Annotated in this window: 51 protein-coding genes, 1 tRNA gene and 2 pseudogenes (1 of these 54 running past the window's edge); 30 read left to right on the forward strand and 24 right to left on the reverse strand. The window is 72.0% G+C overall.

The window, feature by feature from the left end; translation table 11 throughout:
- A protein-coding gene (locus ACGF2Y_RS05665; RefSeq protein ID WP_392943422.1) for an LLM class F420-dependent oxidoreductase crosses the window boundary here: on the forward strand, window positions 1–649 show its 3' portion. The gene continues 362 nt to the left of window position 1, outside the view; only the last 649 of its 1,011 coding nucleotides appear in the window; the start codon falls outside the window, past its left edge; it ends in the stop codon at window positions 647–649.
- A gap of 482 nt (window positions 650–1,131) precedes the next feature.
- On the opposite strand, the gene ACGF2Y_RS05670 is transcribed toward ACGF2Y_RS05665, so the two are convergent.
- Entirely contained in the window at window positions 1,132–1,911 is a 780-nt protein-coding gene (locus ACGF2Y_RS05670) for a maleylpyruvate isomerase family mycothiol-dependent enzyme (RefSeq protein WP_392943423.1), read from the reverse strand.
- Window positions 1,912–2,187: 276 nt separating this feature from the next.
- Window positions 2,188–2,685, reverse strand: a complete 498-nt coding sequence (locus ACGF2Y_RS05675; RefSeq protein ID WP_392943424.1) for a hypothetical protein — start codon at window positions 2,683–2,685, stop codon at window positions 2,188–2,190.
- A gap of 504 nt (window positions 2,686–3,189) precedes the next feature.
- Between ACGF2Y_RS05675 and ACGF2Y_RS05680 the strand changes: the two genes are divergently transcribed.
- Window positions 3,190–6,780: a polymorphic toxin type 17 domain-containing protein gene (locus ACGF2Y_RS05680; protein ID WP_392943425.1), complete on the forward strand. Its 3,591-nt coding sequence runs from the start codon at window positions 3,190–3,192 to the stop codon at window positions 6,778–6,780.
- Window positions 6,780–7,235: a hypothetical protein gene (locus tag ACGF2Y_RS05685; RefSeq protein ID WP_392943426.1), complete on the forward strand. Its 456-nt coding sequence runs from the start codon at window positions 6,780–6,782 to the stop codon at window positions 7,233–7,235. Before ACGF2Y_RS05680 ends, ACGF2Y_RS05685 begins: the two co-directional genes overlap by 1 nt.
- 84 nt (window positions 7,236–7,319) lie before the next feature.
- On the opposite strand, the gene ACGF2Y_RS05690 is transcribed toward ACGF2Y_RS05685, so the two are convergent.
- From ACGF2Y_RS05690 to ACGF2Y_RS05700, 3 genes are all read right to left on the reverse strand, one after another.
- Entirely contained in the window at window positions 7,320–8,393 is a 1,074-nt protein-coding gene (locus ACGF2Y_RS05690) for a prenyltransferase (protein ID WP_392943427.1), read from the reverse strand.
- The gene (locus ACGF2Y_RS05695) at window positions 8,390–9,121 is read right to left on the reverse strand and encodes a class I SAM-dependent methyltransferase (protein ID WP_392943428.1); all 732 of its coding nucleotides are present in this window, start codon (window positions 9,119–9,121) and stop codon (window positions 8,390–8,392) included. The genes ACGF2Y_RS05690 and ACGF2Y_RS05695 overlap by 4 nt, the downstream gene beginning before the upstream one ends.
- Window positions 9,122–9,191: 70 nt before the next feature.
- Window positions 9,192–10,505, reverse strand: coding sequence for a glycosyltransferase family 4 protein (locus tag ACGF2Y_RS05700; protein ID WP_392943429.1), 1,314 nt, complete (start codon window positions 10,503–10,505; stop codon window positions 9,192–9,194).
- Window positions 10,506–10,783: 278 nt separating this feature from the next.
- Between ACGF2Y_RS05700 and ACGF2Y_RS05705 the strand changes: the two genes are divergently transcribed.
- Window positions 10,784–11,395, forward strand: coding sequence for a TetR family transcriptional regulator (locus ACGF2Y_RS05705; protein WP_392943681.1), 612 nt, complete (start codon window positions 10,784–10,786; stop codon window positions 11,393–11,395).
- Here the strand turns inward: ACGF2Y_RS05705 and ACGF2Y_RS05710 are convergent.
- Genes ACGF2Y_RS05710 through ACGF2Y_RS05720 form a run of 3 tightly spaced genes read right to left on the reverse strand, consistent with a single transcriptional unit; the run spans window position 11,361 to window position 13,259 of the window.
- On the reverse strand, window positions 11,361–12,089 hold the full coding sequence (locus ACGF2Y_RS05710) for a 4'-phosphopantetheinyl transferase family protein (RefSeq protein ID WP_392943430.1): 729 nt from the start codon (window positions 12,087–12,089) through the stop codon (window positions 11,361–11,363). The genes ACGF2Y_RS05705 and ACGF2Y_RS05710 overlap by 35 nt on opposite strands.
- A 10-nt stretch (window positions 12,090–12,099) precedes the next feature.
- Window positions 12,100–12,351: an acyl carrier protein gene (locus ACGF2Y_RS05715; protein ID WP_392943431.1), complete on the reverse strand. Its 252-nt coding sequence runs from the start codon at window positions 12,349–12,351 to the stop codon at window positions 12,100–12,102.
- A 50-nt stretch (window positions 12,352–12,401) separates the two neighbouring features.
- The gene (locus ACGF2Y_RS05720; protein ID WP_392943432.1) at window positions 12,402–13,259 is read right to left on the reverse strand and encodes a hypothetical protein; all 858 of its coding nucleotides are present in this window, start codon (window positions 13,257–13,259) and stop codon (window positions 12,402–12,404) included.
- Window positions 13,260–13,689: 430 nt separating this feature from the next.
- Here ACGF2Y_RS05720 and ACGF2Y_RS05725 point away from each other — a divergent pair, with 430 nt between their 5' ends.
- Genes ACGF2Y_RS05725 through ACGF2Y_RS05740 form a run of 4 tightly spaced genes read left to right on the forward strand, consistent with a single transcriptional unit; the run spans window position 13,690 to window position 19,187 of the window.
- Entirely contained in the window at window positions 13,690–14,808 is a 1,119-nt protein-coding gene (locus tag ACGF2Y_RS05725; RefSeq protein ID WP_392943683.1) for a phytanoyl-CoA dioxygenase family protein, read from the forward strand.
- Window positions 14,790–16,142, forward strand: a complete 1,353-nt coding sequence (locus tag ACGF2Y_RS05730; protein ID WP_392943433.1) for a DUF6271 family protein — start codon at window positions 14,790–14,792, stop codon at window positions 16,140–16,142. Before ACGF2Y_RS05725 ends, ACGF2Y_RS05730 begins: the two co-directional genes overlap by 19 nt.
- Window positions 16,139–17,920 carry a condensation domain-containing protein gene (locus ACGF2Y_RS05735; protein ID WP_392943434.1) on the forward strand — a complete coding sequence of 594 codons (1,782 nt, stop codon included), beginning with the start codon at window positions 16,139–16,141 and terminating at the stop codon, window positions 17,918–17,920. Before ACGF2Y_RS05730 ends, ACGF2Y_RS05735 begins: the two co-directional genes overlap by 4 nt.
- Window positions 17,910–19,187 carry an MFS transporter gene (locus tag ACGF2Y_RS05740; RefSeq protein WP_392943435.1) on the forward strand — a complete coding sequence of 426 codons (1,278 nt, stop codon included), beginning with the start codon at window positions 17,910–17,912 and terminating at the stop codon, window positions 19,185–19,187. The genes ACGF2Y_RS05735 and ACGF2Y_RS05740 overlap by 11 nt, the downstream gene beginning before the upstream one ends.
- A gap of 28 nt (window positions 19,188–19,215) precedes the next feature.
- Here the strand turns inward: ACGF2Y_RS05740 and ACGF2Y_RS05745 are convergent.
- Both ACGF2Y_RS05745 and ACGF2Y_RS05750 read right to left on the reverse strand, forming a co-directional pair.
- Window positions 19,216–19,574: pseudogene (locus ACGF2Y_RS05745) on the reverse strand (type II toxin-antitoxin system VapC family toxin).
- A 39-nt stretch (window positions 19,575–19,613) separates the two neighbouring features.
- Window positions 19,614–20,309: an ATP-binding protein gene (locus ACGF2Y_RS05750; protein WP_392943685.1), complete on the reverse strand. Its 696-nt coding sequence runs from the start codon at window positions 20,307–20,309 to the stop codon at window positions 19,614–19,616.
- A gap of 194 nt (window positions 20,310–20,503) precedes the next feature.
- On the opposite strand from ACGF2Y_RS05750, the gene ACGF2Y_RS05755 reads away from it, so the two are divergent.
- The 4 genes from ACGF2Y_RS05755 to ACGF2Y_RS05770 all read left to right on the forward strand — a co-directional run bounded on the left by ACGF2Y_RS05755 (window position 20,504) and on the right by ACGF2Y_RS05770 (window position 22,947).
- Window positions 20,504–21,388 (forward strand): helix-turn-helix domain-containing protein, encoded by an 885-nt coding sequence (locus ACGF2Y_RS05755; RefSeq protein ID WP_392943436.1) that lies wholly within the window; start codon window positions 20,504–20,506, stop codon window positions 21,386–21,388.
- The gene (locus tag ACGF2Y_RS05760) at window positions 21,385–21,588 is read left to right on the forward strand and encodes a DUF397 domain-containing protein (RefSeq protein ID WP_392943437.1); all 204 of its coding nucleotides are present in this window, start codon (window positions 21,385–21,387) and stop codon (window positions 21,586–21,588) included. The genes ACGF2Y_RS05755 and ACGF2Y_RS05760 overlap by 4 nt, the downstream gene beginning before the upstream one ends.
- 47 nt (window positions 21,589–21,635) lie before the next feature.
- Window positions 21,636–21,953: a hypothetical protein gene (locus ACGF2Y_RS05765; protein ID WP_392943438.1), complete on the forward strand. Its 318-nt coding sequence runs from the start codon at window positions 21,636–21,638 to the stop codon at window positions 21,951–21,953.
- Window positions 21,954–22,377: 424 nt separating this feature from the next.
- Window positions 22,378–22,947, forward strand: a complete 570-nt coding sequence (locus ACGF2Y_RS05770) for an SMI1/KNR4 family protein (protein ID WP_392943439.1) — start codon at window positions 22,378–22,380, stop codon at window positions 22,945–22,947.
- A 27-nt stretch (window positions 22,948–22,974) separates the two neighbouring features.
- On the opposite strand, the gene ACGF2Y_RS05775 is transcribed toward ACGF2Y_RS05770, so the two are convergent.
- A complete protein-coding gene (locus tag ACGF2Y_RS05775) occupies window positions 22,975–23,208 on the reverse strand; it encodes a ferredoxin (RefSeq protein WP_392943440.1) in 234 nt (77 codons plus the stop codon).
- Window positions 23,208–24,677, reverse strand: a complete 1,470-nt coding sequence (locus ACGF2Y_RS05780) for an aldehyde dehydrogenase (RefSeq protein WP_392943441.1) — start codon at window positions 24,675–24,677, stop codon at window positions 23,208–23,210. Before ACGF2Y_RS05780 ends, ACGF2Y_RS05775 begins: the two co-directional genes overlap by 1 nt.
- Window positions 24,678–24,857: 180 nt before the next feature.
- Between ACGF2Y_RS05780 and ACGF2Y_RS05785 the strand changes: the two genes are divergently transcribed.
- From ACGF2Y_RS05785 to ACGF2Y_RS05810, 6 genes are all read left to right on the forward strand, one after another.
- Complete coding sequence (locus ACGF2Y_RS05785) at window positions 24,858–25,904, forward strand: MBL fold metallo-hydrolase (protein ID WP_392943442.1); 1,047 nt, start codon at window positions 24,858–24,860, stop codon at window positions 25,902–25,904.
- 303 nt (window positions 25,905–26,207) lie between these two features.
- On the forward strand, window positions 26,208–27,458 hold the full coding sequence (locus ACGF2Y_RS05790; protein WP_392943443.1) for a prenyltransferase/squalene oxidase repeat-containing protein: 1,251 nt from the start codon (window positions 26,208–26,210) through the stop codon (window positions 27,456–27,458).
- Window positions 27,455–28,180: an SCO2322 family protein gene (locus tag ACGF2Y_RS05795; protein ID WP_392943444.1), complete on the forward strand. Its 726-nt coding sequence runs from the start codon at window positions 27,455–27,457 to the stop codon at window positions 28,178–28,180. The genes ACGF2Y_RS05790 and ACGF2Y_RS05795 overlap by 4 nt, the downstream gene beginning before the upstream one ends.
- A complete protein-coding gene (locus ACGF2Y_RS05800; RefSeq protein WP_392943445.1) occupies window positions 28,177–29,454 on the forward strand; it encodes an energy-coupling factor transporter transmembrane component T in 1,278 nt (425 codons plus the stop codon). The genes ACGF2Y_RS05795 and ACGF2Y_RS05800 overlap by 4 nt, the downstream gene beginning before the upstream one ends.
- Window positions 29,451–31,166 (forward strand): ABC transporter ATP-binding protein, encoded by a 1,716-nt coding sequence (locus ACGF2Y_RS05805; RefSeq protein ID WP_392943446.1) that lies wholly within the window; start codon window positions 29,451–29,453, stop codon window positions 31,164–31,166. Before ACGF2Y_RS05800 ends, ACGF2Y_RS05805 begins: the two co-directional genes overlap by 4 nt.
- Window positions 31,163–32,029, forward strand: coding sequence for an ECF transporter S component (locus tag ACGF2Y_RS05810; RefSeq protein WP_392943447.1), 867 nt, complete (start codon window positions 31,163–31,165; stop codon window positions 32,027–32,029). Before ACGF2Y_RS05805 ends, ACGF2Y_RS05810 begins: the two co-directional genes overlap by 4 nt.
- A 222-nt stretch (window positions 32,030–32,251) precedes the next feature.
- On the opposite strand, the gene ACGF2Y_RS05815 is transcribed toward ACGF2Y_RS05810, so the two are convergent.
- Complete coding sequence (locus ACGF2Y_RS05815; protein WP_392943448.1) at window positions 32,252–33,430, reverse strand: steroid 3-ketoacyl-CoA thiolase; 1,179 nt, start codon at window positions 33,428–33,430, stop codon at window positions 32,252–32,254.
- Window positions 33,431–33,734: 304 nt separating this feature from the next.
- On the opposite strand from ACGF2Y_RS05815, the gene ACGF2Y_RS05820 reads away from it, so the two are divergent.
- A complete protein-coding gene (locus ACGF2Y_RS05820) occupies window positions 33,735–35,000 on the forward strand; it encodes a cytochrome P450 (protein WP_392943449.1) in 1,266 nt (421 codons plus the stop codon).
- 199 nt (window positions 35,001–35,199) lie between these two features.
- Here the strand turns inward: ACGF2Y_RS05820 and ACGF2Y_RS05825 are convergent, their stop codons facing one another.
- Window positions 35,200–37,350 carry a bifunctional glycosyltransferase 87/phosphatase PAP2 family protein gene (locus tag ACGF2Y_RS05825; protein ID WP_392943450.1) on the reverse strand — a complete coding sequence of 717 codons (2,151 nt, stop codon included), beginning with the start codon at window positions 37,348–37,350 and terminating at the stop codon, window positions 35,200–35,202.
- A gap of 224 nt (window positions 37,351–37,574) precedes the next feature.
- Between ACGF2Y_RS05825 and ACGF2Y_RS05830 the strand changes: the two genes are divergently transcribed.
- Window positions 37,575–38,063: a GNAT family N-acetyltransferase gene (locus tag ACGF2Y_RS05830; RefSeq protein WP_392943451.1), complete on the forward strand. Its 489-nt coding sequence runs from the start codon at window positions 37,575–37,577 to the stop codon at window positions 38,061–38,063.
- Between the two features lie 122 nt (window positions 38,064–38,185).
- Here ACGF2Y_RS05830 and ACGF2Y_RS05835 read toward each other — a convergent pair whose 3' ends face one another.
- Complete coding sequence (locus ACGF2Y_RS05835; RefSeq protein WP_392943452.1) at window positions 38,186–40,306, reverse strand: DHA2 family efflux MFS transporter permease subunit; 2,121 nt, start codon at window positions 40,304–40,306, stop codon at window positions 38,186–38,188.
- A 220-nt stretch (window positions 40,307–40,526) separates the two neighbouring features.
- Between ACGF2Y_RS05835 and ACGF2Y_RS05840 the strand changes: the two genes are divergently transcribed.
- Together ACGF2Y_RS05840 and ACGF2Y_RS05845 are read left to right on the forward strand one after the other, a co-directional pair.
- On the forward strand, window positions 40,527–41,654 hold the full coding sequence (locus ACGF2Y_RS05840; protein ID WP_392943686.1) for a peptidoglycan-binding protein: 1,128 nt from the start codon (window positions 40,527–40,529) through the stop codon (window positions 41,652–41,654).
- A 269-nt stretch (window positions 41,655–41,923) separates the two neighbouring features.
- Complete coding sequence (locus ACGF2Y_RS05845) at window positions 41,924–42,586, forward strand: HAD-IA family hydrolase (RefSeq protein ID WP_392943453.1); 663 nt, start codon at window positions 41,924–41,926, stop codon at window positions 42,584–42,586.
- Window positions 42,587–42,684: 98 nt separating this feature from the next.
- On the opposite strand, the gene ACGF2Y_RS05850 is transcribed toward ACGF2Y_RS05845, so the two are convergent.
- A complete protein-coding gene (locus tag ACGF2Y_RS05850; RefSeq protein WP_392943454.1) occupies window positions 42,685–43,419 on the reverse strand; it encodes an ABC transporter permease in 735 nt (244 codons plus the stop codon).
- A gap of 475 nt (window positions 43,420–43,894) precedes the next feature.
- On the opposite strand from ACGF2Y_RS05850, the gene ACGF2Y_RS05855 reads away from it, so the two are divergent.
- Both ACGF2Y_RS05855 and ACGF2Y_RS05860 read left to right on the forward strand, forming a co-directional pair.
- A complete protein-coding gene (locus ACGF2Y_RS05855) occupies window positions 43,895–44,539 on the forward strand; it encodes an HNH endonuclease family protein (protein WP_392943455.1) in 645 nt (214 codons plus the stop codon).
- 801 nt (window positions 44,540–45,340) lie between these two features.
- A complete protein-coding gene (locus ACGF2Y_RS05860) occupies window positions 45,341–45,790 on the forward strand; it encodes a DoxX family protein (RefSeq protein WP_392943456.1) in 450 nt (149 codons plus the stop codon).
- A 299-nt stretch (window positions 45,791–46,089) separates the two neighbouring features.
- On the opposite strand, the gene ACGF2Y_RS05865 is transcribed toward ACGF2Y_RS05860, so the two are convergent.
- Window positions 46,090–46,875 carry a superoxide dismutase family protein gene (locus tag ACGF2Y_RS05865; protein WP_392943457.1) on the reverse strand — a complete coding sequence of 262 codons (786 nt, stop codon included), beginning with the start codon at window positions 46,873–46,875 and terminating at the stop codon, window positions 46,090–46,092.
- 197 nt (window positions 46,876–47,072) lie between these two features.
- Here ACGF2Y_RS05865 and ACGF2Y_RS05870 point away from each other — a divergent pair, with 197 nt between their 5' ends.
- A complete protein-coding gene (locus ACGF2Y_RS05870) occupies window positions 47,073–47,939 on the forward strand; it encodes a DedA family protein (RefSeq protein WP_392943458.1) in 867 nt (288 codons plus the stop codon).
- A 57-nt stretch (window positions 47,940–47,996) separates the two neighbouring features.
- On the opposite strand, the gene ACGF2Y_RS05875 is transcribed toward ACGF2Y_RS05870, so the two are convergent.
- From ACGF2Y_RS05875 to ACGF2Y_RS05890, 4 genes are all read right to left on the reverse strand, one after another.
- Window positions 47,997–48,218, reverse strand: coding sequence for a DUF2277 domain-containing protein (locus ACGF2Y_RS05875; RefSeq protein ID WP_392943459.1), 222 nt, complete (start codon window positions 48,216–48,218; stop codon window positions 47,997–47,999).
- 178 nt (window positions 48,219–48,396) lie between these two features.
- Window positions 48,397–48,861, reverse strand: a complete 465-nt coding sequence (locus ACGF2Y_RS05880) for a hypothetical protein (protein ID WP_392943460.1) — start codon at window positions 48,859–48,861, stop codon at window positions 48,397–48,399.
- A gap of 133 nt (window positions 48,862–48,994) precedes the next feature.
- Window positions 48,995–49,339, reverse strand: a complete 345-nt coding sequence (locus ACGF2Y_RS05885) for a hypothetical protein (protein WP_392943461.1) — start codon at window positions 49,337–49,339, stop codon at window positions 48,995–48,997.
- Between the two features lie 4 nt (window positions 49,340–49,343).
- Window positions 49,344–49,562, reverse strand: coding sequence for a hypothetical protein (locus tag ACGF2Y_RS05890; protein WP_007459297.1), 219 nt, complete (start codon window positions 49,560–49,562; stop codon window positions 49,344–49,346).
- Window positions 49,563–49,709: 147 nt separating this feature from the next.
- Between ACGF2Y_RS05890 and ACGF2Y_RS05895 the strand changes: the two genes are divergently transcribed.
- On the forward strand, window positions 49,710–50,333 hold the full coding sequence (locus tag ACGF2Y_RS05895) for a histidine phosphatase family protein (protein ID WP_392943462.1): 624 nt from the start codon (window positions 49,710–49,712) through the stop codon (window positions 50,331–50,333).
- 177 nt (window positions 50,334–50,510) lie between these two features.
- Here ACGF2Y_RS05895 and ACGF2Y_RS05900 read toward each other — a convergent pair.
- Window positions 50,511–50,839, reverse strand: a pseudogene (locus tag ACGF2Y_RS05900) (GNAT family N-acetyltransferase); the annotation flags it as partial.
- A gap of 126 nt (window positions 50,840–50,965) precedes the next feature.
- Here ACGF2Y_RS05900 and ACGF2Y_RS05905 point away from each other — a divergent pair.
- On the forward strand, window positions 50,966–51,433 hold the full coding sequence (locus ACGF2Y_RS05905) for a nuclear transport factor 2 family protein (protein WP_392943463.1): 468 nt from the start codon (window positions 50,966–50,968) through the stop codon (window positions 51,431–51,433).
- 63 nt (window positions 51,434–51,496) lie between these two features.
- Here ACGF2Y_RS05905 and ACGF2Y_RS05910 read toward each other — a convergent pair.
- Window positions 51,497–51,568, reverse strand: a tRNA-Val gene (locus ACGF2Y_RS05910).
- 268 nt (window positions 51,569–51,836) lie between these two features.
- Between ACGF2Y_RS05910 and ACGF2Y_RS05915 the strand changes: the two genes are divergently transcribed.
- The 3 genes from ACGF2Y_RS05915 to ACGF2Y_RS05925 all read left to right on the forward strand — a co-directional run bounded on the left by ACGF2Y_RS05915 (window position 51,837) and on the right by ACGF2Y_RS05925 (window position 54,541).
- A complete protein-coding gene (locus ACGF2Y_RS05915) occupies window positions 51,837–52,637 on the forward strand; it encodes a DUF4097 family beta strand repeat-containing protein (protein WP_392943464.1) in 801 nt (266 codons plus the stop codon).
- A gap of 71 nt (window positions 52,638–52,708) precedes the next feature.
- Window positions 52,709–54,187: a hypothetical protein gene (locus tag ACGF2Y_RS05920; protein WP_392943465.1), complete on the forward strand. Its 1,479-nt coding sequence runs from the start codon at window positions 52,709–52,711 to the stop codon at window positions 54,185–54,187.
- A 135-nt stretch (window positions 54,188–54,322) separates the two neighbouring features.
- Complete coding sequence (locus ACGF2Y_RS05925; protein ID WP_364881985.1) at window positions 54,323–54,541, forward strand: zinc ribbon domain-containing protein; 219 nt, start codon at window positions 54,323–54,325, stop codon at window positions 54,539–54,541.
- Window positions 54,542–54,575: 34 nt separating this feature from the next.
- On the opposite strand, the gene ACGF2Y_RS05930 is transcribed toward ACGF2Y_RS05925, so the two are convergent.
- Window positions 54,576–55,235, reverse strand: a complete 660-nt coding sequence (locus ACGF2Y_RS05930; protein ID WP_392943466.1) for an O-methyltransferase — start codon at window positions 55,233–55,235, stop codon at window positions 54,576–54,578.
- Window positions 55,236–55,270: the final 35 nt, after the last annotated feature.

Here is a 55,270-nt window from a genome sequence, read left to right on the forward strand (position 1 = left end):
CGAGGTGGTCCGGCAGGTCCTGGCGCGGCGGGCCCCGGTCGAGCTGGCGGGCCGCTTCCACTCCCACCCGTACACCGGCCCGGACGCCACCGGCCTGGGCAAGCCGCTGAAGCCGATCACCCACCCCCTGCGCGCCTCACTCCCGGTCCTGCTGGGCGCCGAGGGCCCGAAGAACATCGCGCAGACGGTGCGCATCGCGGACGGCTGGCTGCCGCTGTACTGGTCGCCGCTGCGCGCGGACGCCTACGGAGCCTCGCTCGCCGGACTCCGGGACGACTTCATGATCGCGCCGATGGCCCGCGCGTACGTCTGCGACGACGTGGCCGAGGGGCTGCTGCCGGTGAAGGCGATGCTCGGCTTCTACATCGGCGGGATGGGGCACGCGGCCCGCAACTTCCACGCGGACCTGATGGCCCGGATGGGCTTCGAGGAGGAGGCCCGGCGGATCCAGGAGCTGTTCCTCCGGGGGCGCGGGGAGGAGGCGGTACGGGCGGTGCCCGACGCGTTCGCCGACGAGATCTCGCTGATCGGGCCGCGCGCCCGGATCGCGGAGCGGCTGGAGCTGTGGCGCACGGGCCCGGTGACGGATCTGCTGGTCACCGCCCCTGATCCGCACACGCTACGGGTCCTGGCGGAGCTGAACAGCTGAGGGCTGTCCCGCAATCCCTGGCGGGACAGCCCTCGGGACCGCATCGGGCGACGTCCGCCCCGACGATCCGCCCCGAGGAGGCCGGGCCTGCCGGGGCAGCAGGTATCGGACCCACCTAGTATGTAATACATGCCTAGTATGTAATATATGTAGATCTCGGTTGATCCTTACGAGCTGTCCATCGACCTGCCTACGGTCGAGACCTACCTGCGACTGCGTCCCGCGACGGGACTGAGCGCGATGCCCCGTGAGGCCGCGGTGCTGGGCCTGCCGAACAGCTGGCACGCGGTCCAGATCCGGCACGGTGGCGAGCCGGTCGGCATGGGGCGGATAATCGGCGACGGCGGCTAGTTCGGCTTCCGCGAGACCGCACCGGCCTCGGCGGCGATGCACCGCACCGTGTGAGGAAGTAACGGGACGATGCTCACAACGGGGCGAACAGTGCCTGATGCGGCACCAAGGGCCGCCCCTGCTTCCCCTGCTCAGCCGAACGAGGACCGGTCCAGCCAGAAGTCCAGCAGCGCCGCGTCTCCCAGCACCTCCACCCGCTGACTCGTGGGCTCCAGGCGGCGGTTGAAGACGAGCATCAGATCGGTGAGCGGCCCGCGCAGGGCGACCGTGGCCTTCCCGTGCGCGTGCCGCCAGGTGAAGCGGTCCTCACCGAACTCGATCAGCCACTCCGCACCGGGTACGTCGGTGGCATGCAGGTGCAACGAGCGCCCGCCGCCCCGCAGTTCGGCCGCCTCCGGGTCGCCGTCCTCCTGGGAGAAGGAGACGATGCGCAGCCACTCCTCGATGGTGTCGGCGGCCACGTCGGCGTCGACCGTGTACGGGACGCGGGCAGCGAGCGCCGCGTCCGCCCGGTGCACAGCCGTCTCGTGCGTCATCCGCCGCGCCCAGAACGCCGTACGCCGCTCCCACGCCCAGGCCCACACCTCGGCGTCCGGCCCCGCCTTCCGCAGCGCGTCCACGGTGGCGGCAGCACCTTCCGCGAGCCAGGCGTCGAGCGCGGCCGGGTCCTCGCCGTCCGGCCCTTCGAAGCCGGGCACCCGGTCCTCGGGGACGTCGTCGGCGGCGTGGGTCCGGACGATCTCACCGACCCAGCGGTGCGCACCGCCGACGTGCACGGCCAGCTCCCGCAGGGTCCAGTCGGGACACGTGGGGACGGTCGCACCGAGATCCGCGCCCTTCAGTACCGCGCGCAGGGCGTCGGTCTGGGTCAGGATCTCGTCGCAGTAACGGTCGTAGGAGAGAGGCGTCATGCGGCGCACCCTAACCGGCGGAACCCGGGTTGATCACCCGGTTTTCCGCCGGTCACGTGCGGTGGGAGGAGGACCGGCCGGCCCGCTCATCGGTCGGCCGATCCGGTGCCGACGTAGAGCCGGTCGGAACCCAGGAGCCCGTATCAAGGTTGCCCGGTGCGGGCGCGCCTTCGTTCACATCGGCCGACTCCCCACAGCGCGAAGAAACAGGAACCCACCGATACGGCCAGACAGCCGCGGCAGGAAATCCCCGCCCGTCGGCGCGAGGAGCGGAAATCACTTGGTGGCGTGGATCTCCAGAAGCGCGTGGTCACGGCTCTCGGGGTCCGCGCTCTCGCCGACCGGCGTCCAGGTGTTCTTGGCGACGTCGAAGGAGGCCTCTCCGCCCTCGACCTCCATGTCGACCCGGAGCTTGTAGTCGTTGCCCTTGACCCCGTAGACCTGCGGGAGTTCGAGCGAGAGGAAACCGCTGGCGCCGGTGACCTTGAAGCAGAACTTGCCGTTGCCGCGGGACCAGACCTCGACCAGCCCGGTGGCGGACGCGCAGTCCGCGAGCACGATGTGCCCGTCGCCGCGCTTGAGGCGGATGCCCTGCTCGGCGAAGATCTTGTCCGCGTCCGGGTAGGTGAAGTCCTCCACGGCCACCGGCGGCAGCTCGTCGGCTGCGGCGGCCGGGGCTCCGGGCTCGGCTCCGGCGAAGGGAGCCCCGGCCAGGAAGATTCCGGTGACGGCGCTCGCCGCCAGTGCGCAGGAAATGAATGAACGAGCTCTCATTGCTTCATCAGCCTCTCGTAGTCGAACCAAGGAGACGGCGCGTACGAGAAGGAACAACGGTGTACCGCTCGACTGAATCGAGGCCCCCTCGGTACGTAACGTCCGCTCGGCACGTCAACTTCACATACCGAGCCGATTATTCATATCATCCTCGCGGTCGAGGACGCAGGTCCCATTGAGGTCGCGGGACCGCGGGCGAACGACGCCCAACGCCACCCAAGACGTGACAGACACCCCGGGGCAGGGCAGGAGTCGCATCCAACACCATTCACGGAAAACCGCCCTGCGTCGATCCGTGAGTTTCACCTCTTCGGATGAGGCATAGGATTCGACCGCGACCGCCCACGCCCTTTGACCACCGGGTATATGCGGCATTTTCCAGCCCGGGTTCCCTTTCTGACCCGGAGTCACCAACCACTTCGCTCGACATCCGCATACGGAGCGCGGGCCGCACCACAGACGCGTCGCGGGTGAATTGTTCGGCAAAGCACATCAGGAGGAGAGATGCACGCAGACAGATGGGTGAGCCGGGCCGGACGGGCCCTGTCACCCGATGGACCGATAGCGCGGGCCGTGGTGGTGGGCGCCACGACACTCGCGCTGGTGGCCGGAGCCTTCGGGACCGCCGCGGCCGACGACGGGCCCCTTCCGCGCGGTGCGGAGGCTGCGCGGAGCGAGCGCGCGCAGGTGCTGAGCGCCTGGAAGGAAGGCGGCGACTCCACCAGGGAAGCCGCCGCGAAGGCACTCATCGGCACCGACGAACAGATCCACGCCTTCCTCACGTCCGGTCTCCAGCCCGCACTGGAGGAGGACAACCGGCTCGCCGTGCTGAAGATGCTCAGCACCGCCGGCGCGGGAGTCCGCGGAGCGGCACAGCAAGCGATGTCCGGAACCTCCGATGACGTCCAAGCGTTCCTTGCGAATGGCTGGAAAGCGCCGTACACGGACGATCAGCGCGCCGAAGTCCTGCGCGTGATGAACGAAGGTGGCCGCGCGGTTCGGACCGCTGGTCAAAAGGCTCTGAATGCCGATACCGAACAGGCGTTGGCCAACTTTCTCACCGAAGGCCGATACACGGCCCGCGAAGAGGACGACCGCGTACAGCTCCTCACCATCGTTCAGCTCGGCGGACCGCAGGTGAAGTCCGCCGGCCAGGCCGCGCTGAACGGATCGGCCCTCGACGTCCACGAGTTCGTCGAGAACGGCCAGTACACCGCCCGTGCCCGCGACCAGGAGACGATGACCGTCAAGGCGCTGGCCGAACTGGCCAAGCGGGCGGGTCAGAAGTCGAAGGCAGAGACGGCGAAGGCCAAGGAGACCTCGGCCAAGGCCGTCGCCGCCGCGGCGCGCGCCAAGGACGCGGCCGAGAAGGCCGCGAGGGAGACGGCCGCCGCCCAGGCGGACGCTGCCCGTGCGTCCAAGGCCGCCGGCCGCGCCGCCGACGCCGCCGACGCCGCGGCCTCGGCGGCAAGCACCGCGATCCGGGCCTCCAACGAGGCGACGTCCGCCGCTCGCACCGCCGCCGCGGCCGCTTCCGCTGCGGCCGCAGCAGCGGCAGCAGCCGGCCAGGCGGCCTCTCGCGCCTACAACTCCGCCACCGCCGCGTCCAAGGACGCCGGCCAGGCCGCGGCGGCGAGCGCCGCGGCCAAGACCGCACGCGACGCGGCGGCCGACGCCCGCCGCGCGGCCGACGCCGTGCTCCAGGCGCTGACCGCCGTGATCGAGTCGATCAACTCCGCGCAGGCCGCGGCCAGTGCCGGACGGAACGCCGCAGCGGCGGCCACCGCGGCCGCCGAGGCCGGAGCCCAGTCGAACGTCGCGGCGGCCGAGTCCCGGCGCGCGGCCGAAGCAGCGGCCCGTGCCCGCCGCGCGGCCGCGGTCGCGACCGGCGCCGCCAACAGCGCGGAGAGCCTGGCCAACAAGGCCGCCACCGCCGCCCGTGAGTCCCGTACCGCCGCCAATGCCGCAGCGAACCACGCGGAGGCCGCAGCCAAGGCGGCCGAAGAGGCCGTGAAGTACGCGGGCCAGTCGAAGGACTACGCCAACCAGTCCACCAAGCACGCGAACGCGGCCATCGCCGCGGCCAAGGTGGCCACCGACGCGGTCGCCACAGCACGCACGGTGGAGGCGACCGCACGTGAGGCGGAGGCCGCACGGCTGAAGAACGACCTGGACAACTCCGTCCAGGTCGCCGAGGAGATCAAGAAGCGGGAGGACAACGCCGCGGCCAAGGAATCGGACGCGGTGGCCGAGGCGGACCGGCGCAACGCCGAGACCAAGGAACTGCTCGCGGCCGCCGGAGCCGACGGCGCCGAGCCCGCGGCCGTCGCGGCCAAGGGCCGGGCCGCCGCGTTCCACATCCTGACCGACGGGGGCCCCTGGTCCCAGAAGGCCGCCGAGGCGGCGCTGACCGGCACCGACGCCGACGTCCAGGAGTGGATCCGCACCGGCTACGCCATCGCCGTCGAGCAGGATGACCGGGCCCAGGTCCAGCACCTCAAGGAGAACGGCTCGTCCGCGCTCAAGGCCGCCGCCGAACAGGCGCTGGCCGGGTCGCATGCCGATGTGGTGCGCTTCCTGGTCACGGGTCAGCACACCGTCCAGGCCGACGACTACCGCGTCAAGGTCCTGAAGATGGCGAAGGACGGCGGCAGCGGAGTCAAGCGGGCCGCGAGTACCGCCATCGACACGGGCACCACCGCGGCGCTGCTGGCGTTCCTGGAGAAGGGCCAGTACACCGCCCGCGAGGAGGACGACCGGGTGGAGGCCCTGAAGATCCTCCAGACCGGCGGCCCGCAGACCAAGGCCGCGGCCCAGGTGGCACTCGCCGGTCCGGCCCGGATGCTGCGCGACTTCGTGGGCACCGTCCAGTACCGGACCGCGCAGCAGGACTTCGAGCGGGCCACGCACGTGGCCGGTGTGCAGAAGCTGATCGCCGAGGGCGCGCGTGCGGCGGCCACCGCCAACCAGGACGCGTCCCGTGCGGCCGAAGCGGCGGCCAAGGCGCGCAACGCGGCCACCGAAGCGGCCGGTCACGCCAAGGCCGCGAAGGCATCCGCGGCCAAGGCCGCCGGTTTCGCCTCGGACGCCGCCAAGTCCGCCGACCAGGCGGAAGCCTCGGCCGAGCGGGCCCGTGCCTCCGCCGACCGGGCCAGATCCGCCGCGGCCGTCGCGAACCAGGCGGCGGCGGAAGCGGGCGAGTCCGCACACCAGGCGGCCGCCTCGGCGTCCCGCGCGGCGGCTTCCGCCGACTACGCCTACGGTCAGGCGGCCGCGGCCGCTGCCTCCGCGGCGGCGGCGGGCGAGAGCGCGGCCGAGGCCGCCAAGGCGGCAGGCGAAGCGCTGAGGTCGGCTCTGGACAAGCTCATCGAGGAGCTGGAGGAGCAGGGCGAACAGGCGAGCCCTGTCGAGGGCGACGGCGAGAAGGACTATCCGGCGTCGGAGGAGGATCTGGTGGGCGAGGGCGGTCTGACGGCCGCCGACAAGGCCAAGCTGGTCCTCGACATCACCGGCATGTTCGACCCGACGCCGATCAGTGACGGTTCGTCCGGCCTGATCAGCCTCTTCCAGGGCGACTACGTCGGCGCGGGCCTCTCGCTGGCCGCGTTCGTGCCGTACGTCGGCGACGCGCTCGCCAAGCCGGCGAAGTTCGCGAAGTACCTCGACAAGTTCGAGCACCTCTCCAAGTACGCCGGCGACCTGGACTGGGTCGGCAACGCGATCAAGAGCATGAAGCACCTCTCGCCCAATCAGTACGGCGATGCGCTCGCGAAGATCAACAAGCTGGCAGGCGACTCGGGCAAGGCCTACAAGAACAAGAACTGGCTCGCCACGGCCAAGAAGTACGACCTGCCCACCGACGGCCCGGTCCCGTACATCCCGCCGAAGAACTGGGACCCCAAGCGGCCCCAGGTCCGGGGCGGCGGCTTCCCGGACAAGTACGGCAACATCTGGACCCGTGCCAAGGACGGCAAGGACGAATGGGACGTCCAGATCCCGAAGGGCAAGGGCTTCGAGATATTCGCGGGCAGCAAGAATCAGGGGAAGGACTACTCCCACGCCAACATCTCGAAGAAGGGATACGTGACCCACTGATGCGGTTCTCCCCTGACGACGTGGTCCTCCGCGTCCGGTTCCATCTGGAGCGGGTGCGCACCGCCGAGGCGGCGCTGCACGCCTGGCTGCCGCTGGTCTCCGAACTCCGGCCGGTCTCGGCAGCGTTCGAGGCGGCCGATCCGGACGGAGTGCGCCGCGGCTTCCTGGCCGACCTCCTCGTGGTTGTTCCTCACTCGGAGGACAGGACCACGGACGGCGGATCGGCACGGGAGCGGCTGCTCACCGCGGTCGGTGCGCTCGCGCGACGGCTCGGCCTGGATCCAGCGGCGTTCGAAGTGGACGAGGACGGAGCTGGTGGCGTGCTGAACGTGAAGGACGAGAACGACGGCTCGGCCTACGGGGCCTATCTGGTCCTCGCCCTGACCGGCGCGGACCCGCTGAGCCCGGAGGGCGACGAGACGGTCTACGACGACACCGGCGAAGACCTGCTCTGACCCAGGCGCCAGGGACAGACCGAAGGCCGCCGCTCCTCTCGGGAGCGGCGGCCTTCGGCCGTCGTGGCCGGCGTCAGCGCGTGCTCAGCGGCAGCAGTCCGGCTCCAGGCCGACCGGCAGCCGCTCGCCCCCGAACACCGCGGTGGTCGCCTCGTCGCCCCCGAGCGCGGCCACCGCCAGCAGCAGGGAACCCGCCGTCCAGGTGGTGAGTTCCGCGGGCCAGAAGGCCTGGTTGCCCTCGAAGACGTAACCCGTCCAGTACAGCCCGCCCTCGGCGCGCAGGTGCTGGACGGACTGGAGGATCTCCAGCGCCCGGTCCGACTCCCCCGTCACCCAGAGGGCCAGGGCGAGTTCGCAGCTCTCGCCGCCGGTCACCCAGGGGTTGGGCAGCACGCAGCGCACCCCGAGGCCGGGGACGACGAAGCGGTCCCAGCCCTCCTGGATGCGGGCGGTGGCCTCGGCGCCGGTGACCGCGCCGCCGAGGACCGGGTAGTACCAGTCCATCGAGTAGCGGTTCTTGTCGAGGAAGCGCTCGGGGTGGCTGCGGATCGCGTGGGCCAGCGCGCCGGTCGCCAGCTCCCAGTCGGGCTGCGGCTCCTCGCGGCGCTCGGCGATGGCCAGCGCACAGCGCAGCGCCTGGTGGACCGAGGAGGAGCCGGTCAGCAGCGCGTCGTTGACGGGTGTGCCGTCGGGCTCCCGCTTCCAGCCGATCTGCCCGCCGGGCTGCTGGAGCCCGAGGACGAATTCGACGGCCGCGAAGACCGTGGGCCACATCCGGTCGACGAACGCGTCGTCGCCGGTGGCCAGGTAGTGGTGCCAGACGCCGACTGCCACGTACGCGCAGAAGTTGCTCTCCAGGCTCCGGTCCGTCGGCTGCTGGGGGTCACCGTCGTGGTAGGCGGCGTACCAGGAGCCGTCGGCGTTCTGGTTGCGGGCGAGCCAGTCGTAGGCGCGGGCGGCGGCCTCGTGCTCGCCGGCCGCGTCCAGGGCCATCGCGGCCTCGGTGTGGTCCCACGGGTCGAGGTGATGGCCCCGGAACCAGGGCAGCGCCCCGTCCTCCCGCTGTACGGCGGCGAGCGCGGCGACCGTACGGGCGGCCTGAGCCGCCGTCAGGACGCCTGGCAGAACAAGGTGTTCGGTCCGTTCGGGGGTGCTCACGCCTCAGCCTTCGGAAGGTGCGGCTTGGTGGCGTAGGCGACGAAGCTCTTGCCGACGACCGGGTTGAGGAGCTGCTCGGCGACCCGGGTGGCGAGCGGCTTCTTCATGATGTCCCAGACCAGCAGCTTGTGGTACGCCCGCACCGGCAGCGCCCGGTCGTTGTCCACGCCGAAGGCGCATTTGAGCCACCAGTACGGCGAGTGCAGAGCGTGGGCGTGGTGGGTGCCGTACGGCTTGAGTCCGGCCTCGCGGATCCGGGCGAGGAGCTGGTCGGCCTTGTAGATGCGGATGTGGCCGCCCTCGACCTCGTGGTAGGCGTCGGAGAGGGTCCAGCAGACCTTCTCGGGGCCGTAGCGCGGGACGGTGATGGCTATCCGGCCGCCCGGCCTGAGCACCCGGACCATCTCGGCGAGGACGCCCTTGTCGTCCGGGATGTGCTCCATGACCTCGGAGATGATCACGACGTCGAAGGAGTCGTCGGGGAAGGGAAGGTTGAGGGCGTCGCCCTCCATCGCGGTGGCGGTGGCGCCCTCGGGGGCCTCCCCGGCCTCCTTCATCGCGGCGAACCACTTGGCGACCTCGCGGATCTCCTCGCCGTTCTGGTCCAGGGCGACGACCTGCGCACCGCGCCGGTAGCACTCGAAGGCATGCCGGCCGGCACCGCAGCCCAGGTCGAGCACTCGGTCGCCGGCGGCGAGCGGGAAGCGGGTGAAGTCGACGGTCAGCACGGGGGCCTGCCTTCGAGGTCGGAGGTACGGGTTGCGACGATCGGATCCGCGGTCGCCCGGGGGCGCGCGGTCACCCGCGGACTCCGCGGGCGGTGATCGCCTGACGGTACAGCTCGGCGGTTCCGGCGGCCGCCCTGGCCCAGGTGAAGTTGGCCAGCACCCGCGCCCGGCCCGCCGCGCCGAGCCGGACCCGCAGCTCCGGATCGGCCAGCAGCCGGGCCAGCGCCCCGGCCAGCGCGTCCGCGTCGCCGGGCGGCACGGCGAGGCAGGTCTCCCCGTCGCGGCCGGAGACCTCGGGGATCGCGCCGCCGGTGGTGGCGACCAGGGGGGTGCCGGTGGCCATGGCCTCGGCGGCGGGCAGCGAGAACCCCTCGTACAGCGAGGGCACGCAGGAGACCTGGGCGCCGCGCACGAGGTCGACCAGTTCGGCGTCGCTGATGCCCTTGACGAACTCGACGGCTTCGGTGAGCCCGTGCCGCTCGATCGCGCGGGCGACCGGCCCGTTCTCGGCGCGCTTGCCGACGACGACGAGGTGGGCGGCGGGGTTCTCGGTACGGAGCTTGGCGAGCGCGTCGACGAGGTGGACGAGGCCCTTGAGCGGGACGTCGGCGCTGGAGGTGGTGACGATGCGCCCCGGCACCTCGGCGACGGAGGGGTCGGGTGACCACAGGTCGGTGTCGGCGCCGATGTGGACGACGCTGATCCGGTCCGCGCGTACGCCGAGGTCCTCGACGATCTCGTCGCGGGAGGAGCCGGAGACGGTGAGGACGGTGTCCAGTTTGCGGGCGACCCGCTTCTGCATCCGGGTGAAGGCGTACCAGCGGCGTACGGAGGCGCGTCGGCGGCGGCCGGCCGCGGCTTCCAGGTCGAGCCTGCGGTCCACGGTGATGGGGTGGTGGATCGTCGTCACGAGCGGGGCCCCGAGCTCGCCGAGGAGCCCGTAACCAAGGGTCTGGTTGTCATGGACGACATCGAACTCGCCACGCCGGGCCAGCAGGTGGCGGCGGGCGCGCAGACTGAAGGTGAGCGGTTCGGGGAAGCCGCCGGTCCACATCGTGGCGACCTCGGCCAGGTCGATCCAGTCGCGGTACTCGCCGCGCTTGGGGGTACGGAAGGGATCGGGCTGGCGGTAGAGGTCGAGGCTGGGCAGCTCGGTGAGCGGGACGCCCTCGTCGAGCACCGGGTAGGGCTGCGCCCCGATGACCTCGACGCTGTGGCCGAGGCGGGCGAGCTCCCGGCCTAGGTGGCGGACGTACACGCCCTGGCCACCGCAGAACGGATTGCCCTTGTACGTGAGAAGCGCGATGCGCAACGGCCGGTCGCCGGTCCCGGCAAAGCCGCCGTCGCCCGTGCGGGAGCCTGTCTCTATGGCCTCAGCGGTCACACTCGGCCCCCTTCTGACTGCTGTGTTCGCCGGAGCGTAACCGGTCGCGCTAATCTAGAACAAGTTTCAGACTTGCTGGAACAAGCTCTAGAACACGTTGCAGACTTGATCGTTCGGCGTGCATCGAATCTACCGGCAGGTAGCGACGGCGCGACGGCCGGATCAGGTGATTCGCGCCACGACGGACGCCCTGGCATGCTGTGCGCGCCCGGCCGGGCCGCTTCGTCCGCCGGGTGCGGGATCAAGCCATGGATCACGGATCGTGGATCGGGGACAGCATGACCGCGGACGCCAGACCGGCAGCGCCTGCGCTGACCGAACGCCAGGAGGCCCGTCGCCGCCGCATCCTGCACGCCAGCGCCCAGCTGGCCGGCCGGGGCGGGTTCGAGGCGGTGCAGATGCGGGAGGTGGCCGAGGCCGCCGGCGTCGCACTGGGCACCCTCTACCGCTACTTCCCGTCCAAGATCCATCTGCTGGTCGCGACCATGCAGGACCAGCTCCAGCATCTGCACACCACGCTCCGCAAGCGCCCGCCGGCCGGCGACGACGCGGCCCAGCGGGTGGCCGAGACGCTGATGCGCGCCTTCCGCGCCCTCCAGCGCGAACCGCACCTCGCGGACGCCATGGTCCGCGCCCTCACCTTCGCGGACCGCAGCGTGAGCCCCGAGGTGGACACCGTCTCCCGGCTCACCACGGCGATCATCCTGGACGCGATGGGCCTGGAGCACCCGACCCCGGAGCAGCTCTCCGCGGTCCGGGTCATCGAGCACACCTGGCACTCGGCGCTGATCACCTGGCTGTCGGGGCGGGCCTCGATCGCCCAGGTCAAGATCGACATCGAGACGGTCTGCCGCCTCATCGACCTGACGGCGGAGCCGGGGCGGGGCTGAGGGGCGGCGCCGGGCCGGCATCCCGCCAGGGGCCCGCGCCCGCGAGTGCCACCACGGCCGCGCGGCGGTGGTCCGTCCACTCGGTCAGCCGGACGTCGTCCCGCCCGGCCTTGAACAGCGCCTCCCTGCGGACCCACAACCGCAGCAGCGCCGGACCGGGGTCCGGCGCTGCGCGGGCGGCGTCCACCTCGGCCTCCGACAGCAGCCGCCGCAGTACGCTCACGGATCCCGGCCGACGCGTCAGGGGCTCCACGTCGATACCGACCGGGCCGGGTCCGACCGCCGCCGCGGCCAGCCCGTCGGCGTGACTGAAGGCGGCGCCCAGCCCGGGTCGGTCCGGGAGATACGGCCGCCCGTGCCCGTCCTGCCCGCACCCGGGGCAGCGCTGGGCGGGCTCCACCTCCCGCGGCGGCCGCCCGGTGACCCGGGAGGCGCACAGCCGCAGCAGCAGCCGGGCCGCCACGACATCGTCGCGCCGGCCGGGCACCCGGATCCCCGCGAGCCGGCGCCGCTCCCACGGGGCGAGCATGTCCTCGTCCAGCTCCGGGTGCGCCAGCACCTCGGCGGTGGTGGCCACCACCGCGACGGCGGCCGCGGCCTCGTCGTACGCCGCGTCACCCTTCCCGTACGGGGGCGGCAGGCACGACGGGAGGGGACGCGGCCGCGGGAGGTGCGGCGGCGGGAGACGGGTCATCGGCCCGTACTCACCCGGCCGGCACCTCCGCGAGGCCGACGGAGCCCAGGAAGCGTTCCCTGACGCGGGCGAGGGTGCGGAAGTCGTCGATGGTGACCTCCTGCAGATCGATGCTGCTGCCCGAGATCTCCTCCAGGAGATCGATGAACTCCAGGAAGTCCATCGAGTCGATGAGACGGGCCTCGATGAGGTCCTCCTCGACGCCGATCGGGCCGTCGAGGCCGGGATTCTTCTCGTTGAGCCACGCTACGACACGTTCCATGGGGGAGATCGCTCCTCTTGTTCTGTTCCGGATGTCTGCCGGGGTGAAGGTCAGGAACCGGCGGCGCGGAGCCGCTCCAGGGCCTGCTCGGCGGTGCCGTGGGCGAGGATCATCGCGTGCACCCAGCGCTCGACGCCGAAGGCGACGCAGGAGCTGTACGCGGGCCCGTGGGATCCGGCACGGATGCCGAGCCGCTCGCCGAAGAAGTTGCGGTGCCGGTTGACGGAGGCGATGGCCGTGCCGTCGGGGGCGCTGTACTCGTACTTCACCGGGTCCAGCGCCATCAGACGGGCCCGCGATCCGCCGTTGTCGTAGAACGGGTCGTCGGCCGCCGCCCGGGTCAGGGCCAGCCCCAGCCGTCCGGCCACCTCCTGGACGAACTCCCCGCCGCGTTCCTGGTGTTCGGCGGCACCCTCCTTGGTGCCGAGGTAGACCACCTCCCGCATATGGAACCCCCACAGCCGGCGCAGGCCGTCGTAGTGGGTCTCGTTGCGGAAGCAGCGGCCGACCGCCGAGAGCCGCAGCCCGTCCTCGCCGACGTCCTCGCCCTCCAGGGAGAGCAGCAGTCCATAGCAGGTCGCGGACGGCAGCACATGGCCGGTCGGGTGCAGCGGGAGGTCCTGCGGCGAGCCGCCGGAGGCCAGCCCGTCGAGCGCCTCCGCGCCGAACCGCCCGGCGGATACCCCGAGATGGGGAAAGTTACGGAAGAAGTCCAGCCGCGCCAGTCCGTCGACGGAGAGCAGGGGCGGGCCCACGACCTCGGGGGCGGAGAGCCGCGCGGCCAGGCCGGTCAGCAGATCGTCCAGACCCCGCAGCAGTGCGGTGCGGACCGGGTCCAGCGTGATCAGCCCGGCACCGGGACTCTTCAGCTCGATACCCGGCAGGGCCGTGATGCTGGATGTGTTCATGAAACCGCGTCTTTCTCGGTGTGGGTCGGCAATGCGGGACACCCACCGGATGTACGGACCACATCGCCGTGGCGTCGGCGGTCCCGAACAGGGCCGTCACCGGCCGGAACGCAGGCGGGAAAACGGATTGACAGCCCGTCACGAACCCGACCGCGCCCTTGGACATTAGGCCCATCCCTCACCTGTTGTCTAGACCAAAAATACCGAACGGCAGGTATCGGTTCCGTGGCCGTCAGGTACATGACTGCTACCCATATCGCCATATGTACCGGGCACTTGACAGTCCATGCGGTCTGGACCAATCCTGCTGATCGACGTGGTCGCGGCTCCTCCCGCCACGCCACTGCCAACCGTCCCGCCGTCCGCGGCGGCCCCGCTCCCCCGGGGTCGCCGCACGGCCGGCCGAGGAGAAGGACCTGCCATGAACCTCATGACGACACCCGCCCCTCGCCGCCGGCCCCGCCTGCACCGCGCCGCGTCGGACATCCCGTACTTCAGCGCGGACGGCGAGGCCTACCTCGCGCAGACCGCCCTGCGGGAGCTCGACAAGTCGCGTCCGCTGCGGGTGCTGTCCGAGGAGGACTTCGCCCACTGGCAGACGTACGGTTACGTCATCGTCCGGGAAGCCGTCCCGGCCTCGGTGGCACGCCAACTGCTGGACTTCACCTGGGACTTCCAGAGCCTGGATCCCGAGCGGCCGGAGAGCTGGTACGAGGACCGGCCGCTGCGCTCCGAGCTGGACCAGCAGCTGCACATCTACGGCTTCGTGGAGGCGTACCACCACCAGCTCCTCTGGGACAACCGGCAGTCGCAGCGGGTGTACGACGCCTTCGTCGACGTGTGGGACTGCGAGGAGCTGTGGGTCACCCTGGACCGGCTCAACCTCAACCCGCCCAACCGGGGCAACCGCGACCGCGCCCTGATCGAGGCGACGGACCGGGGCTTCGACATCGAGCTCCACTGGGACATCGACACCACGCTCGCCGTCCCGCCGCAGCGGGTGCAGGGCATCATCGCGCTCAACGACACCCGGCCGGAGACGGGCGGCTTCCAGTGCTGCCCGGAGCTGTTCCGGCAGTTCGACACCTGGAAGACCGGCCAGCCGTCGGACCGGGACCCCCTGCGCCCCACCATCGACCGGGACGAACTCCCCGTCGTACGACCGGATCTGCGCCCCGGCGACCTGCTCATCTGGAACGGCCTGCTGGCCCACGGAGTGGCGCGCAACCTCTCCGGGAGCGGGGTGCGGGCCGTGCAGTACCTGTCGATGATGCCCGCGCTGGAGGAGCACGAGCGGCTGCGCAAGTCCCGGGTGGAGTCCTGGCGTCATCTGCGCACCCCGCGCTGGAACCGCACCCTGGTCGGCGACCCGGTGCGGCCCGAGTCCCAGCGCTACCCGACGGCCGAACTGAACCCGCTGGGCAGCCGGTTGCTGGGGCTCGCCTCGTGGCAGGACCCGGTCGAGGACATCGCACCCGCCGCACAGGGCGCCGAGGGCACGGACTCCGCCGCGCAGAGCGGGGAGCCTTCGTGCGCCGCGTCTGTCTGACCCTGCCCACCCACCGGGCGTGCGCCGGGACCATCGCGGCGGTAGGCGAGGAAGCAGCGTACGGGGCACGGCAGTTCGGCGTCGAGGTGCACCTCCTGGTTCTGGACTCCTCCCCCGCGCCGGCGCTCGCCGAGCACCGGAAGACGGTGGCCGCGCTGCCCCCGTCCCCCGGGGTGACCGTCCACCACCTCGACGAGGGAGAGCAGCGCGCCTTCCTGCGCGAGGTGACCGTCCGGTCGGGCGCGGAACGGGAAGGGCAGGACCGGCTGCTGGAGCTGATGCTGCCGTCCCGCGTCTCCTACGGGGCCTGCACCAACCGGGCGTTCCTCCTCGCCCAGGCCCTCGGCTGTACGTCCGTCCACCGCCGGGACTCCGACAGCCGCTACCAGCACCTCGACGGCGAACCGGTCTTCCCCCTCCACCAGGAACTCACCTACCTGGGCCAACGAGCCGATGACGTACGCGGGTCGGCGACCCGGAGCAAGCTGCCGCCGGGGACCGGAGGACGTCGGATAACGATGGCCGGAGGCTCCTTCGTGGGAGAGATGTCGGTGGACGTCGCGGAGATCCGTGACCTCGACCCGGACACGTACCGCGAACTGATCGGCCTGTCGATACCCGACGGATACCCCGAGATCTGGCGCGGACATCTGATCGACGCGTCCTTCCGGGGCGCCGGGGACACCGCGTTCGACGGCGACCGCACCACGCTCGCCCCCGTCAGCCCGATGCGCGTGGACATGTGCAACATCGCGCTCGACCACGAGGTCTACCGCAGGGTCCCGCTGCCGCCCGCCACCGACACCATCGGCAGCGACTACTTCCTGATCCACCTCCTCCACGACGCCAGGATGCCCGGCGTCCAGCACAACCGGCACATCGTCAACTTCCATACGGCGGAACGGCGTACGGACGCCGGGTTCCTCGCGTACCAGCTGCGCTTCGCGAAGTTCCTGCTGTCGAAGACGTACCTCAACGCCGTGTACGCGCAGACGGCGGCGGCCGGTGACGCGCTGCTCGACGCCGAGGGACACCTCCGGGCCTGTGTGGTCGCCGGTTTCGTCCGGGACAGCATCGGCCTCGACCGGGCCGAGAACGCCCGCCGGCTGGACGTCCTCGACCGGGCCTACCGGCGGCTCGGCGGCCGCTACGCGACGGTCGCGGACACGCTCGCCGGCCGCCGCTCCCGGCTCCTGGACGAGGCCCGGGACGACATGGCCGACTTCGCGCTCCTGATGGACCGCTGGGAGGCGCTGACCCGTGCGAGCGCCGAAGCGGGACCGGGAGGCGTCCCGCCGGTCACGGCCGGACACCGCCCGGCCGTGACCCGATGAACCCCGCTGTCGGCAAGGACACCATGCACCCGAATCCCGCGCACACCCCGCGTACCCCGCACACTCCCCGTACCGTCACCGTCGCCTACGCGGGCGGTGACGAGCGCCGCGGCCCCCTCACCATGGGCCAGGCCAACATGATCCGCTGCATCCTGCGGGACGACCCCGAGCACATCAACAACCACGATGTGTGGGCGATCCCCCCGGGCACCGGCCTGGACGCCGCGATCGACGCCCTGCGCACGCTGGCCCTGCGCCACGAAGGGCTGCGCACCACGTTTCCGCACGTGCCGGGGGCCGCGCCCGTGGAGCAGGTGGTGGCGGGCGAGGGCACGTTCACGGTGACCGTCCTCGACCACACGGAGTTCCCCGAGGAGCCCGCCCGGTACGCCGAGACGGTGGCACGGGCGGCCCGCGCCGGCCGCTTCGCGCTGGACCGGGAGTTCCCCCTGCGGATCACGGTGCTCACGCTCGGCGGCGTACCCGTCCATGCCGCGCTGGCGTCCAGTCACGCGGTGACGGACGGCAGCGCGCTGGCCGTCCTGCGGGAGGAGTTCCTCGCCCTGCTGGCGGGCGAGGAACTGCCCGCGCCGGCCTCCTTCGCCCCGCTCGACCTGGCGGCCGAGGAGGCATCCCCCGCCGGGAAGCGGAAGTCGGAGGCGTCGCTGCGGTACTGGGAGCGGATCATCCGCACCGAGCCGCAGGAGATGTTCGCCGAGCCGCGCGCGGCGGGCGCGGACGGCCGGGCCCGGCAGCTCACCCTCCGCTCCCGGCGCGGTGCGCGGGCACTCGCCGCAGCGGCCGGGCGCATCGGGAACCCGGAGGCCACCGTGCTGCTCGCGGCCTGGTGCGCGCTGGTGGCCCACCGGGCGGGCCAGGACTCCTGCGTCACCGCCGTCCCGACCTCCAACCGGTTCCACCCCGCGATCGCCCGCTCGGTGAACACCCTGTCCCAGGACGCGCTGCTCTGCCTGGACGTCCGGGTCCCGTCCTTCGACACGCTGGTCCGCAAGACCTGGGGCGCGGCGCTCAACGCCTACCGGCACAGCCAGTTCGACTCGGTACGCCTGTGGGAGATGATCGGCCGGGTCACCGGTGAGCGTGGCAGCCACTTCGCGCGGGACGTGGTCTTCAACGACGTCAGCGTGCTTCCCGCCACCCTTCTCTCCGCCGCTCCGCAGAACAGCGGCGCGGCCGAACTGGAGCTGACCTGGGGCCCGTTGCAGGTGCTGCCGACGCGCATGCTGGCATTCACGTACGAGACAGCGCCCCAGCTCCACATCTCCCTGTGGGCCGACCCCGCGCTGTTCACCCCGCAGGAGGCGGAGGGCTTCCTGAGCGGTTTGGTGCGGCTACTGGAGGCGGCCGCAGAGGGTGACGTACCCCTCGGCTCGCTCACCGGGGCGACGGGCGTGAGCCCTTCGGAACGCGGCCCCGACTGGACGCGGGTGGACGGCTGTTGGGCCTCACCGGCCGCCGTACGGGACGCGCTGAGCGGGGCGGTGGGGGGCCTGCCGGTGCACATCGACACGGACCAGGAAGCGGGCCTCACGGCGTACATAGCGCGCGGCGGCGACACGGCCCTGACCTCGGCCGGCGCCCACGAGGCGCTGATGGACAAGCTCCCCGCCCACGGCGGTACGGGCGTCGTCGCGCCCCGCCGCTACGTGCTCGTCGAGCACCCGCCCGCCGAAGCGCACCGGAGCGACGCGTGGCGTCGGCAGCAGATCATCGAGGAAGGGGCCGGCAGGAGCCGGCAGGTGCGACATGAGCGTTGACGACACGACCCTCCAGCAGAAGCCCGAGCCGCTGCCCAGCCCCTGGCGGTCGGGCCGGTTCCAGCTCTTCTTCACGGCCCGCAGCGCGTCCCTGCTGGCCGACGGCATGCTGATGGTGTCCCTCACCACGGCCGTGCTGGGAGCGGGCCACGGGGCGAGCGGAGTCGGGTACGCGCTGGCCGCGTGGATGACCCCGATCGTCCTGCTGGTGCTGTTCGGCGGGGTGCTGGCCGACCGGTTCACGCCTCAGCTGATGATGATCTGCGCCGACCTGGTGCGGATGCTGGCCATGATCACGCTCGGCGCGCTGCTGTTCTTCTCGGACGGCGTTCCGCTGTGGCAGATCATGGCGCTGATGGCGCTCAGCGGGGCCGCGACGGCGATGTTCCAGCCGGGCATGGCGAGCATGGTCCCCCGGGTCGCCGAGGACATCCAGAAGGCCAACGCCCTGCTGCGGATCTCCGAGGCCCTGAGCACCCTGCTGGGCCCCGGCCTGGCGGGCATCCTGGTCGCGTACTGGCAGGTCTCGGGCTCGTACCTGGTCATCGCGGCGGCGTACGCGCTCAGCGCGGCGGTCCTGCTGCCCCTGCGGAAACTGCACACGGTCCGCGACGAGGGCGACGCCCCGATGTGGCGCAGGCTGGCGACGGGCTGGCAGGAGTTCCGGTCCCGCCAGTGGCTGTGGGGCGTCATCGCGGTCTGGTCCGTGTACGGCCTGTTCGTGTTCGGTCCCGCGCTGCCGCTGGGCGCGGCGCTGATGATCGAGCAGCACGGGGCGAGCGGGTACGGCTGGATCGCCTCGGCGGACGGCGCCGGGACGATCATCGGCGGCCTGATCGGCATGCGGGTCCGCCCGCGCCGTCCCCTGGTCGCGGGCGCCCTGGCGATGCTCTGCTTCGCGCTCAACCCCCTGGCCCCGGCCCTGGAATGGTCCTTCGCCGCCACGGCCGTGGCCCACGTCATCGCAGGCTACGGCTTCGCGTTCTGGGGGGTGATGTGGGCGACCAGCGTCCAGTCGCACATCCCGCTGACGGTCCTGAGCCGCGTCTCCGCGTACGACGTCGCCGGCTCCATCATGGTCATCCCGCTCGGCCGCGCGCTGGCGGGTCCGGCGGCGGACGCGTTCGGCGCGAACGAGGTGCTGATCTTCTCGTCGGCCATGTCGTTCGTCCTGCTGGCCGTCATGCTCAGCGTCCCGGCGATCCGCGCACTGCGCCGGGCGCCGGAGGGCCTGCCGAGCAAGCCGGCTGCCGAACCGGCGGTCTGACCCGTTCCACCGGGGTACGGCGTACCGGTCAGACCCGCATGACCGGTACGTCGTACTGCGGGATCCAGGCGTTGCGCGTGACGAGTACCGGCCGATGGGCCTGCGCCTGCGCGACGAGCAGCCGGTCGAAGGGGTCCTGGTGGACCATCGGCAGCCGCCCGGCCCGCACCCCGTGCGCGGCGGTGACGGGGAGGCGAGGTCGCGCACGCGCTCGGCGAGGTCTCCCGGGCCTTCCGGCAGGCCGAAATACTGCGCGAAGGTGATCTCCCAGGGCGAGACGGCGCTGACGGCGTGCGCGGTATCGAGCAGGCGTTTGGCTTCGTCGGACAGCTCCGAGGAATCGTCGAGCCACGAGAGGATCACGGGTGTGTCGAGGAGAAGGCGCATCACGCCATCCCGAAGGCTGCGGAGATACCTGGGTGGGGCTCATCGAAGTGACGAGCGATCCGGACCTGCCCACGCAACGAGCCACGCCCGCCGCGCCGCACAGCGGGCGCTGTCGACTCCGGTAGGGGTTACGGGTACGGGTACTACAGGCTCCCGCGCGCCGCTGATCAGGATCGGCCTCCGATCGATGAGCTGGATCAGAGTGCCGCGAAACAGTGGCCCCGAACGCAGCGCCGAACGCGGACGAAGCATGCGCCACAGCACCCTCATGACGTCACCGCGGGGTCGGCCACCACCGGCACCGGAAGGGGAACGCGAACGGGAACGACAGCGGGCGTCACGACCTCCGCCCAGATCGTCTTCCCGATACCGGCCGGCCGCTCCTTCACCCCCCCCAAAGAAGGCCAGCGCGTCGACGATCAGTAGCCCACGCCCGCCCGTCTCCAGCTCACCGGGCCACCGCACCTCGGGACGCCCCTCACCCGCGTCGCTCACCTCAAGCCGAAGCCACGCGCCCCGCTCCCGGCACTCGATACGCACGCCGATCATCCGGTCGCCGGGGACGGCGACCCGCACGGCGTTGGTCACCAGTTCGGAGAGCAGCAACTCCGCCGTCTCGATCGCATCCTGACCGGCCCGCCACTCACCAAGCCTGGCGCGAAGCAGGGCACGCGCCCGGGGAACGCTGCTGCGGCTGCGGACGAGCCGAAAGTTCACTTCGCACAGTTCACCCATCACAGTCCCCAATGGTCGGATCTCGGCTGAAGTCCAGTGCGGGCGAGATCAGTTGGTTCGTGGCCCAGCCCGTCATCAGCAGGATGAGTGCGCACCATCCGAAAACGCAACGTTGCCGATAGCCTCTGCATCATTTTTCCGTCTTTCGGGTAACCGCGCCCCGACAGAGCCTCTACTTTGCTAAAGGTGTTCACATGCACACCAAGAGTGCCGCCGCCAACACTTCGACCGTCCTCGGACGCCAACTAGGGGACGAACTCAGGCGGTTGCGCGAGACGGCCGGCCTGACCACCAGCCAAGCGGCCGAGGCCCTCGACTGCACCAAGGGCAAGATCAGCCGGATCGAGAACGGCCGCGTGGCGGTACGGCTCCCCGACCTGACAGCGATGCTGCACGCGTATCAGCTCTCCGACCACGAGGTCCGAGACCGCCTCGCCTCCCTGGCACGAAAGGCCAACCGCAGGCGTCGGGAGGGCTGGTGGAACCAGTACGGCGATGTACTGGCCGACACCTACCGCGACTACATCGCGCTGGAAGCCATGGCGGGGTCCATCCGGACTTTCCAGGCACAGTTGATTCCTGGCCTGCTCCAGACCCCGGACTACACTCGCACGGTCACCGTGGCCTCACGCCAGTGGCAGACGGCGGACGAGATCGAGAAGTTCGTCCGAGTCCGCCTGGCACGGCAGGAACGGCTCTTCGACGACACCCCGCTACAGCTGTGGGCCGTACTGTCGGAAGCCGTCCTTCTCCAGCAAGTCGGTGGTGCGCAGGTGATGAACGCGCAGCTTCAGCACCTGCTGGCCAGTTCCGAGCGCCCGAACGTGACGGTGCAGGTGCTGCCGTTCGCGCGCGGGGCTCATGCGAGTATGTTCGGCCCGTACGTACTGCTGGGATTTCCCGAGGAGGGGGCGCTCGACGTGGTGCTGGCGGACAACCCGTCCGGCTCCATGTGGCTGGAACGGGAGGCGGACGTCTCGCGCTACCAAGACCTGTTCGACGCCGCGCGCACGTCCGCGCTCTCCCCGGCCGAGTCCCGCGCTGTCATCCACCGCAGGGCCGAGGAGCATCAAGCATGAACAGCGCACACCACAGCACGCCGGACCTGTCGGGCGCACGGTGGCGCACCAGCTCGTACAGCGGCGGCAACAACGAGTGCGTAGAGGTCGCCCACAACCTCCGCCACCTGGTCCCGGTCCGCGACAGCACCCGCCCCGCCGGTCCCGTCATCGCCTTCGGCCCCGACGCCTGGCGGTCCTTCGTCAGCGACCTGGCGTGAGCCGCAAATGGATACCCCGAGGGTAGGGCGAGAAACGGAGATTTGCCATGGTGGATGAAATGAAAAGTCGGATCATCCGGCCCTGGGAAGAGTTCAAAAAGCTCCCATTCCCCTCAGGGTTTCACAACCGGGAGCCTGAAGGTGAATGCATGGTTACGATGGATGCCGCCCTCGCTGGCTGCATCTCCTCGGCGATGCATGGCCAACTGGATGATAAGCGTCATGAAATTCTGCATTCACGTATCGCGCGACTCCGAGAGATCCTTCCGTTGATCCGAGATGACGAGAATGCCAGCAATTATTTCATTCGTCTGCATCAAGCGGCCACGTTGGCGGCAGAAATCGATGACGCGCGGCGCGCATAACTGAACTCCTCGCCCTGATTGCACGACCGAGGCTCACCAGGATGGAGGAACGTCGATCCCGTGAAGTCTCATTGGACCGATCTGACGGCCAACTCACATCTCCTCGGTTCCCTGTAGCGGCATGAAAGGGCGTGGCCGGTACTCACCGCCCAGGGGTCCGGAGAGTTCTTCATTCTGCCTCCAGGGGGCGGTGGGACTGAAGTCGGATGGGTCCGCCGTAAAGAACATCGCAACCTCCGGCCTGCCGTCGCGCATCGCTGCGGCGACGGGCTCTCACGAGTTCGCCGCATTGTCCGCAGATGGAATGAATCTGTGCGCAGTGCCAGAGGAAGAGGATGAGTACTGGATCATTGTGCGCTTCAGGATTACGGCGCCCTGCATCGACGCTCAGTATGGGGCATCCGCACAGAAAGGGCAGTAAAGAATGAGTGTGGTGGAGAGCTGGTCCCGCGTGATGAGTCTTCTTCGGCAGCAGGCCCCGGCCGATCACGCGGATCTGCCGGGGCCTGCAACGGAGCAGATGCTCGCTGCTGCCGAGGAACGGATGGGTATCTCCCTCCCGCAGGATCTGCGGGCGTGGCTGCTGCAGAACAACCTGGATCTTCCTGAGAAAGATGTGGACGACGATGTGGCATGTTGCGGCTTCGCCGGGTTTCCGGATGAGGGCAGCTTCTTCTTGGGCGTCCGGGCGATGGAGAAGCTGTACGCGAACCGCTCCATGCCCGGGGGGTTCGATCCTCAGGACCAGCCGGACAATTCGTTCTGGCGCAACGAGTGGATCCCGTTCCTGTCAGACCAGGACGGCTGGATGGGAAAGTTCATCGACGTGCGGGACGGGCGTATCGGCAGTTGGTTCGTGGGTGAGATCACGACCACGGGCGAGTACGCGTCACTGGCTCACTATTTCGACTCCGTGGCGGAGATGCTGACGAAGATCGCCGATGGAGCCTATCCGGTCTGTGAGGTCGCCGAAGGGCGGCTCGTCTGGTCGTGACCCGAAAGTGCGGCTCCAGGCGACCCCTCACTCCTCCGGCGGGAACACCACCTCCCCCGACCCCGCCAGCGTCAGTGTGATCGCCTCCACCGGGCAGCCTTCCGCCGCCGCGAGGACCTGCTCGCCCGCGTCCCGGTCCTCCTCCGTCGGGTGGGACTGACGGGCCGAGTCCAGGCGGAAGCCGTCCGGGGCGTGGTTGACGCACATGCCGGAGCCGATGCAGACCGAGCGGTCGACCTCCACGTGCCAGCGGTCGCCCATCACGCCTCCCGGTAGCCGGCGGGCAGGTGGATCATCTTGTGCTCGAAGAACTCGCCGTAGCCCTCGGGGCCGAACTCGCGGCCCAGGCCGGAGTTCTTGTAGCCGCCGAAGGGGCCGAGCATGTCGAGGCTGAAGGTGTTCACGCTGTACGTGCCCGTGCGGACGCGGCGGGCCACGTCGATGCCGCGTTCCGTGTCGGCCGTCCAGACGCTGCCGCTGAGGCCGTACGGGGAGTCGTCGGCGATGCGGACGGCCTCGGCCTCGTCGGCGTACGGGATCAGGCAGATCACCGGGCCGAAGATCTCCTCGCGGGCGATGCGCATGGAGTTGTCGACCGAGCCGAAGAGGGTGGGTTCGACGTACCAGCCGCGTTCCTGGGACGGGGGGCGGTTGCCGCCCGTGAGGATCTTGGCGCCTTCCTCCTGGCCCAACCGGATGTAGTCCAGGGAGCGCTGTTGCTGGCGGCGGGCCACCAGCGGGCCGAGTTCCGTCGTGGGGTCCAGGGGGTCGCCCACGTGGAGCGCGCCCGCCGCCGACGCGAACGCCTCCGCCATCTCGTCGTACCGGGAGCGCGGGGCCAGGATGCGGGTCTGCGCCACGCACGCCTGACCGTTGATCATCCAGGCGAACGGGACGATGCCCGCCACCGCCGCCTCCAGGTCCGCGTCCGGGAGGATCACCGCCGCCGACTTGCCGCCCAGCTCCAGGGTGACGCGGGTCAGGTTGCGGGAGGCCACCTCCATCACGCGACGGCCGGCCGCCACCGAGCCGGTGAAGGAGACCTTGTCCACGTCCCGGTGGCCCACCAGGTATTCGCTGACCTCACGGTCGGCCGGGAGGATGGAGAGGACTCCGGGCGGCAGGCCCGCCTCCGCCGTTATCTCCGCCAGTACGTACGCGTCCAGGGGGGTTTCCGGGGAGACCTTCAGGACCGCCGTGCAGCCCGCCAGCAGCGCGGGAGCCAGTTTCGCGGCGGCCGTGAACTGGGGGACGTTCCACGGGACGACGGCCGCCACCACTCCGACCGGTTCGCGGCGGACCAGGAGGGGGCCCAGCACTCCGTCGCGCCGCTCCTCGTACGGGAAGTCGCGCGCCACCGTGATCGCCGAGTCCCAGACCATCATCGCGGCCAGCGCCTGCACCATGACACTCGAACTGTACGGAGTGCCGTTCTGGGCGCTGATGAGGCGCGCGAACTCCTCGTGGCGTACGGCGAAGGCGTCCTTGATCCGGGTGATCACCGCGATCCGCTCGTCCAGGCCCATCCTCGGCCAGGGGCCCTCGTCGAAGGCGCGGCGGGCGGCGGCGACCGCCCGGTCCACGTCGCCCTCGGAGGCGTGCGGCACGCGGCCGATGACCTGTTCGGTGTGCGGGGAGATCACCTCGATGACCTCGGTGCCCAGCGGATCGGTGAACTCCCCGCCGATGAACAGTTGTCCGTGTTCCACAAGCTCCGTAAGTTCCGTCATGGCTGGTGCCTCCCGCGAACCCGTGTACCCGAAACTGACTGCTCGTCAGAACTGATACCAGTTCCTGTTCCAGGAGTCCACGGCGCGGACGACTTCCGGTGCGCGAACAAGTAGTAGACCTGGGCTACCACTGGAACAAGTTCTCGTTACAGTGGAGGCCGAACCGCAGAGGGGGAGCCCATGACGCAGGTGACGCAGGTGACCGACCACGGCGGAGGCGTTCACAGCATCGAGGTCCCCATCCCCGACAACCCGCTGGGCCACACCCTGGTCCACCTCCTCGACACCGACCGGGGCCCGGTCCTCATCGACACCGGCTGGGACGACCCGGCCTCCTGGAACACCCTGACCGCCGGGCTCGCCAGCCTCGGCACCGCCGTCACCGACATCCACGGCGTCGTCATCACCCACCATCACCCCGACCACCACGGGCTCTCCGGCCAGGTCCGTGAGGCGTCCGGGGCCTGGATCGCCATGCACGAGGCCGACACCGCGATCGTCCGCCGCACCCGGGACGCCGAGCCCGGCACCTGGCTCGACTACCTCACCCGCAAGCTCGCCGCCGTCGGCGCGCCCGAGGAGCACCTCGCCCCGCTGCGCGCCGCGCGCAGCGGCGGCCGGCTGCGGACCCTGCCCGGTCTGCGCGCCGCCCTGCCGGACCGCGAGATCGTCCCCGGCGAGCTGCTGGATCTCGCCGGGCGGCGGCTGCGTGCCGTCTGGACCCCCGGGCACACCCCGGGCCATGTCTGCCTCCATCTGGAAGAACGGCATCCGGCGGACCTGGCGGGGCACGGGCGGCTGTTCTCCGGGGATCACCTGCTGCCCGGGATCAGTCCGCACATCGGGCTGTACGAGGACCCGGACGACACCGCCGTCACCGACCCGCTCGGCGACTACCTGGCCTCGCTGGAGCGGATCGGCCGGCTCGGGGTGGCCGAGGTGCTGCCCGCGCACCAGCACGCGTTCACCGATGCGGGCGGGCGGGTGCGGGAGCTGCTGGACCACCACGAGGAGCGGCTCACCGGGCTCCTCGCCCTGCTCACCACGCCGCTCACCCCGTGGCAGGTGGCCGAGCGGATGGAGTGGAACCGGCCCTGGGAGCAGATCCCGCACGGGTCGCGGTCCATCGCCGTGTCGGAGGCCGAGTCCCATCTGCGACGGCTCGTGAAGCTCGGCCGCGCGGAGGCCGTCCGGGGCGGGCCCCCGGCGGCGTACGTCGCGGTCTGAGCCCCCGGAGCGCCCGGAGCCGGTGACGAACATCGCGACGTGGACCCCCGGCCGCTCCCCTACGGACCGGTAGAGTGGGCAGGTCGTCATCATGCCCGTACAGGGGGAAGCCGGTGCGAATCCGGCGCAGCGCCCCAGCCGTGTCCCGTCCGCCCGACGGCAGCCGGACCGCCCTCCGCGGAGCGTGAGCGGCTCGGGCCACCGGAACCCCGGTGGCCGGCACCGTCGAGGCATACGGGGCCGGAGCCCGGTGCCCTCGTGCGCCCGGGGAGTCCGGCCCCCGCAGGAGAGGCCCAGCCAGCCATGACCGTACGCCGCAGCGCAGCCGCGCTCGCGACCACCGCCGTGCTTCTGGGCGCGGCCGCCCCCGTAGCGGTCGCCGCGCCGAGCCCCTCCCCGTCGGCCGAGCTGCCGGCCGGGCTCTACGGCACCACGGACCCCACGTACGACGGGGTGTGGCGGCAGTCGCTGGCCTTCCTCGCGCAGAAGATCGAGTACGTCACCCCGGCCACCACCGCCGTGGACTGGCTGGCGGGCCAGCAGTGCGACAGCGGCGCGTTCACCTCGTACCGCGACACCTCCAAGCCCTGTGACGCGTCGACGGTGATGGACACCAACGCCACCGCCGTCGCCGTCCAGGCCCTCGTCGAGATCAACCAGCACCGTGACGCCGCGAACAACGGCGCGGACTGGCTGAAGTCCGTGCAGAACGAGGACGGCGGCTGGGGCTACAACCCCGGCAGCCCCAGCGACGCGAACTCCACGTCCCTCGTGATCGGCGCGCTCGCCCGGACCGGGGTCCCGGTCAGCGAGATCACCACCGCCGACGGGAAGACCCCGTACACCGCGCTCCAGACCCTGGCCATCCCCTGCGGGGACAAGGACGGCGGCGCCTTCGCCTACCAGCCGGGCAAGAAGGGCGAGCTGACCGCCAACGCGGACGCCACCGCGGCCTCGGTGCTCGGGCTGATGGGCAAGGGCATCGCCTCCGGCACGTCCAACGCGGTCAAGGACCCCTCCTGCACGAAGGGCGACGACCTCAGCCCGGAGCAGAGCGCCCAGAACGGCGCCTTCTTCCTCGCGGACACGCTGAAGAAGTCGCCCTATCTGGAGCAGGCCCCGATGCCCGGCGCCGAGGACACCGAGCCGCTGCCCGACTACGGCAACACCGCGGACGCGGTCGTCGCGCTCGCCTCCTCCGGGCACAAGGACAAGGCCGAGGCCTCCGTCACCTGGCTGCAGGAGAACGCCACGGACTGGGCGAAGCAGGGCGGCCCGGCCGCCACCGCGCAGCTGATCCTCGCGGCGCACGCCACCGGCACGGACGCCCGCAGTTTCGGCGGCGTCGACCTCGTCAAGCAGCTCAACGCGACCGGTCCCGCCCCGGCCGCCACCGCCATCCCCTCGCCCAGGCCGACCGGTCCGCAGCCCTCCGGCGGCACCAGCAGCGACGACGGCGGGCTGGGGCTCGGGTGGCTGATCGGCATCGGTCTCGCCGCCGGCGCGGGCATCGGCTTCCTGCTCAGCATGCGCCGGAAGAAGCAGCAGCCGTGAGGCGCCCGCCGGTCCCGGCGCGGCTGCGGAGTCCCGTCGTCGCCCTGCTGGCCGCTCTGGTCGCCGCCTCGGCCGTGCTGCTCGGCGCGGGCAGCGCGGAGGCCGCCGGCTACCGCTACTGGTCCTTCTGGCAGGGCAACGGCAAGAACTGGGAGTACGCCACCCAGGGGCCGTCCCTCCTGCACCCGGACGACGGTACGGTCCAGGGCTTCCGGTTCGCCGTGAGCGAGGACTCGGGCGACGCCGCCCAGCCGCGCCGCGCCCCCGACTTCGGGGCGATCTGCGCGGACACCCCGGTGAAGGACGGGGAGAAGCGGGTGGCGCTGGTGATCGACCCGGGTACGGCGGCGGACGCCCCGGACGGAGAGAAGCCGCCCGCTCTGCGCACGGCCTGTGCGCAGGTCGCACCGGACGCCAGCAGTGCGGAGGCGCTCGCCGCGGTGGCGAAGCCGCTGCGGTACGACAGCAGCGCCATGCTCTGCGCGATCTCCGGCTATCCGAAGTCGGGCTGCGGCGAGCAGGTGTCCGGCGGGGACAGCAGTGCGACCCCGTCGAAGACGGCCGACGGCCCGGACACCGCCGACGGCCCGGACACCGCCGATGACGCGGGAGACGAAGGCGACGGGGGCGGCAAAGGCCCCTCCGTCGGGCTCCTCGTCGGCATCGGCGCCGTCCTGCTGCTGGGCATCGCCGCCGTGCTTCAGGCCCGCCGCCGCCGGTGACCGCCTCCCCGGCCCCGGCCGCGGCCCGGCTGCTGCGCCGCGCTCTGCACGCCCCCGAGGCGGACCGCGGCAACGCGCTGCCCGCCGGGGCGTGGTGGCTGTGGGCGCTGGGGCTTGCCACCGCCGCCTCCCGGACGACGAACCCGCTGCTGCTCGGGCTGCTGGTCGGCGTGGCGGGGTACGTGGTGGCGGCGCGGCGCACGGATGCGCCGTGGGCCCGTTCGTACGGCGCGTTCGTCAAGCTCGGGCTGTTCGTCGTGGCGCTGCGGATGGTGTTCTCCGTCTTCCTCGGTTCGTCGATCCCCGGTTCGCACACGGTGTTCGTGCTCCCCGAACTTCCTTTGCCCGACTGGGCGCAGGGGGTGCGGATCGGTGGCCGGGTCACCGCCGAGCAGCTGGTCTTCTCCCTCTACGACGGGATGAAGCTGGCCGCGCTGCTGATCTGCGTCGGCGCGGCCAACTCGCTGGCCAACCCGGCGCGGCTGCTGAAGTCGCTGCCCGGTGCGCTGTACGAGGCGGGAGTCGCCGTCGTGGTCGCGATGACGTTCGCGCCGAACATGGTGGCCGACGTGGTCCGGCTGCGCACCGCGCGCCGGCTGCGGGGGCGGCCGACCGGTGGTGTCCGGGCCGTGGCGCAGATCGGGCTGCCGGTGCTGGAAGGCGCGTTGGAGCGGTCGGTGGCGGTGGCCGCGTCGATGAACGCGCGCGGGTACGGGCGTACCGCCCAGGTCCCGGCCGCCGTCCGGCACACCACGAACGTCCTCACCCTGGGCGGGCTGCTCGGGGTGTGCGCCGGCACGTACGGGCTGCTGGCCGCGCAGGGGGCGGTGTACGGGCTGCCGCTGCTGCTGGCCGGTCTGGTCGCGGCGATGGCCGGGCTGCGGCTCGGCGGGCGGCGCTCGGTGCGCACCCGCTACCGGCCGGACCGGTGGGGTGTCCGGGCCTGGCTGGTGGCGTGCTCGGGGGCGGTGGTCGCGGCGGCGATGATCCGGGCGGGGGCGGTGGATCCGGACGCGTTGCGCCCCGGTGTCGTACCGCTGACCGCGCCGGTGCTGCCGTTGTGGCCCGCCGCCGCGGTGCTGATCGGGCTGCTGCCGGCGCTTGTCGCCCCCGTACCGCCGTCCTCGCCCGGGACCGGGAAGCCGCACCCGCACGGGACCGGGACCGGGAAGACGTCCTCGCCCGGGACCGGGAAGCCGCACTCCCCCAGGACCGGGAAGCCGTCCTCGCACGGGGCCGGGAAACAGGTTCGTATCGGCAAGGAGCAGGCGTGATCAGGTTCGAGCGGGTCTCCGTGCGGTACGAGGGCACGGAGCGCCCCACGCTGTCCGGCGTCGACCTCACGGTCCCCGAGGGCGAACTGGTCCTGCTCGTCGGCCCTTCCGGAGTCGGCAAGTCGACTTTGCTGGGTACGGTCTCGGGGCTCGTCCCGCATTTCACGGGCGGGCTGCTGTCGGGCCGGGTCACCGTGGGCGGCCGCGACACCCGTACGCACAAGCCCCGCGAACTGGCTGATCTGGTCGGCACGGTGGGCCAGGACCCGCTCGCGCACTTCGTCACGGACACGGTCGAGGACGAACTCGCGTACGGCATGGAGTCCCTCGGCCTGGCCCCTGACGTGATGCGCCGCCGGGTCGAGGAGACGCTCGATCTACTGGGCCTGGCCGAGTTGCGCGACCGGCCCATCGCGACCCTGTCGGGCGGCCAGCAGCAGCGCGTCGCGATCGGTTCGGTGCTCACCCCGCACCCGAAGGTGCTCGTGCTGGACGAGCCGACCTCCGCGCTGGACCCGGCGGCAGCCGAGGAGGTCCTCGCGGTGCTCCAGCGGCTGGTGCACGACCTCGGCACGACCGTGCTGATGGCCGAGCACCGGCTGGAGCGCGTGGTGCAGTACGCGGACCAGGTCGTCCTGCTGCCCGCCCCGGGCGCCGCCCCCCTGATGGGGCCGCCCGCCGAGATCATGAAGGTGTCGCCGGTCCGGCCGCCGGTGGCCGAGCTGGGACTGCTGGCGGGCTGGGATCCGCTGCCCCTGTCGGTACGGGACGCCCGGCGCGGGGCGGGCGGGCTGCGGGACAGGCTGGCGGACGCGTCCCCGCCGGCGCGCCCGGAGGCGTCGGCCGAACTGCCCGTCGCGCACCCGCCCCTTCCGCGCATCCCCCGGCCCGGCCGGTTCGCCCGGCTGCTGGGCCGCCGCACGGCCGACGCACCGGTCGTCCCCGTCGCCGGCCCGGTCACCCGGGTCGAGGGGCTCGGGGTGCGGCGCGGCCGGATCGAGGCGCTGCGGCGGGTGACGCTCACCGTGGACCCGGGCGAGACGGTGGCCCTGATGGGCCGCAACGGAGCCGGCAAGTCCACGCTGCTCGGTGCCCTCGTCGGGATGATCGAGCCCACCGCGGGCACCGTGCGCGTCGGCGGCCTGGCCCCCGCCAGGACGGACCCCCGGGCGATGGTGCGCCGGGTCGGGCTCGTACCGCAGGAGCCGCGCGATCTGCTGTACGCGGACACGGTGGCCGCCGAGTGCGCCGCCGCCGACCGGGACGCGGGCGCGGCGGAGGGTTCCTGCCGGGCGCTGGTGTCGGAGCTGCTGCCGGGGGTCGGGGACGACACCCACCCCCGGGACCTCTCCGAGGGCCAGCGGCTCGCCCTGGCCCTGGCGCTGGTGCTGACGGGCCGGCCGCCGCTGTTGCTGCTGGACGAGCCGACGCGCGGCCTGGACTACGCGGCGAAGGCCCGCCTCGTCGGCGTACTGCGCGGGCTGGCGGCCGAGGGGCACGCGATCGTCCTGGCGACGCATGACGTGGAGCTGGCGGCGGAGCTGGCGCACCGGGTGGTGATCCTCGCCGACGGGGAGGTCGTCGCGGACGGCCCGACCGGGCGGGTGGTGGTCTCCTCCCCCGCGTTCGCCCCGCAGACGGCGAAGATCCTCGCCCCGCAGGAGTGGCTGACCGTGTCCCAGGTGCGCGGTGCGCTGGAGGCGGGCGCATGACCGGCACGGACAAGGTGGCGGTACGGGAGCCCTCGGCCCGGCCCGTGCGGCTCGGGCCGAAGTCGGTCGCCGTGCTGGTGCTGACCGGTGCTGTCGGTGTGGTCGCCTTCGGGTGGCCGCTGCTGGCGGACGCCGGGTCCGGGCTGGCGCACGCGCGGGACGCGCCCTGGCTGTTCGCGGCGCTGCTGCCGCTGCTCGTCGCGGTGGCCGTGGCGACGATCTCCGAGTCCGGGATGGACGCGAAGGCCGTCGCGATGCTCGGTGTGCTGGCGGCGGTCGGCGCCGCACTGCGCCCGCTGGGGGCGGGGACGGCGGGCCTGGAGCCGATGTTCTTCCTGATGGTGCTGAGCGGCCGGGTGCTGGGCCCCGGGTTCGGTTTCGTCCTCGGCTCGGTGACCATGTTCGCCTCGGCGCTGCTGACCGGCGGGGTCGGGCCGTGGATGCCGTTCCAGATGCTGTCGATGGGCTGGTTCACCATGGGCGCGGGGCTGCTGCCGGGAGCGGACCGGCTGCGCGGCCGGGCGGAGCCGGCGATGCTGGCGGCGTACGGCTGCGTGGCGGCGTTCGCGTACGGCACGGTGATGAATCTGCAGGGCTGGACGCTCATCGCCGGGCTGGGTTCGGGGATCTCGTTCGTCGCGGGCGACCCGCTGCACGAGAACCTGGTGCGCTTCCTCGCCTATTGCGCGGCGACCTCGCTGGGCTGGGACCTGGGGCGTGCGGTGCTCACCGTGGTCCTGACGCTCACGATCGGCCCGACGCTGTTGAAGGCGCTGCGCCGGGCCACCCGCCGCGCCGCCTTCGACGCGCGCGCCGCGTTCGGGGAGGGCGAGGGGCAGCCGGAGCGGGCGGCCGAGCGGTAGGCCGAGAAGGGTCGGCCGGAGGGGCAGGCTCAGCGGTAGCCCTAGGAGGGCAGCCGGAGGGGCGGCCGAGCGGTAGGCCGAGGACCGGCAGCCCGCGTCGGAGGCCGAGGGCCGGCAGCCCGCGCCGGAGGCCGAGGACGGGCAGCCCGAGGGGACGGCCGAGCAGGGGCGAGCCCGAGGGGACCGTCCCGGGCTCGCCCGGACGGACCGGCCGTCACCGGGTCACAGCCGCTGGATGATCGTGCCCGTCGCCAGGGCCCCTCCCGCACACATCGTGATGAGCGCGAACTCCTTGTCCCGGCGTTCCAGTTCGTGCAGGGCCGTCGTGATCAGCCGGGCGCCCGTCGCGCCGACCGGGTGGCCCAGCGCGATCGCGCCGCCGTTGACGTTGACCTTCTCCAGGCCGTCGAGGTCCGCCTCGAACTCCTGCGCCCAGCTCAGCACCACCGAGGCGAACGCCTCGTTGATCTCGACGAGGTCGATGTCCCGCAGCGACATCCCGGCCTTGCCGAGCACCGCCCGGGTCGCGTCGATCGGACCGTCGAGGTGGAAGTGCGGGTCGGATCCGACCAGGGCCTGAGCCACGATCCGGGCCCGGGGCTTGAGCTTGAGGGCCCGTGCCATGCGCTTGGAGGACCACATGATCGCGCAGGCCCCGTCCGATATCTGCGAGGAGTTGCCGGCGGTGTGGATCGCGCTCGGCATGACGGCCTTCAGCCCGGCGAGCGCCTCCATCGAGGTGTCCCGCAGCCCCTCGTCCCGGTCGACGAGCCGCCACATGCCCTGGCCGGCCGCCTGCTCCTCCTCGGTGGTCGGGACCTGGACGGCGTACGTCTCCCGCTTGAAGCGCTCCTCCGCCCAGGCGGCGGCGGCCCGCTGCTGGGAGAGCAGGCCGAGTGCGTCGACCCGCTCCCGGGTCAGGCCGCGCCTGCGGGCGATGCGCTCGGCGGCCTCGAACTGGTTGGGCAGGTCGACGTTCCACTCGTCGGGCCAGGGCTTTCCCGGGCCGTGCTTGGAGCCGCTGCCCAGCGGCACCCGGGACATCGCCTCGACGCCGCAGCTGATGCCCACGTCGATGACCCCGGCGGCGACCATGTTGGCGACCATGTGCGAGGCCTGCTGCGAGGATCCGCACTGGCAGTCCACGGTGGTGGCGGCCGTCTCGTACGGCAGGCCCACGGCCAGCCAGGCGTTGCGGGCCGGGTTCATGGACTGCTCGCCGGCGTGGGTGACGGTGCCGCCGACGATCTGTTCGACGCAGTCGGCCTGGATGCCGGTGCGGCCCAGAAGTTCACGGTAGGTCTCGCCCAGCAGATAGGCGGGGTGCAGATTGGCGAGTGCGCCTTGGCGCCTGCCGATGGGGGTGCGTACGGCTTCGACGATGACGGGTTCCGCGGCCATGAGCTCGTCCTCTCCTCGCGCTTCCGCAGGGGGCGTCCCGGCGCCCACGGAAGGAACTAGTACGCGTTCTAGTTCTGCAAGCAGTCTCGTGACGGCGACCCGACCGCGCAAGGGGCGTGCACGGACCGCACGCACGCCCCCGGCTGGGGCGGCGGGCCCGCACCGGCACCGGAGGCAACAGATCAGGCCACGGCTCTTGCCACTTGTAGAACTCGTTACTACCTTGCGGGCAGCTTCTGATGGTGCGTCAGACAGTGACGCCCGTCGGACGGTTCGCCGTCAGATCCGGAGTGGAGAGGTGCCCATGCGCTGCCCCCATCTGCCCGACGGGTTCGACTTCACCGACCCCGATCTCCTCCAATCCCGCGTGCCCCACCCGGAGTTCGCCCTGATGCGGGAGACCGCGCCGGTCTGGTGGTGCACCCAGCCGGCCAACATCTCCGGGTTCGGTGACGAGGGCTACTGGGCCGTCACCCGCCACGCGGACGTCAAGTACGTCTCCACGCACCCCGAGTTGTTCTCCTCGAACACCAACACCGCCGTCATCCGCTTCAACGAGACGATCAGCCGCGACCAGATCGACGTCCAGAAGATGATCATGCTGAACATGGACCCGCCGGAACACACCCGGGTCCGTCAGATCGTCCAGCGCGGCTTCACCCCGCGCGCGGTGCGCTCCCTGGAGGCGGCCCTGCGCTCCAGGGCGCGCGGTATCGTCGAGACGGCCCTCGCCTCCGCAGGCGCCGACGGCTCCTTCGACTTCGTGACCGACATCGCGGTGGAGCTCCCGCTCCAGGCCATCGCCGAACTCATCGGCGTACCGCAGGAGGACCGTTCCAAGATCTTCGACTGGTCCAACAAGATGGCCGCGTACGACGATCCGGAGTACGCGATCACCGAGGAGGCCGGCGTCGAGGCGGCCATGGAGATCGTGGCGTACTCGATGAATCTGGCGGCGGCCCGCAAGGAGTGCCCGGCCCAGGACATCGTGAGTCAACTCGTCGCGGCGGAGGGCGAGGGGAACCTGTCCTCCGACGAGTTCGGGTTCTTCGTGATCCTGCTCGCGGTGGCCGGCAACGAGACCACCCGTAACGCGATCAGCCACGGCATGCACGCCTTCCTCACCCATCCCGAGCAGTGGGAGCTCTACAAGCGGGAGCGCCCGAAGACGACGGCCGAGGAGATCGTGCGCTGGGCGACCCCGGTGGTCTCCTTCCAGCGGACCGCCACCCAGGACCTGGAGCTGGGCGGTCAGCGGATCAGGAAGAGCGAGCGGGTCGGGCTGTTCTACTCCTCGGCCAACAACGACCCTGAGGTGTTCGACGCCCCGGAGGCCTTCGACATCACCCGCGACCCCAATCCGCACCTCGGGTTCGGGGGCGGCGGCCCGCACTTCTGCCTGGGCAAGTCGCTGGCCGTGATGGAGATCGACCTGATCTTCGACGCGATCGCCGACGTGCTGCCGGATCTACGCCTCCTTCAGGATCCGCGACGGCTGCGTTCGGCCTGGCTCAACGGGATCAAGCAGCTCCAGGTGACGACGGTCGCGGCCGCGACGACGGACTCCTGACACCGGCCGCCCGAGTGGCGGGGGAGGCCGCGCGGGCGGACCATGGGAGGACGCGGCGATCCACGCCGAAGGGGTGCCGGGACCGGTTTTCCAACGATCCCGGCACCCCTTCGGCCCGCTCACCACTCAGCGAGCGCGGCCGGCGCGGTCGGCCTTGCACAGTCGGCCCTGCGCGCTGCGCCCGGCGCGGTCGGCCCTGCTACTTGCCGCCGACCTTGTCGGCGGGTTCGCGCTCCGGCACGAGGGCGGGCTCGGGGGGCTCGGCGGATTCGGCAGCTCCGCGCTCCCGTACGAGGGGTGGCTCGGCGGACTCGGCGGACTGCGGCTTCGCCGGTCTCGTCGCCGTCCCGGCCATCTGGTCCTGCCCGGTGAGCAGCTTCCGCGGCCCCGCCAGCAGATACGTCAGCCCGAAGCCCAGCGATACGACCAGGGCGCCGCCGGCCGCGTCGAGCACCCAGTGGTTGGCGGTGGCCACGATCGCGGCGATCGTGAAGAGCGGGTGCAGCAGCCCCAGCGCCTTCATCCACAGTTTCGGGGCCAGCATCACGATCACCACACCGCACCACAGCGACCAGCCGAAGTGCAGGGACGGCATCGCCGCGTACTGGTTGGTGACGGTGGTCAGCGTCCCGTAGTCGGGCTTCGCGAAGTCCTGCACCCCGTGGACGGTGTCGATGAAGCCGAGGCCGGGCATGAGCCGGGGCGGGGCCAGGGGGTAGAGCCAGAAGCCGACCAACGCGAGCAGGGTGGCGAAGCCGATGGACGAGCGGACCCAGCGGTAGTCGGCGGGGCGGCGCACGTACAGCACGCCGAGGATCGTCAGCGGGACGATGAAGTGGAACGTGGAGTAGTAGTAGTCGAAGAACTCACGCAGCCAGGTGATCTGGACGACCGTGTGGTTGACCCAGTGCTCGATGTCGATGTGCAGCCACTGCTCGATGGCGTGGATCTGCCGGCCGTGTTCCTCGGCGAGCGGGCGGCCCGCCCTGGCGGCGAGGCGGACCTGGGCGTAGGCGTCGTAGACGACCCGGATGAGCAGGAGTTCCAGCAGCAGGTTGGGGCGGGTGAGGACCCGGCGCCAGAACGGCAGCAGCGGCACGCGCCTCCAGCGGGCCGCGACCGGTTTCGCGTAGTCGGTGGGGACCGGGTGCTGCCAGTACGGCGAGGTGCGGGGCAGGAACGGGGCGAGGCAGGCCGCGCCGAGCGCCGCGAGGAGCAGCACGTTGTCGCGTACGGGGAAGAGCGTCTCGATGTTCGGCAGCAGCATCGTTCCCGGCAGCGTGACGACCAGCAGCACCACGGACGGCCAGACCAGCCGGTCGGAGGCCCGCTTGCCGACCTTGCCGACGACCGCGAGGAGCACCCAGAGCAACTGGTGCTGCCAGGCGGTCGGCGAGACGGCGACCACGACACAGCCGGTCACGGCCACCGCGAGCAGCAGCTGCCCGTCCTGGGCGTACCGCACCGCGCGCCGCAGGCCGATGGCCACGACGGCGGCGGAGAGCACCAGGAACAGGACGATCTCCACGGGGCCTTCGAGACCGAGCCGGAGCAGTGCCCCGTGCAGGGACTGGTTGGCCAGGCTGTCCGGCCGCTCGCCCAGTCCGGCGCCCGCGAGATGGTGCACCCAGTACGTCCACGAGTCCTTCGGCGCCGCGGCCCAGGCGGCGGCCGTGGCGAGGGCGAAGGCCGCACCCGCGCTCACCGATGCCCGCCGCCTGCCGGTCAGCCAGAGCAGGGCGGCGAAGAGCAGCAGCACCGGCTGGAAGGCGGCGGCGAGGCCGACGAGGACGCCCGCCGCCCGGTGCTCCCGGACGGCGAAGCAGGCCAGGAGCACCAGCAGGACGGGCAGGATGCTGGTCTGGCCCAGATGCAGGGAGTTACGGACCGGCAGCGACAGCATGAGCAGGCTGATCGCGACGGGGGCCGCGAACAGGGCCGTCCGGCGGCCCACCGGTGCGGGCAGGGCTCGGGCCGCGATGACGCCGAGGGCGACGACGAGCAGCAGGGACCCGAACGTCCAGGCGACGCCCAGGGTCTGCTGGGCCGAGGCGGTGAGGGGTTTCAGGACCAGCCCGGCGAAGGGCGTCCCGGTGAACTGTCCGCTGTCGTACAGCGAGCCCGTCAGGTGCAGGACTCCGTTCTCCCCGGTCCAGGTCTCCAGATCGAGGAACCGTTCCCCCGGTGGCTGCCGGAGCACCACCGCCGCCTGCCGTACCGCCAGCACGGCCACGACCAGCCAGAGCAGGGCCCGGATCAGCCCGGTCCCCGCTCCCGTGTCCGCCGCCGCGTCACCGCGCACACTGTGATCCGCATTCACCACGCTGCGCCGACCCTCCCACCGTTCCATGCACCACCCCTTCGATTGGGGGCCGTGCCGGATGAAGCCTCGCATTGCCCTACGAGGTAGACACAATCAACCCCCTCTTTGCCTGACTGTCATCCTGCTTTCGTTCCGAAGAAATCGTCCGCATGGCCGTCCGCCTGCCAGGCGGTGGACAACGGGGTGTCCTCGGAGCCGGCCGGCACGACGACACCGAAGGGGCGTTCGAAGGTGATGCGAGAATTCCCGGCATGACCTGGACCGTGACCGCCGAACGATTCGACTCCCCCGATGCGAGCGCACTGCGCCGGGACTACTACGACGAGGTCGCGAGCCGCTACTGGCAGCGGCCCGCGACCGCCGAGGAGATCGACGAGGGTCTCGACGGCGACGGAGCCGACCTGCTCGTACCGCCGACCGGGCAGTTCGTCGTCGGCCGGTACGGGAGCAGGGCCGCGAGCTGCGCCGGGCTGGTGCTGACGGAGGCTGCCGGGCCGGGTACGGCGGAACTGACGCGGGTGTACGTGCGCCCGGCGTTCCGGGGCACGGGCGGCGGCGGGCTGCTGCTGGCCGCGGTGGAGGCGCAGGCCAGGGCGTACGGCGTACGGCTGCTGCGGCTGGACACCCGCAACGACCTGGTCGAGGCGCGCGCGCTGTACACGAAGCACGGGTACCAGGAGGTGCCGGCGTTCCACCGCCGCAGCCCGTACGCGGAGCGCTGGTTCGCCAAGGAGCTGTGACGCGGCACCCCGCGTGTCAGGGGCGCCCACCCCGCGTGTCGGAGGGGTCGGAGGGCCCCACGCCGCGTGTCGAGAGACACTCGCCCCGCGTGTCGGGGGACACCCGTCCCGCATCCCGCGTGTCAGGCGCGCGGGTGGGGGTGGCCGTGGTCGTCGCGGTCGTCGTGGCTCCGACGGTGGGCCTTGCGCTCGTCGTGGCGCAGGTGGGCCTCGTGGTCGCGGGGTGGCCCAGGGGAGTGCGGGCGCTCCCTGGTCGAGCCGCTGACCTCGGCTGCCAGTTCGCTGACGAGATTGACCAGGTCGGTCGGGCGGTCGGGGCCCCACCAGTCGCCGAGGAGTTCGGCGAGGGAGTCCTCGCGGGCCTGGGAGAGGCGGACGACGGCCTCGGCCCCCGAGTCGGTGAGGATCATCTGCAGGCCCTCCCGGCGGGCCAGTCCGCGCTCCTCCACCTGCCGGGCCGCATCGGTGATCACGTGCAGCGGTACGGGAACCGTCTCGGCGAGCCGGGCCGGTTCGACCGTGCCGTGCCGCTTGATCCGCAGGAGCAGCCAGCTGGCCGCGGGCAGCAGGTCGTACCCCGCCCGCGCGGTGATCTCCTCGTAGATCTCGCGGCGCCCCTCCCGGGTGGCGAGCGCCGACAGCGCGCGGGCGCACTCGTCGTACGAGGAACGCTCGACGGGGTTGGAGGCGAGGGTCTGGCTGGTGTCCGGGGCGGTCACCGAGCCCCGGAGCTTGTCCTCGCGGAGGAACCAGGCGAGGACGAAGGCCAGGAGGACGACCGGGACGGCGTACAGGAAGACATCCGTGATGGAGGTGGAGTACGCGCCGAGGACGGAGGGCCGCAGCTCGGCGGGGAGCTGTCCGACGGCCCGGGGGTCGGCGGCCAGCTCCCCCGCGTCGACGCCCGGCGGCAGCGGCTGCCCGGCGAGCGCGTCCGTCAGCCCGCCCCTCAGCCGGTTGGTGAAGATGGTTCCGAAGACGGCCACGCCGAACGCGGCGCCGATGGACCGGAAGAACGTCGCGCCGGAGGTGGCGACACCGAGATCCTGGTAGGAGACGGAGTTCTGGGCGACCAGGACGAGAACCTGCATCACCAGGCCGAGACCGGCGCCGAAGACGAAGAAGAAGGCGCTCATCTGCCAGGTGGAGCTGTTCTCGTCGAGCTGGTGGAGCAGCAGCAGCCCGACGGCGGTGAGGGCCGTGCCCAGGACCGGGAAGACCTTCCAGCGGCCGGTCCGGCTGACGATCTGACCGGAGCCGGTCGAGGTGATCAGCAGGCCCAGCACCATCGGCAGCATGTGCACGCCGGACATCGTCGGGGTGATGTCATGGACCACCTGGAGGAACGTCGGCAGGTAGGTCATCGCGCCGAACATCGCGAAGCCGATGACGAAGCTGATCACGGCGACGAGGCTGAAGGTGCGGATCCGGAACAGTTTCAGCGGCAGGACGGGCTCGGCCGCGCGTCGTTCGGCGGCGATGAAGGCCACGAGCAGCACGGCGGCGAGCACCGCGAGCGCGATGATCTGCGGGGAGCCCCAGGCCCATGTCGTACCGCCGAGGGAGGCGACGAGCACCAGGCTGGTCGCGACGGACGCGATGAGGAAGGTGCCGAGGTAGTCGATGGTGTGCTTCTCGCGGTGGACCGGAATGTGCAGGACGGCCGCGATGACGACCAGCGCGACGACGCCGATCGGCAGGTTGATGTAGAACACCCAGCGCCAGCTGAGGTGTTCGGTGAAGAGGCCGCCGAGGAGCGGACCGAGGACGCTCGTCACGCCGAAGACCGCGCCGAAGAGCCCCTGGTACTTGCCGCGTTCGCGCGGCGCGACGAGGTCGCCGACGATCGCCATCGACAACACCATGAGCCCGCCGCCGCCGAGTCCCTGCAGGGCCCGGAATCCGATCAGCTGGGGCATGTTCTGGGCGATTCCGCAGAGCGCGGAGCCGATCAGGAAGATCACGATCGCGGTCTGGAAGAGCTTCTTGCGGCCGTACTGGTCGCCGAGCTTGCCCCACAGCGGGGTCGCCGCGGTGGCCGCCAGCAGGTAGGCGGTCACCACCCAGGACAGATGGTCGAGACCGCCGAGCTCACTGACGATCGTCGGGAGCGCCGTGGAGACGATGGTCTGATCGAGTGCCGCGAGCAGCATGCCGAGGAGCAGCGCTCCGATCGCCACCAGGACGCTCCGGCGGGAGTGTCCCTCACCGGGGGCCGGGGGCGGCGGGCTCAGCTGGGCCATGGGCGTCTCCTCGATCCACTGATCCACTACACCCCCATCCTGGACGTTCCGTCCCGTTATGGCCTGCCGAGGACGGGCCGAGCCCCCGCGGGCCGTTGGGCTTCCCCGGAGCGGGCTGCATAATCGCAGGCAGCCCAAGGGGAGGGGACCCACGATGACCGGACACGCATGCCCGGAGTGCGGCAGACGGACGGCCGGGGAGCCCGGCACGGAGCACCGGGTGCCGTGCCGGTGCGGCGCGGGCGCACGCTCGGCGCGGCTCACCGAGGACGAGCAGCGTGCCGCCCGTACGGCGGAGATCGCCGCGGCCGAGGACTTCGACCCGCTGCGCATCCGGCCGTACGTGACGCTGACGGACCACGCCGGGGAACCCGGGGGCGGGGGGCCGCAGTCCGGATCCGGTGGCACGCGGGAGGCCGCGGCTTTCGGGGCCGGTCCGACGGAGGCCGACGCTGCGGGGACGGCGGAGGCAGCGGAGGCAGCGGAGGCAGTCACCATGATCATCCCGGGGGCGGCGGCGACCACGATGCCGCTGTTCCTGGGCGCCGACGGCCCGGACGTGGGTACGGGTATGGGTACGGGCACACCCGGCGCCCCCGGCGGCGCGGGTGTCGCAGGCACCCCCGGCGGCGCGGCGTACCCCGTACCGGAGGGAAGCCGCAGACGTACCGCGGGCGCCGAACCCGTCTTCGGCCCCGACCCCGTGCAGCCGCGCCGCAGGCGCCCCTTCGGGGCCCTCGCCGTGGGCGCCGCCGTGGCCGCGGTGGTCGGCACGGCGGCCTTCGCCGGCGGGCTGTTCGGCGGCGACGACAGCCGGGACGAAGCACTGCCGGAGGCCACCACGAGCGCCCCGGACACCGAGAACGAACCGGCCGCGTCGGTGGCCCCTTCCCCCTCCGCTTCGACCACACCGTCCCGTACGCCGTCCGCCTCGGCCACACCGTCCGCCTCGGCGACACCGTCCGCGTCCACCTCGCCGACGAAGAGCCAGGAGCCCACCCCGAGCGCCACCGCGTCCGCGTCGCCGACGGCGAGCGCATCGTCCGCACCGGACGGCGGCGGCGCCTCCCCGGCCCCGTCGTCCGCCGCCCCGCCCGCCGGGCTGACCGGCCCTTCACTGCGGCCCGGCGACCGCGGTCCGGAGGTCGCCGAGCTGCAGGACCGGCTCAAGAACGTGGGGATGTGGCTCTACTCGGGCCCGTCCGACGGGAACTACACCGACCGGGTGGAGCGCTCCGTGGCGATCTACCAGTCGTACAAGGCGATCCAGGGCGATCCGGTAGGTGTGTACGGACCGAACACCCGGCGCGCGCTGGAGGAGGAGCCGAACGGGCGCGGACGCCGCTGAGCCCGGCCGCAGGGCAGGGATTGGCATTCCGCCCCCGGTTTTTGTATCGTGGTGGAACAAAGTAGCTCCCGCCCGCACTCCCTGACCGGGCGGGCGGGGGTTGCTCTGGTACGGGAACACCTCGTACAGGAACACCCGCACGGGAACGCCTCGTACCGCACCGCCCCGCACCTCCCCGTACCGCATCTCCTTCGCAGCCCGTGTACGCCATGCCCAGCGGCACGCGCACCCGGGCTGTTCGCACACCTTCCCGCGTTCTGGAGCAGCCGATGCCCACCACCGTCCTCACCGCACACGCCCTCCTTCTGGACATGGACGGCACCCTCGTGAACTCCGACGCGGTGGTCGAGCGCTGCTGGCGGCGCTGGGCGATCGAGCACGGGCTGGACCCCGAGTCCGCGCTCAAGGTGGTGCACGGCCGTCAGGGGTACGCCACGATGGCCGTCCTGCTCCCGGACCGCCCGGTGGAGGAGAACTACGCGGACAACCGGGTGATGCTCGCCGAGGAGACCGCCGACGTCGAGGGCGTCGTGCCGATCGGCGGGGCGCCCGCGTTCATGGCCGCGATCGCCGAGCTGCCGCACGCACTGGTGACCTCCGCCGACACCGCGCTCGCGACGGCCCGGATGGGCGCGGCCGCACTGCCGATGCCCGCCGTCCGCGTCACCGCCGAGCAGGTCGGCGCCAGCAAGCCGGACCCCGAGGGCTTCCTCAAGGGCGCGGCGGAGCTGGGCTTCGACCCGGCGGACTGCATCGTGTTCGAGGACTCCGAGGCGGGGATCACGGCGGGCCGGGCGGCGGGCATGCGCGTCGTGGGCGTCGGCCCGCGCGCTGCGGCCCTCGCGCCGGACGCCCATGTCGAGGACCTGACGCGGGTGCGGGTGGAGGCGGCCGGGGACGGCTCGATCCGCCTGCACATCAACGAGGCCTGAAACCTCCCCCTCCCCCCTCCCCCCTTCCCTCCTCCGCCCCATCCCTCCTCCACCCCGCCCCCCTCCGGCCCCTGCCTCACCTCCGGCCCCGGAGTGGCTCAGTCCCGGTGCAGCAACCCGCGCGCGACCAGTTCCAGAACGGTCGCGACGGCCACCACCTGGACAGCCATCAGTGCCACCAGGACGAACAGCTGCACGGCGCCCGCCTCCACGGGTGAGGCGCCGCCCAGCAGCATGCCCACGAACGCCCCCGGCAGGGTGACGAGCCCGACCGTCCGGGTCTGGTCGAGTCCGGGCAGCAACGCGTCCGACGCCGCCGGCCGCACGATCTCCAGCCGGGCGTCCCGGTCGAGCAGCCCGAGGGCCATGCCCGCTTCCACCTCACCGCGCCGGCCGGTGAGTTCGTCCAGGGCACGCCGTCCGCCGAGCACGGTCGCGGTGAGCGCCCCGCCGATGAGGATGCCCGCCACCGGAACGAGCGCCAGGCCCCGGACCGGCACGAGCCCCGTGAGCAACAGCGCCCCCACCACGGGCAGCACGCCCGCCCCGATCGGCACGGCCGCCCAGCGCCAGGTGCGGTTGCCGGTGATGCGGCGCCCGGCGGTCCACACCGCCACGGCGAACATCAGCGCCACGAATCCGAGCAGCGGCGCCAGGGAGCGGGCCACCCAGCCGATGAGCAGGGAGACGGCGGCGAGTTGGGCCGCCGCCCGCACCCCGGCGACGAGAATCTCGCGCGACCGGCCCAGCGAGGCCCACGCGGCGACGGCGGCGGCGAGGACCAGCAGGACGGCGAGGACGACGCCGAGGGTGAGGGATACCGGAAGCAGCACGCGGCAACGATAGATCCGCGCCCCCGCCTCCCGTCCTCCCCACACACCCCGGGGCCCACCCAACTCCCCACACCCCGGGGCGCGCCCGACTCCCACACCCCGAGCCCGCCCGACTCCCCCGCCCGGACCACCCGGCCCCCCGCCACTGGGGGCCACGGACGCTCTCCTTACCCTCCCCCGGGGGCACGACCAGCCCCTTCCCTCCCTGCGGGCACGACCGGGAAACCAAGCGCCGCCGGGCACCCACCGGACGTCCAGCACCACCCGAACAAAGCCTCCGTGGCGATCCGCGCGCCCACACGATCTGTCACGCCCCTCGCACAGCTCTTGATGTGACATGCCCATGTCGTCACCCTGTTACCTGACGCCCACCCCACAGAAACCTGGCGTCGCCACGATGGCCGAGCCCCACTCGCCGACCGTCCAAGCACCCCGCATCCCCACACCCCCGCACCCCCGCATCAAGGGAGTTCACATGTCCCGTGTCTACGCGCGTCGCCTCGCTGTCGTCGCCGCAACCGCCGCACTCGCCGCCACGTCCGCCCTGTTCACCGCACCGAGCGCGCAGGCCGCCATGCCCACCCCGGTCAGCGCGGCGACCGCACGCACCTACCTCGGCCAGCTCACCGTCGGCGCGGAGGGCTCGTCCAGCGGCTACAGCCGCGACAAGTTCCCGCACTGGATCACCCAGTCGGGGACCTGCAACACCCGCGAGGTCGTCCTCAAGCGCGACGGCACGAACGTCCAGCAGAACGACTCCTGCGCTGCTGTCAGCGGCAGTTGGTACTCGCCCTACGACGGCGCCACCTGGAGCGCCGCGTCCGACGTGGACATCGATCACATGATCCCGCTGGCCGAAGCCTGGCGCTCCGGCGCGAGCAGCTGGACCACCACCCAACGCCGGTCGTTCGCCAACGACCTGACCCGCCCTCAGCTCATCGCGGTCACCGACAACGTGAACCAGTCCAAGGGCGACAGGGACCCGGCCGAGTGGATGCCGCCGCGGTCCTCGTACAAGTGCGTCTACGTCCGCGCCTGGGTCCACGTCAAGAAGCACTACAACCTGAGCGTGGACTCCGCCGAGAAGAGCGCCCTGCAGTCGATCCTGAACGGCTGCTGACCCACCTCGCACGACCGGTGAGGCCACCGGTCGTGCACGGCCGTCTGCCAGCGTGCACGACCGCCGACCCGCCGGAACCCGTGCACCACTCCCCCTCGTTCCGTACGTTGCGGAGCCCATCCGTGACGGTGTGGCGAGGAAGCAGCACATGGCCGGGGCTGCGCGCGGGACCACTGCCGCGGTACGTCGGCCGGCAGCGCCGGGCCCACCGCGACCGTCCGGGTCGAGGCGAGCCGTCCGTACACCGTGGAGGTCACGTGTGCGTACGGCACCTCGGGGTATCGCCCACCTTCGCGGCGGCCGGGCACCGCCACGCCCCTGGTGGTGGTGACGTATCCGACCTCCCCGGCCCCGAACCCGGGGTCGCCCCGGTGCCCGCATCCTCCAGCCGGCCCGCTTCCCCGTGCGGCGCCCCATCCCCCGGTCGATCCGGTCGGCTTTCCGCCACGACCGGAGCCGGGCGGGCCGGTGGATCGGCCGGATGCAGACACGCCACGGTCGTACGGGAGCGCCGTCGGCGAACGAGGCGAGGCAGGGCGGCGGGCGACCCGCCGGTTCAGTTCGGTAACCAGCTCATGGGACTCACGCACTTGGCTGAAAATCTGCTCTGACATGGGTACAGGCGGGAGCGAGCACGCGAAAAGCCCAGCTGGAGGCGATTCTTGAGCGTTCACCCACCTCCGCGATTAAGGCGATTTTCAGCCACTCAATAGAATGTTGAACTTGCAAGCACTGGTGAGGTTTCCCTAACCTGAGGTGCCCAGTCGGTTCACGTCCCCACCACGACCGAAGGAGCCCCCCATGCTCACCCACCTGAACCGGGCGCAGCCGTACGCGCTCGGCCTCTTCCGTTTCGTCATCGGCCTGCTCTTCGCCTTTCACGGTGCCGCCACGCTCTTCGGAGCATTCGGCGGCAACCAGGCGGAGACCGGCGCCTGGCCCGGCTGGTACGCCGCTCTGATCCAGCTGGTCTGCGGCGTTCTGGTCGCCCTCGGCCTCGGCACCCGTGCCGCGGCCTTCCTCGCCTCGGGATCGATGGCCTACGCGTACTTCACGGTGCATCAGCCCGAGGCGTTCCTGCCGCTCCAGAACGGCGGCGAGACGCCGGTGATGTTCTGCTGGGCGTTCCTGCTGCTGGTCTTCACCGGACCGGGTGCCGGCGCCCTCGACCGCTTCTTCGGTGCGGGGGACACGGCGGCCACCGCAGAGGGCGCGGCCCGGCACGAGCAGGCCCCGGCCGTCCCGGCCTGACCGGCCGCCCGCACGCCCGGCCCTCCCCCGGGCCCCCGCGTTCCGGCGCCGACCCGGCACGCGGCGAGGCACCGACGGCCAGGCCCGGGAACGTACAGCAGGTGTCTGCCGCCCGCTCGGAGGAACGGGAACCTACGGCAGCGTCTGCCCCGGCCCGGAGGAGCGGGAACGTAACGGCGGTGTGCCGATCGCCCCGCGCCGAGAAGCGGGAACCTGCTGCGGTGTCCCGCCCCCTCTCGCGGGGGAGCGGGACACCGCTGTACGCCGCCGCCGATCCGTCCAAGGGCGCGGAGCCCGCGTCACCCCCGCGGGTGGGGCCCGAACGGCACCGAGAAGCAGGCCGCCCGCTCCCCCGAACCGCCCTGCCCGTCATGGATGATCACCGACCGCGCCCCGCCCGCCCGGAAACCCCAGCCGTGCAGGGCCTCCGCCCTCCCGTCGCCGTCCTCGTCCGTCCGGAAGTCCAGCCACACCTCGTTGACCGGGTCCGCGGTCGCCGCCGGGCGGTGCTGGTAGTGGGGCCCCGCCGCGGCGGGATCGGCGCCGCAGGGCGAGGTGTGCACATGCATCCCGTACGCACGGCCTGGCACGAGCCCCCGCAACCGGGCCCCGACCCGGGTGCCGGACGGGTCCGCGACCTGTGTGACCTCGATCCGCGCGCCCGCCGGCACCAGCCGGGCGTCGTACGTCAGCGCGTCGGACGGGACGAAGGAACCAGGCGGCGAGAACACCCCCGTGGCCCGCATCCACGAACTGTCGCCCGCTGCGGCGACAGCGTCGGTGCGGCTCGGGTCTCCACCGCCACCGGGCCCCTGCGCCGAGGGCTCCGCCGCAGGAGCGCCGTGCGCGCCGTGGCCACCGGGGGCCGCGCCGGGCGTCACGCCGTCCGCTCCTCGGGCGACTCCGACGCCGACGCCGACACCGCAGGCCAGCGTCAGCAGGGCCACCGCGCCCGCCAGCACGCCCGGGACCCGCGAGACCCTCCGGACCCGCGCAGCCGCGCCGCCCTCCCGTCCCGCCGTCCCCCGCCGCCCCGAACTCGGGTGCGACGGCCCGTGTCCCGTCCGTACCGTCCATGCCGTCATGCGCTGCTCCTCGCTCGTGCCGGTCGTTCTCCCCGCCTAACGGGCACATGGCCTCCAGGTGTACGTGACCTGCACAACATCACCCGCCCTGGGCGATGTCCGGAGAACCCTCACGCGTACGCTGTACAGCTGAACCTGCCGCCCCTGCCGCTCCCCTGCGACGTCGCGGCGTTGACACGATCGGGGAGTAGTAGACGGTGCTAGAGAGTGTGGCCGCGCTGACCAGCAGCCCATGGATCTACGCGGTGGTCGCCCTCTCCGTTCTCCTGGATGTCTTCCTGCCCCTGCTGCCCAGCGGCGTTCTCGTCATCACGGCCGCCACGGCGGCCGCGGCGGGCAGCACCACCGTCAGCGGCGCCGGCGAGGGCACCGGCGGGCAGGTCCCCTCGCTGGTCGTGCTGATCCTGTGCGCGGCCGCCGCCTCGGTGCTCGGCGACCTCGTCGCGTACCGGCTCGCCTGGCGCGGAGGCGACCGGCTGGACCGGGTCATCGCCCGCTCCCGGCGTCTCACCACCGCGCAGGAACGTCTCGGCGCGGCGCTGAGCCGGGGCGGCGGCGCGCTGGTGATCATCGCCCGGTTCGCTCCTGCGGGCCGCTCCGTGGTCTCCCTCGGCGCGGGCGCCGCCCACCGCAGGAAGCGGGACTTCCTTCCCTGGTCCGCGCTGGCGGGCCTGGCCTGGGCGGGTTACAGCGTGGGGCTCGGCTACTTCGGTGGCCGGTGGCTGGGCTCGACGTGGTTCGGCACGGCCGTTTCGGTGCTGGCCCTGTTCATGGCGGGCGCGCTGGCCGCGTTCGTGGTGAAGCGCCCGCCGACGCGGACGACGACAGCGGCCGGGGCAGCGGCGGGGACGGCGTCGGCAGAGACGGGGTCGGGAAAGACGGAGACGGTGGCGACGGAGGCGGAGGCACCGGGAGTCAAGGCCGGGGCCGGAGCCGCAGCCGCAGCCGCAGCCGCAGCGCCGACGACACTGCCGCTCGTGACCGTGCCCGCGCCTGCCCCCGGCGGGTCGACCGCCCTCGGCGGACCGGGACCGGTGCCGGCGCCCGCACCGGCCGCCCCCTGAACGAAAGGCAGAGCGAACCGGCCCGCCGGAGGAGCACGATCGTCCGGGTGGCGGGGCTCAGCTCTTGGCCGCGCCCCGTACCTCCAGGCCGTCGAGCAGCTTCATCGTGGCTGCGGTGATCTCCTCGACGGCCCGGTCGAAGACCTCCCGGTTGTGCGCGGCGGGCGCGCGGAACCCGGAGACCTTGCGTACGTACTGAAGGGCGGCGGCCCGCATGTCCTCCTCGGTGGCCTCTTCGGGGAGGGCGGGTGGGCGAAGCGTCTTGATGCTGCGGCACATGACTCCAGTGTGGACCGCACCACTGACAATGTGCACCGCATCACTGACACGGACACCCGTCGTCGCCCGCGTCCCACCCCACCCGTCCCGTCCACCCCGCCCCGCCCCGCCGCAGGACCGGTTCACCTGCTCACCGTCCTGCGGCGGTCGGCCCGGGGCCCGGCGTTCGGATCAGGCCCTAACTGCTCCGCACCAGGTCGCTCGGGGTCGACCGGTCGGTGCACAGGGCCCAGATGATGAAGACGTCGATCGCGATGGTGACGATGGCCCAGACCGGGGTGTACGGAAGCCACATGAAGTTGGCGATGAGGTTCAGGGCGGCGAGGCCGACGCCCGCCCCACGGGCCCAGGTCGCGCCCTTGAGGATGCCCAGGCCCACGAGGATGAGGATCACGCCGAGCACGAGGTGGATCCAGCCCCACGAGGTCACGCTGAACTTGAAGACGTAGTCGTTGATCCGCGTGTAGACGTCGTCCGAGGCGATCCCCGCGATGCCCTTCAGCACTCCGAGGATGCCGTCCACGAAGAGCAGGACACCCGCGAACACCGTTCCTCCGGCCGCCCACGGGCTGCCGGAGCCTCCGCCCGGACGGGGATCGGCGGGGCGCGAGGCACCGGGTGTGGGGGCGCTGGGCTGCGACATGAGGACTCCTTGGTCGGAGCAGACGCCGGGCGCCTGCTGTCCTGACCTGCCCTGGTGGTGTGTGCAGATCAGCTCCGACGTTCCTCGCGGCCCCTGGCCGCAGCCACCCGGACGCACCCGTTCGGGTGATGTGTCACGGCGCGCTGACCGTGACGATGCGCCCCTGGGCGTCGACGGTGAGAGCCACCCGCTCGACGCGGTTGACCAGGGCGACGCCGGCCCACACGAGCCCCCACACCAGACACGAGAAAACGGTGAGGAAGGCGTGCAGCACATGGTTCACCGGCTGCCCGCGCACCAGCACCACCTGGCTCCCGGAGCGCGACTCGACGCGCCAGCCGCTCGCGATGCGCCGGCTCACGACCCAGTCCAGGATCAGCGCGCGCTGCGCGGCGTCGGGAGGGTCGCAGCCGGCCACGTAATACCCGGGCGGCGGTTCGACCGAGGTGCTCTCGCGTGCCGTACGACGACGCTTCACGGGATCACTCCCAGGTGTCGAGGTCGCCACCGCGCCATTCGATCAGGCCGGGCCGGTCCAGCTCGACGACCTTGTCGGGCCCCGGGGCGAATCCCGCGGCCCGCAGCAGCGCGGCCACCTCGCCCCGCCCGTGCGCCAGACCCACGATCTGTCCGTGCACGGTGACCCGCCGCCCTCCGGTCGCGGAAGGCGGATAGACGATCACGGGCGGGTGCTCGGCCATGCCTCCACGGTGCCCCGAGCACTGCCCCCGCGCATCCCGGGAGGCGGTCCCTCCGCTCCCGCCCCTGCCGGCGGAACCGTCCGGGCGCGGGTCGACGTCCCCGCAGACGTTCGTACGTACGATCATGGATCACGACGGAGGCCCGCCATGGCGGCAGCGACTGCCCGCTACCTGTACCTCACGCGACACGGTCAGGCCTCCGCCGACGAGAGCACGCTGACGTACGACGGCCGACGTCAGGCCGCCCTGCTCGGGGAGCGGCTCCGCGGGGTTCCGATCACGGCGATCCACCACGGCCCGCTCGCGCGCGCCGAGCAGACGGCGCGGCTGGTCGGCGAACAGCTGGCGGGGGTTCCCCTGCTGCGGTCCGAACCGGCCGGCGACTACATCCCGTACCTGCCTCGACGGGAGGAGCTGCCGGCGGATTCGGCCGCCGAGACCCTCGCCCGGCTGGCCGGCTTCCCGGCGGCGGAGCGCGAGCAGGGCCCCGGGCTGGCCGGCGAGGCCCTCGCGCGGTTCACGGGAACGGTCGAGGGCGACGAGCCCCGCCACGAACTCCTCGTCACCCACAACTTCCTCGTCGGCTGGCTCGTCCGGGCCGCGCTGGACGCCCCGAAGTGGCGCTGGCTGGGCATCAACCACGCCAACGCCGCGCTGACCGTCATCCGTTACGCGCCCGGCCGTCCCCCGGCCCTCCTCCTGTTCAACGACACCGGCCATCTGCCCGCCGAACTCCGCTGGACCGGTTTCCCGTCCGAGCTGCACGTCTGAGAGCAGTCCCGGCGGGCGCTCACCCGGCACGGGCAGCGGCGGCGGCCCCGGATTAGGCACTCCGGCCACGACCGCGGATCAACGACAGCGGAAGCCCGTACGTCCCGGCGTCCACGGCCGCGACGAGGCCCCGGCCGCCCGGTCCGGCCGGTCCGGCCGGGGCTCCGTCGGCCCCGGTGACCACGCGGTCGGCGGCCCGGCACAGCCGTCACGCTCCCCCGGCGCGAGGGCGCGGCCGAGCCCCCGGTGCCGGGTGTCCTCGTCCAGCTCCACAGCCGCCTCCCAACGGCCCGCCACTCCGCGCCCGAGCACCAGCACTCCCCCGTCCGTCTCCCACAGCCGTACTCCGTCCCGGTGCCGACGGGCACTCACTACGCGCGGTGCACAGGATCGGTGACCTCCCGCAGCTCCGTCCCGGGCACACCGGGCAGCGAGGACGCCACGGTCAGGAGGTCGATCGTGTCGGTGACCCGCCCGGTGCGTTCCAGCAAGGCCATCAGGAAGCGCGTATCCCCCGAGGGGCGACCGCACATTACCTCTGGCGTCATCGACCTCGCGCCCCCGCCCCGGCAGCATCGGGCACACCGATGGGAAGTCCCCACAGAACCTCCCCCAGCAGCGAGGAGAACATCATGTCCGTCACGGCCGCCACTCCCACAGCGAGTTCGGACGCCGGCACGCCCGACCCCGCCGAGATGACCCGGACCGTGGTCCGGGAGTTCCTCGCCGCCCGGCAGGCCGGGGACGCAGCGAGGCTCACCGCGCTCTTCGCCGACGAGGTCGACTGGCTGCTCGCCGAGAACCCGGCCGTGCCGTGGATCCGCCCCCGGTCCACGGCCGCCGAATGCGCCGCCCAGTTCGCGGAGTTGATGGAGCACACCGTGCCCCAGGACTCGCGGGCCTCCGTCGACGCCTTCCTCGTGGACGGCGCCGACGCCGTACTGACGGGGCACCTTTCGGGGACCGTACGTGCGACGGGCAGGTCCTTCGAGGGACCGTTCGCGCTCCGCCTCACCGTCGAGGACGGCCGGATCACCCGGCACCACCTCTACGAGAACAGCCTGTCGATCGCGGAAGCCGTGAGGAACCACGCCTCATGACCGTGGGCGCGTGAGGGATGCCGAAGGCCCCCGACCATGATCGGTCGGGGGCCTTCGTACCGGTGGGCGCGGACGGTTTCGAACCGCCGACATCTGCTTTGTAAGAGCAGCGCTCTACCCCTGAGCTACGCACCCGTGGATAGGCAACAGCGTACATGGACCGGGGCCCCTGCTCATAAACAGTTCGGGGCGGGGGCCGGGCCGCCGCCTCCGGGGGCCGGAACCGGGGCGGGCCCGGGGCCGGAACCGGGCACCCGCCCGGGGCCGGAACCGGGGGATAACCCCACCACGAGACGGTAGCCGTCCGGATCCCGCCGGGAGCCCGCGGTGCATACGGTTTGAGTGCACCGGCAGCGACGTCCGGTGGCACCGACCGGCAGCACGCACTGGGGGACCGATCACCGTGGACATCGTTACGAGCACACCGACCCGCACCCGCTTCGGGGTTCCCGGGCGGGCCCTCGCCCTGGGGTGCGGGGTCGCGTTGCTGGTCCTGGCGCTCACCGGGTGCGGGAGTACGGACGTGGACGGCGCCCCCGTCGAGCGCAAGTCGTTCGCGCTGGAAGGGAAGACGCTGACCATCGAAGCCGACAACGGCACCGTGGACCTCGTGCCGGCCGACGTGGCGCAGGTCGAGGTGGAGCGGCAGGTCGACGGGTGGGTGGTGCTCGGCAGCGGGCCCGACCCCGTCTGGAGCATGAAGGGCGACACCCTCACGCTCCGGGTGAAGTGCAAGGCGGTGATCGACAACTGTGACTCCCGGCACCGGGTGAAGGTGCCGCGCGGGGTCGATGTGGCGGCCTCGTCGGACAACGGGACGATCAGCGCCACGGGCTTCGACCGCGCGCTGGACCTCTCGTCCGACAACGGAGAGATCAACGTCCACGACGCCGGCGGCGCCCTGAAGCTGAAGAGCGACAACGGGGAGATCCGGGCGGACCGGATATCCGGCTCCTCCGTGATCGCCCGCGCCGACAACGGGGAGATCCGGCTGGGCTTCAGCTCCGTGCCCGACCTCGTGGACACCGTGAGCGACAACGGGGGCATCACCATCGATCTGCCGCCGGGCGGGCAGAAGTACGCGGTGAACGCCTCCGCCGACAACGGGGACGTCTCGATCGGGGTGCCGCGCGGCGACGACAGCGTCCATGTGGTGAAGGCGCACAGCGACAACGGCCAAGTCACCGTGCGAAGCGCGAACTAACCGACCCGTGTGTTCGTCCTTACCTGGTGGGAGAATGTACCGGGCAGGGCGAATCGGCACGGGAGAGGGATGTGACGGCGACACACGCGCGGCCGGAGACAGGAGCGGGTGGAAGTTCCGCCGTCCAGAGTGGTGAGGGTCTGCCGGGGCAGCGCGCCTCCGGGAGGTCGCGGATGCCGGGCGGTCGGGGCGGACCCGGGGGCCGGGGCTCCGGCGGTCGGGGCGGAGCCGGGGGCCGGGACTTTCTGGCGCTGATGCTGCTGCCCGTGCCCCTCCTGCTCGCCGCGCTGCCCGCCGCCTTCGCCGGTGGCGGTACCCGCCGGTGGTTCGGCGGGCGCGGGGAGAATCAGCGGGCCGAGGCGCAGGCCGCGAAGGACGCCGCCGCCGAGGCCTTCTACGATCTGGACAGCGCCCAGCGCGATCTCAGGATCTCCATCGAGACCATCAACGCCGTGGACAGCTCCTCACGCGGACGTAAGGCCTCCGAGGACTTCGCCGCACTCGGCCGGCGCATCGACGAGGTCAGTCACGCCTACATCACCGCCGTCGACAGCCATGACCTGGACCGGGACGATCTGGAGCCCGCCGTCGCCGCCCGAGCCCGCACCGAGCTGACCCGGGCCAAGGACGACCTCGTACGGGTCAAGGGCGAGCTGGACCGCTTCGCCCAGGGTCTCGGGCCCCTGCTGGGCAGCGCGGAGACGCAGCTCGCCCGGCTCGCCCCCGCCGTCGAGCGGGCCCGGCAGGCGCTCCTGGGAGCGAGCAACGCCCTCGACACCGTACGGGCCGCAGGGCTGCGGGCCGATGAGCTCGCCGCCCGGCTCGCCGCGCTCGCCCCGGAGCTGACCAAGCTGAACCAGGGCGCGGGAAAGCACGGCGTCGCGGAGACCCTCCAGCGGGCCGATGTGGTGCTGCGCGATGCGGAGGCCCTGCGTGCCGAGGCCGAGCGACTGCCCGAGCGGGCCGCCGAGATCGACCGCCGGCTCGTATCGCTGCGGACCCGCGCCCAGGCCCTGACCACCCGGGCGGGCTCGGTGGAGCCGGTGCTCAGTGAATTGCGGCGGCGTTTCTCGGCCGCCTGCTGGCAGGACCTCCAGCCCGTCCCGGAGCAGGCCGCCGTCAATGTCCGGCAGGCCGAGGACAAGCTCTCCGAGGCGGCGAAGGCACGCGACGAGCAGCGCTGGGCGGACGCCACGTCCCGGCTGAGTACGGTCCGCGCCCTGCTCAACGCGACGGACGAGGCGGTGTCCGCCGCCGGGGACCGGTTGCGGCAGTTGAACGCCGTGGCGAAGGACCCGCAGCAGGAGATCGAGCGCACCCGGTTCGCGGTGCGGGACGCCCAGCGCCTCGCCATGGCCGGCCGGCACACGCCCGACCCCCGGCACGCCCGGCCGCTGGACGACTCCGTGGCCCGGCTGGAACGCGCCATCGCCGGTCTGGAGGGGCGCCACCCCGACTACTGGCACTTTCTGACCGAGACCGAGGCCGTGCGGCAGACCGCCGCCCAGGTCGTCTCCGACATCCGCGAGACGCGCGGCGCCGGCGCCTGAGCCCGACCGAGCGAGCGACACGCGGTCCGGCCGGTGCTCGAACCCGAGCGACACACGCGGTACCGGCCGCCGCCCGCAGTCTCGCGCTATCAGGGGGCGTAGCCGCCGGGGCCGCGATGGCTCTAGCCTGAGCCCATGCCTCGTTACGAATTCCGCTGCCGCACCTGCGGAGACACGTTCGAACTCAGCCGTCCCATGGCCCAGTCCTCGGACCCCGCCTCCTGCCCCGCCGGCCACGACGACACCGTCAAACTGCTGTCCGCCGTGGCCGTGGGCGGTGCCGCCGGGTCCGCTCCCGCACCGTCCGGCGGCGGTGGGGGCGGGGGCTGCTGCGGGGGCGGGTGCTGCGGCTGAGCCCGGCGGCAGCACCACGACCGCGGGAGGGGCGCTACTTCTTGCGGGACAGCGTCAGGCCGTCCGAGACCGTCAGCAGGATGCTGTCCATCCGGGCGTCGGCGCTCACGTGGTCGTTGAACTCCTTGATCGCCGCGGCCGGGCCGGTCGCCTCCGGGTCCGTGACCCTGCCGTGGAAGAGCACGTTGTCCGTGACGATGACCCCGCCCTGCCGCATCCGGGGCACCAGCTCCTCCCAGTACGCGATGTAGCCGCCCTTGTCCGCGTCCAGGTAGGCGAAGTCGATGTGCGGCTCGGCGGGCATCGCGCTCAGGGTGTCCAGGGCCGGGGCGATGCGCAGGTCGATCCGGTCCGCGACGCCCGCCTTCGCCCAGGCCTCACGGCCGTACGCCGTCCACTCCTCCGAGATGTCGCAGGCGATCAGCGTGCCGTCGGCGGGCAGCGCCTGGGCCATCGCCAGGGCGCTGAACCCGGTGAACGTACCGACCTCCACCACGTGCCGGGCGCCGACCAGCCGGACGAGGAAGGCGAGCAGCGGGGCCTGCTCCTCGGCCGACTGCATGCCCGCGTGATCGGGGAACTGTGCGTACGTGGTGTCCACCAGCTCCCGCTGGACCGAGTCCAGCGGCGGGTTGTGGGCCAGCATGTAGGCGTACAGCTCGTCCGTGATCGTGGTGTCGTTGCCCTTGGTCATCCGACTGCGCTTCCTTCGGTTGTGTCGTGGAGTGG

Source organism: Streptomyces sp. NPDC048142 (assembly GCF_043202835.1).
Lineage (GTDB): Bacteria > Actinomycetota > Actinomycetes > Streptomycetales > Streptomycetaceae > Streptomyces.

What these genes read in the sequence shown, in the direction of transcription:
- ACGF2Y_RS05670 (WP_392943423.1), bottom strand. Translation starts at nt 1,911, where the DNA reads ATGACGCCTCTCTCCTACGACCGTTACTGCGACGAGATCCTGACCCAG.
- ACGF2Y_RS05675 (WP_392943424.1), bottom strand. Translation starts at nt 2,685, where the DNA reads ATGAGAGCTCGTTCATTCATTTCCTGCGCACTGGCGGCGAGCGCCGTC.
- ACGF2Y_RS05680 (WP_392943425.1), top strand. Translation starts at nt 3,190, where the DNA reads ATGCACGCAGACAGATGGGTGAGCCGGGCCGGACGGGCCCTGTCACCC.
- ACGF2Y_RS05685 (WP_392943426.1), top strand. Translation starts at nt 6,780, where the DNA reads ATGCGGTTCTCCCCTGACGACGTGGTCCTCCGCGTCCGGTTCCATCTG.
- ACGF2Y_RS05705 (WP_392943681.1), top strand. Translation starts at nt 10,784, where the DNA reads ATGACCGCGGACGCCAGACCGGCAGCGCCTGCGCTGACCGAACGCCAG.
- ACGF2Y_RS05710 (WP_392943430.1), bottom strand. Translation starts at nt 12,089, where the DNA reads ATGACCCGTCTCCCGCCGCCGCACCTCCCGCGGCCGCGTCCCCTCCCG.
- ACGF2Y_RS05715 (WP_392943431.1), bottom strand. Translation starts at nt 12,351, where the DNA reads ATGGAACGTGTCGTAGCGTGGCTCAACGAGAAGAATCCCGGCCTCGAC.
- ACGF2Y_RS05720 (WP_392943432.1), bottom strand. Translation starts at nt 13,259, where the DNA reads ATGAACACATCCAGCATCACGGCCCTGCCGGGTATCGAGCTGAAGAGT.
- ACGF2Y_RS05725 (WP_392943683.1), top strand. Translation starts at nt 13,690, where the DNA reads ATGACGACACCCGCCCCTCGCCGCCGGCCCCGCCTGCACCGCGCCGCG.
- ACGF2Y_RS05735 (WP_392943434.1), top strand. Translation starts at nt 16,139, where the DNA reads ATGAACCCCGCTGTCGGCAAGGACACCATGCACCCGAATCCCGCGCAC.
- ACGF2Y_RS05740 (WP_392943435.1), top strand. Translation starts at nt 17,910, where the DNA reads ATGAGCGTTGACGACACGACCCTCCAGCAGAAGCCCGAGCCGCTGCCC.
- ACGF2Y_RS05750 (WP_392943685.1), bottom strand. Translation starts at nt 20,309, where the DNA reads ATGGGTGAACTGTGCGAAGTGAACTTTCGGCTCGTCCGCAGCCGCAGC.
- ACGF2Y_RS05755 (WP_392943436.1), top strand. Translation starts at nt 20,504, where the DNA reads ATGCACACCAAGAGTGCCGCCGCCAACACTTCGACCGTCCTCGGACGC.
- ACGF2Y_RS05760 (WP_392943437.1), top strand. Translation starts at nt 21,385, where the DNA reads ATGAACAGCGCACACCACAGCACGCCGGACCTGTCGGGCGCACGGTGG.
- ACGF2Y_RS05765 (WP_392943438.1), top strand. Translation starts at nt 21,636, where the DNA reads ATGGTGGATGAAATGAAAAGTCGGATCATCCGGCCCTGGGAAGAGTTC.
- ACGF2Y_RS05770 (WP_392943439.1), top strand. Translation starts at nt 22,378, where the DNA reads ATGAGTGTGGTGGAGAGCTGGTCCCGCGTGATGAGTCTTCTTCGGCAG.
- ACGF2Y_RS05775 (WP_392943440.1), bottom strand. Translation starts at nt 23,208, where the DNA reads ATGGGCGACCGCTGGCACGTGGAGGTCGACCGCTCGGTCTGCATCGGC.
- ACGF2Y_RS05780 (WP_392943441.1), bottom strand. Translation starts at nt 24,677, where the DNA reads ATGACGGAACTTACGGAGCTTGTGGAACACGGACAACTGTTCATCGGC.
- ACGF2Y_RS05785 (WP_392943442.1), top strand. Translation starts at nt 24,858, where the DNA reads ATGACGCAGGTGACGCAGGTGACCGACCACGGCGGAGGCGTTCACAGC.
- ACGF2Y_RS05790 (WP_392943443.1), top strand. Translation starts at nt 26,208, where the DNA reads ATGACCGTACGCCGCAGCGCAGCCGCGCTCGCGACCACCGCCGTGCTT.
- ACGF2Y_RS05810 (WP_392943447.1), top strand. Translation starts at nt 31,163, where the DNA reads ATGACCGGCACGGACAAGGTGGCGGTACGGGAGCCCTCGGCCCGGCCC.
- ACGF2Y_RS05815 (WP_392943448.1), bottom strand. Translation starts at nt 33,430, where the DNA reads ATGGCCGCGGAACCCGTCATCGTCGAAGCCGTACGCACCCCCATCGGC.
- ACGF2Y_RS05820 (WP_392943449.1), top strand. Translation starts at nt 33,735, where the DNA reads ATGCGCTGCCCCCATCTGCCCGACGGGTTCGACTTCACCGACCCCGAT.
- ACGF2Y_RS05825 (WP_392943450.1), bottom strand. Translation starts at nt 37,350, where the DNA reads ATGGAACGGTGGGAGGGTCGGCGCAGCGTGGTGAATGCGGATCACAGT.
- ACGF2Y_RS05830 (WP_392943451.1), top strand. Translation starts at nt 37,575, where the DNA reads ATGACCTGGACCGTGACCGCCGAACGATTCGACTCCCCCGATGCGAGC.
- ACGF2Y_RS05835 (WP_392943452.1), bottom strand. Translation starts at nt 40,306, where the DNA reads ATGGCCCAGCTGAGCCCGCCGCCCCCGGCCCCCGGTGAGGGACACTCC.
- ACGF2Y_RS05845 (WP_392943453.1), top strand. Translation starts at nt 41,924, where the DNA reads ATGCCCACCACCGTCCTCACCGCACACGCCCTCCTTCTGGACATGGAC.
- ACGF2Y_RS05855 (WP_392943455.1), top strand. Translation starts at nt 43,895, where the DNA reads ATGTCCCGTGTCTACGCGCGTCGCCTCGCTGTCGTCGCCGCAACCGCC.
- ACGF2Y_RS05860 (WP_392943456.1), top strand. Translation starts at nt 45,341, where the DNA reads ATGCTCACCCACCTGAACCGGGCGCAGCCGTACGCGCTCGGCCTCTTC.
- ACGF2Y_RS05865 (WP_392943457.1), bottom strand. Translation starts at nt 46,875, where the DNA reads ATGACGGCATGGACGGTACGGACGGGACACGGGCCGTCGCACCCGAGT.
- ACGF2Y_RS05875 (WP_392943459.1), bottom strand. Translation starts at nt 48,218, where the DNA reads ATGTGCCGCAGCATCAAGACGCTTCGCCCACCCGCCCTCCCCGAAGAG.
- ACGF2Y_RS05880 (WP_392943460.1), bottom strand. Translation starts at nt 48,861, where the DNA reads ATGTCGCAGCCCAGCGCCCCCACACCCGGTGCCTCGCGCCCCGCCGAT.
- ACGF2Y_RS05890 (WP_007459297.1), bottom strand. Translation starts at nt 49,562, where the DNA reads ATGGCCGAGCACCCGCCCGTGATCGTCTATCCGCCTTCCGCGACCGGA.
- ACGF2Y_RS05895 (WP_392943462.1), top strand. Translation starts at nt 49,710, where the DNA reads ATGGCGGCAGCGACTGCCCGCTACCTGTACCTCACGCGACACGGTCAG.
- ACGF2Y_RS05905 (WP_392943463.1), top strand. Translation starts at nt 50,966, where the DNA reads ATGTCCGTCACGGCCGCCACTCCCACAGCGAGTTCGGACGCCGGCACG.
- ACGF2Y_RS05925 (WP_364881985.1), top strand. Translation starts at nt 54,323, where the DNA reads ATGCCTCGTTACGAATTCCGCTGCCGCACCTGCGGAGACACGTTCGAA.
- ACGF2Y_RS05930 (WP_392943466.1), bottom strand. Translation starts at nt 55,235, where the DNA reads ATGACCAAGGGCAACGACACCACGATCACGGACGAGCTGTACGCCTAC.